This is a genomic window from Mesorhizobium sp. M0048 (assembly GCF_040323405.1).
GTDB lineage: Bacteria > Pseudomonadota > Alphaproteobacteria > Rhizobiales > Rhizobiaceae > Mesorhizobium.
This window is the reverse complement of record NZ_JAMYUV010000030.1, coordinates 1-56,685: the sequence shown is the minus strand read 5'-3', so window position 1 is coordinate 56,685 and position 56,685 is coordinate 1. Positions and strand designations below refer to the sequence as shown.

The 56,685-nt window shown below is 59.9% G+C and carries 56 protein-coding genes and 4 pseudogenes (1 of these 60 only partly in view); 23 read left to right on the top strand and 37 right to left on the bottom strand.

The window, feature by feature from the left end:
* Positions 1–112: the beginning of a site-specific integrase gene (locus NKJ84_RS22140; protein WP_352508235.1), read on the bottom strand. It extends 1,019 nt beyond the left edge of the window; 112 of the gene's 1,131 nt are visible here — the first part of the coding sequence; its start codon is at positions 110–112; its stop codon lies beyond the left edge, outside the window.
* 210 nt (positions 113–322) lie between these two features.
* Here NKJ84_RS22140 and NKJ84_RS22135 point away from each other — a divergent pair, with 210 nt between their 5' ends.
* From NKJ84_RS22135 to scpB, 4 genes are all read left to right on the top strand, one after another.
* Complete coding sequence (locus tag NKJ84_RS22135) at positions 323–619, top strand: hypothetical protein (RefSeq protein ID WP_352508233.1); 297 nt, start codon at positions 323–325, stop codon at positions 617–619.
* On the top strand, positions 609–1,199 hold the full coding sequence (locus tag NKJ84_RS22130) for a type II toxin-antitoxin system VapC family toxin (RefSeq protein WP_352508232.1): 591 nt from the start codon (positions 609–611) through the stop codon (positions 1,197–1,199). Before NKJ84_RS22135 ends, NKJ84_RS22130 begins: the two co-directional genes overlap by 11 nt.
* Before the next feature lie 242 nt (positions 1,200–1,441).
* Complete coding sequence (locus NKJ84_RS22125) at positions 1,442–2,392, top strand: DUF1403 family protein (protein ID WP_352508231.1); 951 nt, start codon at positions 1,442–1,444, stop codon at positions 2,390–2,392.
* Positions 2,393–2,448: 56 nt separating this feature from the next.
* Positions 2,449–3,114: an SMC-Scp complex subunit ScpB gene (gene scpB / locus NKJ84_RS22120; protein WP_502904036.1), complete on the top strand. Its 666-nt coding sequence runs from the start codon at positions 2,449–2,451 to the stop codon at positions 3,112–3,114.
* A 41-nt stretch (positions 3,115–3,155) separates the two neighbouring features.
* On the opposite strand, the gene NKJ84_RS22115 is transcribed toward scpB, so the two are convergent.
* The 14 genes and pseudogenes from NKJ84_RS22115 to NKJ84_RS22050 all read right to left on the bottom strand — a co-directional run bounded on the left by NKJ84_RS22115 (position 3,156) and on the right by NKJ84_RS22050 (position 18,880).
* A complete protein-coding gene (locus NKJ84_RS22115; RefSeq protein WP_352508229.1) occupies positions 3,156–3,680 on the bottom strand; it encodes an RES family NAD+ phosphorylase in 525 nt (174 codons plus the stop codon).
* Positions 3,677–4,063 carry a hypothetical protein gene (locus NKJ84_RS22110; protein ID WP_352508228.1) on the bottom strand — a complete coding sequence of 129 codons (387 nt, stop codon included), beginning with the start codon at positions 4,061–4,063 and terminating at the stop codon, positions 3,677–3,679. The genes NKJ84_RS22115 and NKJ84_RS22110 overlap by 4 nt, the downstream gene beginning before the upstream one ends.
* Positions 4,064–4,498: 435 nt before the next feature.
* On the bottom strand, positions 4,499–6,727 hold the full coding sequence (locus tag NKJ84_RS22105) for an adenylate/guanylate cyclase domain-containing protein (protein ID WP_352508227.1): 2,229 nt from the start codon (positions 6,725–6,727) through the stop codon (positions 4,499–4,501).
* A 213-nt stretch (positions 6,728–6,940) separates the two neighbouring features.
* A complete protein-coding gene (locus NKJ84_RS22100) occupies positions 6,941–7,360 on the bottom strand; it encodes a hypothetical protein (RefSeq protein WP_352508226.1) in 420 nt (139 codons plus the stop codon).
* 25 nt (positions 7,361–7,385) lie between these two features.
* Positions 7,386–8,399, bottom strand: coding sequence for an ABC transporter substrate-binding protein (locus tag NKJ84_RS22095; protein ID WP_352508225.1), 1,014 nt, complete (start codon positions 8,397–8,399; stop codon positions 7,386–7,388).
* 683 nt (positions 8,400–9,082) lie between these two features.
* Complete coding sequence (locus NKJ84_RS22090) at positions 9,083–10,210, bottom strand: adenylate/guanylate cyclase domain-containing protein (protein ID WP_352508239.1); 1,128 nt, start codon at positions 10,208–10,210, stop codon at positions 9,083–9,085.
* 14 nt (positions 10,211–10,224) lie between these two features.
* Positions 10,225–10,590, bottom strand: a complete 366-nt coding sequence (locus tag NKJ84_RS22085; RefSeq protein WP_352508224.1) for a response regulator — start codon at positions 10,588–10,590, stop codon at positions 10,225–10,227.
* Positions 10,587–13,241: a GAF domain-containing protein gene (locus NKJ84_RS22080; protein ID WP_352508223.1), complete on the bottom strand. Its 2,655-nt coding sequence runs from the start codon at positions 13,239–13,241 to the stop codon at positions 10,587–10,589. Before NKJ84_RS22080 ends, NKJ84_RS22085 begins: the two co-directional genes overlap by 4 nt.
* On the bottom strand, positions 13,207–13,764 hold the full coding sequence (locus tag NKJ84_RS22075; RefSeq protein ID WP_352508238.1) for an SCO family protein: 558 nt from the start codon (positions 13,762–13,764) through the stop codon (positions 13,207–13,209). The genes NKJ84_RS22080 and NKJ84_RS22075 overlap by 35 nt, the downstream gene beginning before the upstream one ends.
* A 23-nt stretch (positions 13,765–13,787) precedes the next feature.
* Positions 13,788–14,798 carry an ABC transporter substrate-binding protein gene (locus tag NKJ84_RS22070; protein WP_352508221.1) on the bottom strand — a complete coding sequence of 337 codons (1,011 nt, stop codon included), beginning with the start codon at positions 14,796–14,798 and terminating at the stop codon, positions 13,788–13,790.
* A 32-nt stretch (positions 14,799–14,830) separates the two neighbouring features.
* Positions 14,831–15,838, bottom strand: coding sequence for an ABC transporter substrate-binding protein (locus NKJ84_RS22065; protein ID WP_352508220.1), 1,008 nt, complete (start codon positions 15,836–15,838; stop codon positions 14,831–14,833).
* Positions 15,839–15,883: 45 nt separating this feature from the next.
* Positions 15,884–16,891, bottom strand: coding sequence for an ABC transporter substrate-binding protein (locus NKJ84_RS22060; protein ID WP_352508219.1), 1,008 nt, complete (start codon positions 16,889–16,891; stop codon positions 15,884–15,886).
* A 30-nt stretch (positions 16,892–16,921) separates the two neighbouring features.
* On the bottom strand, positions 16,922–17,935 hold the full coding sequence (locus NKJ84_RS22055) for an ABC transporter substrate-binding protein (protein ID WP_352508218.1): 1,014 nt from the start codon (positions 17,933–17,935) through the stop codon (positions 16,922–16,924).
* 506 nt (positions 17,936–18,441) lie between these two features.
* Positions 18,442–18,880 (bottom strand): annotated as a pseudogene (locus NKJ84_RS22050) (cupin domain-containing protein).
* A 125-nt stretch (positions 18,881–19,005) separates the two neighbouring features.
* Here NKJ84_RS22050 and NKJ84_RS22045 point away from each other — a divergent pair.
* From NKJ84_RS22045 to NKJ84_RS22030, 3 genes are all read left to right on the top strand, one after another.
* The gene (locus NKJ84_RS22045; RefSeq protein ID WP_352508216.1) at positions 19,006–19,965 is read left to right on the top strand and encodes a winged helix-turn-helix domain-containing protein; all 960 of its coding nucleotides are present in this window, start codon (positions 19,006–19,008) and stop codon (positions 19,963–19,965) included.
* Positions 19,966–20,697: 732 nt separating this feature from the next.
* Positions 20,698–20,898 carry a DUF2905 domain-containing protein gene (locus tag NKJ84_RS22035; protein WP_352508215.1) on the top strand — a complete coding sequence of 67 codons (201 nt, stop codon included), beginning with the start codon at positions 20,698–20,700 and terminating at the stop codon, positions 20,896–20,898.
* 405 nt (positions 20,899–21,303) lie between these two features.
* Positions 21,304–21,429 (top strand): hypothetical protein, encoded by a 126-nt coding sequence (locus NKJ84_RS22030; RefSeq protein ID WP_023722793.1) that lies wholly within the window; start codon positions 21,304–21,306, stop codon positions 21,427–21,429.
* Between the two features lie 48 nt (positions 21,430–21,477).
* Here NKJ84_RS22030 and NKJ84_RS22025 read toward each other — a convergent pair whose 3' ends face one another.
* The 5 genes and pseudogenes from NKJ84_RS22025 to NKJ84_RS22005 all read right to left on the bottom strand — a co-directional run bounded on the left by NKJ84_RS22025 (position 21,478) and on the right by NKJ84_RS22005 (position 23,876).
* Entirely contained in the window at positions 21,478–21,669 is a 192-nt protein-coding gene (locus tag NKJ84_RS22025; protein WP_352508214.1) for a hypothetical protein, read from the bottom strand.
* A 175-nt stretch (positions 21,670–21,844) separates the two neighbouring features.
* Positions 21,845–21,997, bottom strand: a pseudogene (locus NKJ84_RS22020) (NADH dehydrogenase ubiquinone Fe-S protein 4); the annotation flags it as partial.
* A gap of 232 nt (positions 21,998–22,229) precedes the next feature.
* Positions 22,230–22,706, bottom strand: a pseudogene (locus NKJ84_RS22015) (Hsp20/alpha crystallin family protein); the annotation flags it as partial.
* Between the two features lie 75 nt (positions 22,707–22,781).
* On the bottom strand, positions 22,782–23,252 hold the full coding sequence (locus NKJ84_RS22010; protein WP_352508213.1) for an Hsp20 family protein: 471 nt from the start codon (positions 23,250–23,252) through the stop codon (positions 22,782–22,784).
* A 261-nt stretch (positions 23,253–23,513) separates the two neighbouring features.
* Positions 23,514–23,876: a hypothetical protein gene (locus tag NKJ84_RS22005; protein ID WP_352508211.1), complete on the bottom strand. Its 363-nt coding sequence runs from the start codon at positions 23,874–23,876 to the stop codon at positions 23,514–23,516.
* A 277-nt stretch (positions 23,877–24,153) separates the two neighbouring features.
* On the opposite strand from NKJ84_RS22005, the gene NKJ84_RS22000 reads away from it, so the two are divergent.
* Complete coding sequence (locus NKJ84_RS22000) at positions 24,154–25,518, top strand: Do family serine endopeptidase (protein ID WP_352508210.1); 1,365 nt, start codon at positions 24,154–24,156, stop codon at positions 25,516–25,518.
* Between the two features lie 89 nt (positions 25,519–25,607).
* On the opposite strand, the gene NKJ84_RS21995 is transcribed toward NKJ84_RS22000, so the two are convergent.
* The 3 genes from NKJ84_RS21995 to NKJ84_RS21985 form a co-directional block, all read right to left on the bottom strand.
* On the bottom strand, positions 25,608–25,958 hold the full coding sequence (locus NKJ84_RS21995; RefSeq protein ID WP_352508209.1) for a hypothetical protein: 351 nt from the start codon (positions 25,956–25,958) through the stop codon (positions 25,608–25,610).
* A gap of 336 nt (positions 25,959–26,294) precedes the next feature.
* The gene (locus NKJ84_RS21990) at positions 26,295–27,029 is read right to left on the bottom strand and encodes a thermonuclease family protein (RefSeq protein WP_352508208.1); all 735 of its coding nucleotides are present in this window, start codon (positions 27,027–27,029) and stop codon (positions 26,295–26,297) included.
* Between the two features lie 1,204 nt (positions 27,030–28,233).
* Entirely contained in the window at positions 28,234–29,184 is a 951-nt protein-coding gene (locus NKJ84_RS21985; RefSeq protein ID WP_352508207.1) for a 2-hydroxyacid dehydrogenase, read from the bottom strand.
* A 401-nt stretch (positions 29,185–29,585) separates the two neighbouring features.
* On the opposite strand from NKJ84_RS21985, the gene NKJ84_RS21980 reads away from it, so the two are divergent.
* From NKJ84_RS21980 to NKJ84_RS21970, 3 genes and pseudogenes are all read left to right on the top strand, one after another.
* Positions 29,586–30,377: a DUF1194 domain-containing protein gene (locus NKJ84_RS21980; protein ID WP_352508205.1), complete on the top strand. Its 792-nt coding sequence runs from the start codon at positions 29,586–29,588 to the stop codon at positions 30,375–30,377.
* 100 nt (positions 30,378–30,477) lie between these two features.
* Positions 30,478–31,406: pseudogene (locus NKJ84_RS21975) on the top strand (tyrosine-type recombinase/integrase); the annotation flags it as partial.
* 810 nt (positions 31,407–32,216) lie between these two features.
* Entirely contained in the window at positions 32,217–33,413 is a 1,197-nt protein-coding gene (locus NKJ84_RS21970) for a hypothetical protein (protein WP_352508203.1), read from the top strand.
* A 159-nt stretch (positions 33,414–33,572) separates the two neighbouring features.
* On the opposite strand, the gene NKJ84_RS21965 is transcribed toward NKJ84_RS21970, so the two are convergent.
* Genes NKJ84_RS21965 through NKJ84_RS21955 form a run of 3 tightly spaced genes read right to left on the bottom strand, consistent with a single transcriptional unit; the run spans position 33,573 to position 36,263 of the window.
* The gene (locus NKJ84_RS21965) at positions 33,573–35,054 is read right to left on the bottom strand and encodes a GMC oxidoreductase (RefSeq protein WP_352508201.1); all 1,482 of its coding nucleotides are present in this window, start codon (positions 35,052–35,054) and stop codon (positions 33,573–33,575) included.
* On the bottom strand, positions 34,978–35,490 hold the full coding sequence (locus NKJ84_RS21960) for an NAD(P)-binding protein (protein ID WP_352508199.1): 513 nt from the start codon (positions 35,488–35,490) through the stop codon (positions 34,978–34,980). The genes NKJ84_RS21965 and NKJ84_RS21960 overlap by 77 nt, the downstream gene beginning before the upstream one ends.
* Before the next feature lie 11 nt (positions 35,491–35,501).
* The gene (locus NKJ84_RS21955; protein WP_352508197.1) at positions 35,502–36,263 is read right to left on the bottom strand and encodes a hypothetical protein; all 762 of its coding nucleotides are present in this window, start codon (positions 36,261–36,263) and stop codon (positions 35,502–35,504) included.
* A 1,122-nt stretch (positions 36,264–37,385) separates the two neighbouring features.
* Between NKJ84_RS21955 and NKJ84_RS21950 the strand changes: the two genes are divergently transcribed.
* Positions 37,386–37,730 carry a hypothetical protein gene (locus NKJ84_RS21950; protein WP_352508195.1) on the top strand — a complete coding sequence of 115 codons (345 nt, stop codon included), beginning with the start codon at positions 37,386–37,388 and terminating at the stop codon, positions 37,728–37,730.
* Positions 37,731–37,866: 136 nt separating this feature from the next.
* A complete protein-coding gene (locus tag NKJ84_RS21945; protein WP_352508194.1) occupies positions 37,867–38,130 on the top strand; it encodes a hypothetical protein in 264 nt (87 codons plus the stop codon).
* A gap of 4 nt (positions 38,131–38,134) precedes the next feature.
* Here NKJ84_RS21945 and NKJ84_RS21940 read toward each other — a convergent pair whose 3' ends face one another.
* Positions 38,135–38,410 (bottom strand): hypothetical protein, encoded by a 276-nt coding sequence (locus NKJ84_RS21940; RefSeq protein WP_352508193.1) that lies wholly within the window; start codon positions 38,408–38,410, stop codon positions 38,135–38,137.
* A gap of 342 nt (positions 38,411–38,752) precedes the next feature.
* Between NKJ84_RS21940 and NKJ84_RS21935 the strand changes: the two genes are divergently transcribed.
* Positions 38,753–39,184: a hypothetical protein gene (locus NKJ84_RS21935; RefSeq protein ID WP_352508192.1), complete on the top strand. Its 432-nt coding sequence runs from the start codon at positions 38,753–38,755 to the stop codon at positions 39,182–39,184.
* An 847-nt stretch (positions 39,185–40,031) separates the two neighbouring features.
* Here the strand turns inward: NKJ84_RS21935 and NKJ84_RS21930 are convergent.
* The 4 genes from NKJ84_RS21930 to NKJ84_RS21915 all read right to left on the bottom strand — a co-directional run bounded on the left by NKJ84_RS21930 (position 40,032) and on the right by NKJ84_RS21915 (position 41,692).
* The gene (locus tag NKJ84_RS21930) at positions 40,032–40,367 is read right to left on the bottom strand and encodes a DUF982 domain-containing protein (protein WP_352508190.1); all 336 of its coding nucleotides are present in this window, start codon (positions 40,365–40,367) and stop codon (positions 40,032–40,034) included.
* A 262-nt stretch (positions 40,368–40,629) separates the two neighbouring features.
* Positions 40,630–40,848, bottom strand: coding sequence for a hypothetical protein (locus NKJ84_RS21925; RefSeq protein WP_352508188.1), 219 nt, complete (start codon positions 40,846–40,848; stop codon positions 40,630–40,632).
* 262 nt (positions 40,849–41,110) lie between these two features.
* Positions 41,111–41,341 (bottom strand): hypothetical protein, encoded by a 231-nt coding sequence (locus NKJ84_RS21920; RefSeq protein ID WP_352508186.1) that lies wholly within the window; start codon positions 41,339–41,341, stop codon positions 41,111–41,113.
* A gap of 156 nt (positions 41,342–41,497) precedes the next feature.
* Positions 41,498–41,692 (bottom strand): hypothetical protein, encoded by a 195-nt coding sequence (locus NKJ84_RS21915; protein ID WP_352508184.1) that lies wholly within the window; start codon positions 41,690–41,692, stop codon positions 41,498–41,500.
* 122 nt (positions 41,693–41,814) lie between these two features.
* Here NKJ84_RS21915 and NKJ84_RS21910 point away from each other — a divergent pair, with 122 nt between their 5' ends.
* Together NKJ84_RS21910 and NKJ84_RS21905 are read left to right on the top strand one after the other, a co-directional pair.
* Positions 41,815–42,141 (top strand): glycogen debranching N-terminal domain-containing protein, encoded by a 327-nt coding sequence (locus tag NKJ84_RS21910; RefSeq protein ID WP_352508182.1) that lies wholly within the window; start codon positions 41,815–41,817, stop codon positions 42,139–42,141.
* On the top strand, positions 42,138–42,545 hold the full coding sequence (locus NKJ84_RS21905) for a glucosidase family protein (RefSeq protein ID WP_352508180.1): 408 nt from the start codon (positions 42,138–42,140) through the stop codon (positions 42,543–42,545). Before NKJ84_RS21910 ends, NKJ84_RS21905 begins: the two co-directional genes overlap by 4 nt.
* A 696-nt stretch (positions 42,546–43,241) precedes the next feature.
* Here the strand turns inward: NKJ84_RS21905 and NKJ84_RS21900 are convergent.
* The 5 genes from NKJ84_RS21900 to NKJ84_RS21880 all read right to left on the bottom strand — a co-directional run bounded on the left by NKJ84_RS21900 (position 43,242) and on the right by NKJ84_RS21880 (position 47,007).
* Positions 43,242–43,439: a hypothetical protein gene (locus NKJ84_RS21900; protein WP_352508178.1), complete on the bottom strand. Its 198-nt coding sequence runs from the start codon at positions 43,437–43,439 to the stop codon at positions 43,242–43,244.
* An 827-nt stretch (positions 43,440–44,266) separates the two neighbouring features.
* Positions 44,267–44,551, bottom strand: a complete 285-nt coding sequence (locus tag NKJ84_RS21895; protein ID WP_023680838.1) for a PilZ domain-containing protein — start codon at positions 44,549–44,551, stop codon at positions 44,267–44,269.
* Between the two features lie 293 nt (positions 44,552–44,844).
* Positions 44,845–45,198, bottom strand: coding sequence for a TadE/TadG family type IV pilus assembly protein (locus NKJ84_RS21890; RefSeq protein ID WP_352508176.1), 354 nt, complete (start codon positions 45,196–45,198; stop codon positions 44,845–44,847).
* A 40-nt stretch (positions 45,199–45,238) separates the two neighbouring features.
* On the bottom strand, positions 45,239–45,679 hold the full coding sequence (locus NKJ84_RS21885) for a TadE/TadG family type IV pilus assembly protein (RefSeq protein WP_352508174.1): 441 nt from the start codon (positions 45,677–45,679) through the stop codon (positions 45,239–45,241).
* 5 nt (positions 45,680–45,684) lie between these two features.
* Entirely contained in the window at positions 45,685–47,007 is a 1,323-nt protein-coding gene (locus tag NKJ84_RS21880) for a pilus assembly protein TadG-related protein (RefSeq protein WP_352508173.1), read from the bottom strand.
* Positions 47,008–47,383: 376 nt separating this feature from the next.
* Between NKJ84_RS21880 and NKJ84_RS21875 the strand changes: the two genes are divergently transcribed.
* The 7 genes from NKJ84_RS21875 to NKJ84_RS21845 are packed head-to-tail and all read left to right on the top strand — an operon-like array spanning position 47,384 to position 56,063.
* Positions 47,384–49,282, top strand: a complete 1,899-nt coding sequence (locus tag NKJ84_RS21875) for a methyl-accepting chemotaxis protein (RefSeq protein ID WP_352508172.1) — start codon at positions 47,384–47,386, stop codon at positions 49,280–49,282.
* A gap of 7 nt (positions 49,283–49,289) precedes the next feature.
* Entirely contained in the window at positions 49,290–49,754 is a 465-nt protein-coding gene (locus NKJ84_RS21870; RefSeq protein ID WP_352508170.1) for a chemotaxis protein CheW, read from the top strand.
* Positions 49,754–51,004 (top strand): CheR family methyltransferase, encoded by a 1,251-nt coding sequence (locus NKJ84_RS21865; protein WP_352508168.1) that lies wholly within the window; start codon positions 49,754–49,756, stop codon positions 51,002–51,004. The genes NKJ84_RS21870 and NKJ84_RS21865 overlap by 1 nt, the downstream gene beginning before the upstream one ends.
* A complete protein-coding gene (locus NKJ84_RS21860; RefSeq protein WP_352508166.1) occupies positions 51,001–51,720 on the top strand; it encodes a chemotaxis protein CheW in 720 nt (239 codons plus the stop codon). Before NKJ84_RS21865 ends, NKJ84_RS21860 begins: the two co-directional genes overlap by 4 nt.
* A complete protein-coding gene (locus NKJ84_RS21855; protein WP_352508164.1) occupies positions 51,717–54,011 on the top strand; it encodes a hybrid sensor histidine kinase/response regulator in 2,295 nt (764 codons plus the stop codon). The genes NKJ84_RS21860 and NKJ84_RS21855 overlap by 4 nt, the downstream gene beginning before the upstream one ends.
* A 22-nt stretch (positions 54,012–54,033) precedes the next feature.
* Positions 54,034–55,056: a chemotaxis response regulator protein-glutamate methylesterase gene (locus tag NKJ84_RS21850; RefSeq protein WP_352508162.1), complete on the top strand. Its 1,023-nt coding sequence runs from the start codon at positions 54,034–54,036 to the stop codon at positions 55,054–55,056.
* An 11-nt stretch (positions 55,057–55,067) separates the two neighbouring features.
* Positions 55,068–56,063, top strand: a complete 996-nt coding sequence (locus tag NKJ84_RS21845) for a response regulator (protein ID WP_031195385.1) — start codon at positions 55,068–55,070, stop codon at positions 56,061–56,063.
* 230 nt (positions 56,064–56,293) lie between these two features.
* Here the strand turns inward: NKJ84_RS21845 and NKJ84_RS21840 are convergent.
* Positions 56,294–56,685: transposase (locus tag NKJ84_RS21840; protein ID WP_352508160.1), on the bottom strand; the 392-nt coding region annotated here is incomplete at its 5' end.

Genomic DNA, 56,685 nt, shown 5'->3' with positions numbered 1-56,685 from the left:
GGGAGGGAGCCTCATCCGGGTGCCCCATTTTCATGACGACGTCGACAATGTCAGGCAGGTCGCTGGTGTCGACCGCGTCGATGGGCGTCATGAAATTACGGGGACTGCCCATCGAAACTCTCGATCATTTGAATGTCACAGTGGTGCGATTCTGAGAGCCCCAACGTGCGACCAAAGCGCCCAATTGTCCACCGCGAGGTGCTTGACCAATAGCTCCCGAGATTTGCGCCGGTCGCGTACCTCCTAGGGCCCTCTTTCTCAGTGCCGATCCTTGCCTTCATGTTCAACATCCCTTATGTTTCGTTCAACAGGAGAATCCAGGATGAGCGTACGTGGCGCAACGGCAGCCGAAAGCGAGGAGCGGATCGCCCACACCCGGAACCGTCTGGTGCTTGAGCAGGCGAGGGCGGTCGGCCTTCTCGGCGCGGCCAAGAACACACGTCTTTCCGGCAGGGTGCCGTCGGAATTGATCGAGGCGGCAAAGAAGCGCGCTCATGTGACCTCCGACACTGAGCTGCTGGAGCTCGCCTTGTCGCGGCTGGCCCTCGAGGACGATTTTGGCGCCCGGCTCGTCCGCCGCAAGGGCAGCATCACCGCAGACATTGATCTTGGCGTTTGATCTCGGGAGCGCACTGCGTTCCCTCAAACCACAGCGGCGTGCCGGGCTGGAACGGCGGCCGGATTCCGCTCTGTCCTGGGCAGGGGACCAGCCGCCTGTCGGCGGTGCATTGCTTCTCGACACGAGCGTCTATCTGGATGTCCTTCAGGGGCGCACGCCCAAAGTGGTCGATGACCTTCTGACCTATCGGCTCTGTCAGCACTCGGCCGTCTGCCTTGCCGAGCTCAGCCACCTGTTCGGCCGGCTCGACCCAGCGCACCCCACGACGAAGTCGGTCCTGAAAGTGGTTGCAGGCACGATTGAAGACATTCCAGTGCACCGGCTGCATGCACCCGACGCCACCGCCTGGGGACGCGCCGGCATGCTTGCCGGCCTGCTGTTCCGGCTGAGCCGTCTGCCGAAAGGGGAGGGGCATGAACGCCGCTTCCTCAACGATGCGCTGATCTTTCACCAGGCCGGTCTGCTGGGGGCGACGGTCCTGACCGGCAATGTTCGGGATTTCGATTACCTCAACCAGCTTGTTCCGTCGGTGCGTGTGATCTTCTACCGGCCGGTGACAGACTTGCGCCCGCAGGGTTGAAAGCGTCTGTGGCAGATATGCCCGTGCACCGTGTTCGTCCAACCTCCTTTAATGACCACCAGTCTTGGTCGCTGACACTCTCCTGCGACCGTTGAAACGCGGGCGACAACGGCCATTTCTAACGTAAGGACAAAAACGAACGATACTGCAACATTATCGTTCGTTATGCACGCACGACAGCCTGTGCGTTTTGGTGCAAAGTTTGTCGCAAAAAGCGCACGGCTGCTTTACCCTCCAAGACCATGATTCGCCTCGACCCCGCCGTTCCCGTTCTCGAGCCGGTCGTCCCGGCCTGGGCGCTGGCCAACGGCGCTGTCGTCACCGACGCAGACGCCGCCTTCTGTGCCGGCGCCGCCTTGAGCGCGCTCGAGACGCTCGCGCGCACGCAAGCCGGCTGGGCCGGCGCCTGGCGCCAGCGGCTGGCGCTGAAATGCGCTGCCGCCAGCATGCGGCTGGCCGGGCGCTCGGAGGACGAGGCCGCCTTGCGCGACGCATGGCATCTGCGCCAGGCCGGAGCCGATCCGGGGCCCGCCGGCGCCACCTTTGGCGCCTGGCGGCAGTTGGCCGGGCAGCCGCCCGCCGCCAGCGCCGATCAGCTCGAAAAGATCGTCGACCAGCTGGGTCTCCATTGGGACGTCGAGGCGCTGGCCGCGGTTTGCGAACACATCGACGACCTGGCGCGCTCGGGGCGGCCGGCGCCGTTCGCCGCGGCGGCAATCGCCGCTCACGTCGTCGCCATGCAGTCCGAGTCCGAGCTTTTTGCCTGGTGGCTCGCCGACCTGGTGCTAGCGCAAAACCTGCGCTGGCCGCGCCCGCTGCCGCTGCTGATGGCACACGCTTTTGGCCCGGCGTTTCGGTCCAAGCCTGGCGGCGGCAAGCGGATCCGGCCAGGCGAAAAAGGGTTTGAGCGAGCAGTGTGCCTGGCGCTGGCGCAGGCGGCGGCGGACGCCTGCCGGTTGGCCGCCGAGCTGTCGCGGCGCGCGGAGCGGCTCATCGCCGTCGCACCGAAGCTCAGGGCAAAGGGGGCGGGCGATGTGATCCAAAGACTGCTCGACGACGACGCCCTCTCCGGATCGCTGACGACCAAAAGCCTGTCGCGGTTTGCGGCGCGGCGCCTGTTCGAGCGGCTGCAAAAGCTCGAGGCGGTGCGCGAGCTTACCGGCCGCGCCTCGTTCCGGATTTTTGGGCTGTAGTGATGGCTGAGACCGCGAGAGCCGAACGCCCGCGAGACAAGAGGGATGTCCAGCGAATGCTGGTCGACACCGAGCTCGAACATCTGCCGGCGGAACTGCGCTGGCGCGAGTGGATGGGCCGCGTCGAAGCGGTTGTCTTTGCGGCCAGCGAACCGGTGCCGCGCGAGGTGCTGGCGCGCGTCGTCGGCAAGAACTGCAATCTTGAGCTGATCATCGACGACATCCGCGCCGAGCTCGCCGGCCGCCCCTATGAGCTGGTCGCGGTCGCCGGCGGCTGGCAGCACCGGACCAGAAAGGTTTTTGGCGATGCCATTCACGCAGCCTTCGGCACGGCAGCGGGCGAGGGTGCAAAAGAACTGCCGCAGGCCGAGGCGCTTGTCTTGATGTGCATTGCCTACTTCCAGCCGATCACCCGTGGCGAGCTCTCCAGCTTTTTCGGCAAGGAGGTGTCGCGCGACCTGATCGGCGTGCTGCGCGCGCAGGATCTTATCGCTTCGGGTCCGCGCTCGCCGCAACCTGGCGCGCCCTATACCTATGTGACGACGAAAACTTTTCCGTCGCAGTTCGGGCTCGACACGCTGCGCCAGCTGCCGGATTTCGAGGCGCTCGAGGACGCAGGGCTGCTGTCGAAGGAGAAGCTGCTGGCCGGCGATATTCCAGCCGGGCTGGCGCGCGGGGAGGGCGACGGCGAGGACGATGTCGTTGGGGACCAAGCGCCGTGACTGGGGGCGTCGTCGCGTTGCGATCCCAGAGACAGTCTAACTCAGGACCAGGACGACTGGTCGTGCGGCAGCCGTTGATCGGGATCGTGAACCGCGACATGGTCGCCGTCGACAAGATTGGCCGGAAAGATCACCAGATTGGTGCCGCCGGCGTGACGCAGCGACGGAAACAGGATGCCGCGAAGTCCGGCGGTGATGACCACATCCGCGAGCTTCCACGACGGCGGGATCTTCTTGTCGATGCGAGCGACCTGGCGCCAGGCACAATCCCACTCCTTCCACGCGCCATCCCAGATGTCCGGGTCGAATCCCTGCGACAGGTCGGCTACCTCGGCGAGGGTGATCTTGTAAGCGGCAAGGGTGGCGGGCGGGGTGATGCTGGCACCCTGCTTGTATTCATCAAGCGCCGTCTGGGTCGCACGCGACAGATAAAGTGCTTCGATGCCCGGCCGGTTGAAACGACCGCCGTCCATCGCCGCGCCTGCACCGCTGGTGGGCAGGAAAGCCCATTTGGGAGTCAGATAGCGATGGAAGATTTCGTCTGGACCGATGCGGGTGATCCTCACCCGCGCGCCCCATTCTCGAGATCCCGGATAAAGGCCAGAACCGCCTCGACCTGGCCGTCCGCGACGAGCTCGGCTGCGGTACGATGACCATAGTCGGCGATCGGTTCATTGCGGTACCAAAAGATCGCCTTGTTGACGTCGCCGGTGAGTTCCGTCGCCGCCGAGATCACTTTCACCATCTCGCGCATCCGGCCCTGCAGGCGCTTCGATGAGGGATTGCGGAGTGTGTTGCGGTGGACACCGGTCAACTGGGCCAGGTTGGCCACCTTCACGCCCAGCGCCTGCGACAGGCGCTTCGGCGAGATATAAGGCGTGCGCGGCTCCTGCAGGCTATCGACAAAGCCTGAAATCACCGTGGAATGTGCGAGCTGTGCATGGGCCATGACAAATCTCCGACCTCTCATATGCACAATATATGCACATTTCGATGCATAGCAAGTGGACGGAGGCCCTACTCCTTCCCAGACTCCTTCCCAGACTACTTGCCCTTCTTCATTCCGTAGCGTTTGTTCGCTAGCGGCGGCAATGCGCCGCATAGCGGCTGTAGAACCCCGTCCTGCCAACTACGAAAAGCATACGTTGCCGGCGACCACGCTTGAGGTTGCGAGCGCCTCATGTCAGCCGAACGTGACTGCACTGAAAGTCGCGGTTGCGCCCAATGTCGGCCGTAGAGATTGGCTTAGCCGCTGCCTGAAAGCAGACGTGGTCAGCGACAGGGCCGGACGTCTTGATAGCGCCAATTGTCGACGTTTGCAGTTATGCCAACAACGTCGCGTCTACTCGGCAAGCAGACTTACGGCCTTGCGGCATTTGGGAGTTCACTTGACGACCGAAAACTCGAACTGGTCCCCGCGGTAAACGGCCTTGTATTCGTCGTCGCGCCCCGGCGTCCTGAACACATTGCGAAAAATCGCCCCACAGCTTGTCAGTTCTATGGGAAAGGCGTTGCACAAGAAATCGCCTTGCACCCACGAGGTTCCTACGCGGCTCCTCTGGCCAACGGTCTCGCTGACGGCGCCGTCGACCGAGGTTGTGCGCTGCATCGGCAGGAACGTGGGCATTACCAATTTTCCGCGCGTTTCGTGCCCGAACATGAGAGACTTTATTTCCGCCCCTGTGAGCCGGTCCTTCGGATTCATGCCTGCCTTTGCCAATGCCGACAGCTCTGGCACACCTGCCTTGGTCAGCCCGGCCAAAAGGCGTTCGATATCGGCCGTATTCTTGAACACCATGTAATCCTGGGTCATCAACTGGCTCGGCCCCCTGTCCACCCGCCCAACAACCTTCCTAAGCGTTTCCAAAGCCGCCGCGGCCTGGTCTGTGCGCCCAAGATGCCCATAAGCCGAAATAAGGACCTGCAGGGCATAAAATTTCGCCCGTGGATCGGCCGATATAAGGTCCATCTTCTCGATAGAGCGAACCGCGTCCTCAAACTTCTCCTGGCCGAACTCGGCCAGTCCGGCTTGGTAGCGCCTGTAGTCCATCCACGAGTTTGGGTCGACGCGCGCAGCCGCATCGAGATAGCTAAGCACTTCCTTCGGCCTGCCGTTGAAATTCAGAGCATTGGCCAGCGAGAGATAATTCCAAGTATCGCTGGGATCGAGCGCCACCGACTTCAGAAGAACGGTAACTGCGTCGTCCGAGTCGTGCTCGCGGACCATCAACTCGGCGACGAGCTGATAGTAGCCCGGCGAAGGATCCCTGGCCGCCGCTTCCAGGGTTTCATAGATCTTGCCCTGGGCCACGTCCGTCGTAAGTCCCATTACTACGACCCGACCGACATCCGCGTCCCAGTAGGCCCAGGCGAGCTGGGCGTACGCCGCGCCGAAATCGGGGTCGAGTTGCACGGCTTGCTGGAAATACTTCACAGCCTGCGCAAACTCCTCGGGCGTGTTGATACGGTTGTAGATGTCCATCCCCTTGAGATAGGCCTCATAGGCCTCGGGATTACTGGTGCCTCCGGCCCGGGTAGCCGGCGCGCCGCTCACCAGGCGGAGCTGGAGCGCACCCGCGATGCTGCTGACAACGCTGTCCTGCAGCGCGAATACGTCTGCCCACCGGCCGTCGAAACGCTCCGCCCAGAGATGTCTGGAAGTCGAGCCATCGATCAGCTGCGCATTGATGCGCATGTCGTCGCCGACGCGGCGAATCGAGCCTTTCAGCAGGTACCGGACGCCCAATGCCGCCGCAATCTCCTTCGGGTCCTTGTCCTTGTAAGCGGAGGCCGCGTTGGGGGAGAAGACGAAAAGACCCGGCACACGCGCCAGTGCGGTCGTCAGATCCTCGGTGAAGCCGTTGGCGAGATATTCTTGTTCCTTGTCGTCGCTGAGATTGTCGAAGGGCAGGACGACTAGCGAGGGCCGGGTGTCGGCTGCCTCGCTGACGGTCGGAACGGCAAGCGGTGCAGGCCTCTCCCACGGCTGCCACCATGCTACTGCAAGGCCGAGAGCCAGGACGAGAATTCCCGCCGCGGCCGGAAAACGCCAGGCGCGCGGCTGGCGGCGAGCATGGAGGGTCTTGCCCGCTGCCGCGGAATCAAGCAACACGCGATACGCCTGAACGGGTTCGGCTATGTTTTTGACCCTCTGTTCGCCCATTGGCTCAAAGGCGAACGCCAGCTTCCTATCAACCTCCTTGGCCACTTTTCCCGAGATGCAGATGCCGCCCGATTCCGCCAACTGCTGAAGTCTGGCCGCGATGTTGACCCCATCGCCATACCGGTCGTCGCCGTCGACGATCACCTCGCCGAGGTTGATGCCGATCCGCACCACGATCTGTTCCACTGCGGGAAGCGAGGCGTTGCGCTCGGACAGTCCCCGCTGCAACGACACTGCACATTCGACGGCATCGACGACACTACCGAATTCGGCCAGCATCCCATCGCCCATCAGCTTGAAGATATGGCCGTGGTGGCGGGCAATTTCGGGCTCGAACAGTTCCTTGCGTCCGGCACGTAGTCGCTCAAATGTACCGGCCTCGTCGCGCTCCATCAGAGTCGAATAGCCTACTACATCTGCGGCTAGAATCGCGGCAAGCTTGCGGTCCATCGGTGGCCTGGCCCCAGCGGATCATAGTATTGGTTGTTCTGAAAGGAAACCGACCTCACCAGCAAATCCCTTCTCCCGCACGTTTGATGGACCGCTGATACGGCGAGGTGTAACCAATGTCGTAGTCACCACATTCGAGACATTAGCGCTTGCCTGCCGGAATGGCTCGTTTGGGTCAGGGCTTGCCGTTGAGCCGGCCGCCGGAACGGGCAACTAGCGCCAGAAGCGACCGTCTATGGGTTCGCCGCCAAATGGGGGCTTTGGGGTCAAAAGTTCGCGTTCGCGACAGGCCGGATCGCGCCCAATGTCGGCCGTTGAGCAGCCCAAAGCCGTAACCCAAAAGCGGACATTCGAGCGAACAGACGACATAACACGTTTGCGACATTTGTTGCCGTGTGGTTGCTGTTGATGGAAACGGCTGCTCCCACGAAACAGCAGTCCTCCAGAGACAACGAATATCTGGAGGCTGGTTGCTGCCACCATCCGGCGGCGTTGGTCGCCGCGAAAATCGCGCAGCGACACGCGCGCCCCGTCCTGCGATGTCAACGTGATGTCCTGAGCCAGTCCGATTGTCGGCAGGCGCTCGTCGTTCGGCGCGTCGTGCTCACTCGTCCGCGCTATGTTCAGCGCCAAGGCGAGAACTGCGTCTGCTAGGGTCTCAGGCCTTCAACTCGCGTTTGAGCTCGTTGAGGAAACGCCAGTCCGTTCCGTTGGCCAGGACTTGTTGCGGACTCGACTTGATCATGCCGGTCTCCTGCATGCGCAGTGCATAGAACCGCACGCTGTCCTCGGCGTCGAACACGCGCCACTTGTCATGCTGAGCACCGTTCAGCGTCCCAAGCGCTTCGTCATAGTTGGGCAGAAAGCCTCGATCGACGAGCTGCTGTGCCGCCAACGACGGATCAGAAGCGCACAGGTCGGCGGATTTGAGAATGGCGCGCAACACTCGCTTCGTCGCGACCGGGTATCTGCTCACATAGTCCGCATTACCGGCCACCATACAGCAAAAATATTGCGACCACGGGCGGTCGGTCCCGTTGTTGACGATCGTATGGCCGATCTTCCGGGCGTGCAGGATCTGCGGTTCGGGCGGACCAGCCATGTAGGCATCGACCTTGCCGTCGATGAACATTTGCATCGGGGCCTGTTCTCCCTCCACCCACTCGATATCGTGCACCGGATCAAGCCCGACATAGTTGGCCATGAGGGCCGTCAGGATGTGAGGATGCGACTCCACCGACCCTCCCCCGACGCGCTTGCCCCGCAGATCCCTGATGCTGCGGACGCTGTCGTTGCCGATCAGTTCGAAGCAGCCGGAATGCACGCCGATCAGCACTTTGACCGGCACGCCGGCGTCGATGGACCTAATGTGCATCGACGGCATGTTCATGTCGAAATCGATCAGGCCGGCGGAGAGCCACTTGGAATTGTCGACGTGGGTGTCGCCTTCGACATATTGGATATCGGTGAAACCGTCGGCGCGCAGAAGTTCTCCGGCGAGGTAGATGGACGCCCAACAGTAAGCGCCTCCGACCCACTGCCCCAAGCGGACGGTTGTCGTTTCCAAAGCAGGCTCCCCGGCCGCACTGGATGGGCGAACATTGAGGAGCCCGGCACCGCCGATCGCCGACAGGCCGGCCAGGAATGCGCGACGATTCTGAATTAGCTTCATCGGGACGCTCCTTTGGCAAACTGATCGCCCCTAGGAATCAAGCAAATGACCCCAGTAGAGGACGGACAATGCGTGAGCGCGCCGAGTAATCGCGAGTTGGAGCACGCCCTGTAAAGGCGGGAGTCTTGTCGTTCTTCAGTCGCTGGCCAAGAACGCTTTCAGCCAACGATTAACGACCATACGCCTTGTCAACGTTCGTGGCGAGGGCAATGCTCTCAGCCAGGGCCAAGCCCTTTACGGAACCCTCGTACCTTCCAGGGCGCTGACAAAACGGATCGTCGGGTAGTTGCCAAAAGGCGCCTTCTCGAACCAATTCGAGACGTTCGAGTTCATCCCACGTGACGACTGGATCGGGTCCAAAGTTCGCGTTCACAGAAGTCTAGCTTGCGCCATGAACGGACGCTGCACATCCGCTACGGCCATCTTGTCCAGGCGCTGTTCACAGGTTGGGCTGGACTTCCGGAAACTCCTGTCGCGCCTTGTGGCGACCGGGCTTGAAAGAAGCCAACCAGGTATCTGTAACGTGCCTTGCGAGCTGACGGAAGTTTCCCCGAGCGAGGCGAATAGGGAGCAACGGCCATGGAGCTCAAAGGCCGTCCGATCGCTGATCGGTCTAGCTGCCCGCATCATTGTATGGCCCATTCAGCGCAGGAGGCGATCTATCTCATTAGGCACAGTGATCCCTAGCTTGGCCGACCGATCCACCGCACAATTTCATAGGCAGGCATCGGTCGGCGAAAGCCCTTCAGCGTCAGTTCGCCAACGGCGACGGACTCAACCAGGGATTCGACGGCACCAACGACCCGCTGGCTGACGAGAATCTGGCGTGGCCTGGCTTCCTCGCATAATCGGGCGGCGTGGTTCGACACTGTGCCTATCACTGCATAATCGGCGCGCTGATCGAAACCGATCCGCCCGATGGTTGCATGGCCTCGGGCGATGCCGATTCCGAAGCCGAGCAAGTGATCGCGCTTGCGCCATTGCTCTGAATGCTCGTCAATCGCATCACGCATCGCCGCAGCCATGCGGACGGCTCTCTCCGTATGGTCGGCGCAGGGCAGTGGATCGTTGAAAACGACGACGATGCCGTCGCCCACGAATCGCTCAAGAGTTCCCTCGTAGCGGACGATTTGTTCACCAAGACAGGCGTGGTATTCGCCAAGAACCGCCATCACCTCCTCAGGTTCGGCAGTCTCGGCGAAGGCTGTAAAGCCGCGTAGATCGCAGAAAACGACGGTCACCTCGCGACGGTGACTTTGCAGAAGCGTGTCGCCATTTCCCGCCGCAAGGATGAGGTCGGCGACCTGCGCGGGCAGGAAACGCCGGAGCCGGCCCATTCGCTCGATCTCGATCACCTGCTCCGCCAGGGTCTGCTCGAGCGAGCGGTTCCAATCGGAAAGCTGCACGGCTTGGCTTGCGACGGTATCGTGAAGCGCCTTCTGGCGCAGCATCGAGCGCACCCGCGCCAACAGCGCCTGGTGCTCGAAGGGCTTTGTCAAATAGTCATCGCCCCCGGCGTCCAGCCCCTCGACCACATCGCGCGTGTCGGCTTTTGCGGTGACAAGAATGACCGGGATCGATCGCAGCGAGAGATCCTGCTTGAGCAGGCGAACCACGCTGATACCGTCCAGCTTCGGCATCATGATGTCGAGCAGGATCAGATCCGGCGTGAGTTCGCGAGCTTTTGCCAACCCCTCTTCACCATCGGCGGCGGTCGCCACTTCGTAGCCATTCGCCTCGAGCCGCATACGCAGAATCTCAAGGTTCTCCGGGGTATCGTCGACCGCGAGAATGCGAGGCGGATCGTGCAAGGCACTGTCTCCCCTCAGGAAAAGAACTGACGAATCTCGGCGAGCAGCTGGCGCGGACTGAATGGCTTGGCAATGTAGCCATCGCACCCAGCAGCAAGGGCTTTCGCCTCGTCGCCCGACAGCGCGTAGGAGGTGACCGCGATAATCGGAATGTGCCGCAGCGCCGGGTCGGCCTTGATGCGGCGGGTCGCTTCATACCCGTCGATCACCGGCAGCTGAATGTCCATAAGGATCAGGTCTGGCCTGTGCGCTCCCGCTGCAGCGATGCCGGCGGCGCCGTCCGCCGCCTCGATCAGTTCGTATTCGGTGGTGGCAATGAGATCGCGGATGATCTGGCGGTTGTCCTCGGTGTCTTCCACCATAAGGATTCGTTTGCTCATGCCGCCCTCACGTCCTCATTCACCCAGATTGGTACCTTGAGACGGAATGTCGACCCTGACCCGATCACGGACTCGACGTCTATGGTTCCGCCATGCATTTCGACGATGCGCTTCGAGATCGCCAGGCCAAGACCTGTGCCACCCTTCTGCCTGGTGCTGCTGTTGTCGACCTGCTGGAATTCTTCGAAGATGAGAGCCTGGTCCTTGGACGCGATGCCGGGACCGGTGTCTCGGACGGTGATCTCGAAGTGCCCGTCGACCGCATCGGCAAGAATGTCGACCGCACCCGTTTCGGTGAACTTGACGGCATTGCCTGCAAGATTGAGCAGGACCTGCATCAAACGGCGTTCGTCCCCGCGGCCGATTGGAAGGTTCTCGGCAACAGTCGTTGAAAGCTCAAGACCCTTCGCTCGTGCCAGCGGCTCGACAGCCGTAACGGTCGATCGAACAATCTGCGCGACGGAGTAGTCCTCGATCGCCAGCGTGAGCTGGCCGGCTTCGATCTTGGAAAGGTCGAGTACGTCGTTGATGAGCTCAAGGAGGTGACGGCCGTTTGCCTGCACGCGCGCGACGGTCGTCTTCGCCTTGTCCGGGAGTTCGCCGTAGATGCCATCGACCAGCAGTTCTGTGAAGCCCAAGACTGAATTGAGCGGTGTCCTGAGCTCGTGGCTCATATTCGCGAGGAACTGGGACTTGTGGCGGCTAGCTGCCTCCAGCTCCCGGCCTTTCTCCTCGATCTCGCGGAACAGCTTGGCATTCTGGATCGCGAGCACCGATTGGGCTGCGAAGGTCTCCAGCAGATGGACAACTTGCTCATGGAAGACCCCTGGCTTGTGGCGCCTGACGACCAGTGCACCGACGATCTTGTTGGGCCTCAGCAGCGGAACGATCAGGATACCGCGATATCCGGCTTCGACGATCGTCTTTCTTACAAGGAAGGATGAGGTCTCCTCGCTAAGGTCGGGAAACTGCACCGGCATGCAGCGCTCGGGTGCGTCGCCGATCCCCATGTCGGCCAGCCCGATCGTCTGGTGTGAGACTGCAGCGATAAGCTCATCACTCATACCGAAGTTCGCGCGCGGACGGAATTGCTGCCGCGTGCTGCTGAACACGTAGATGGTGCCAGCATCCGTCTCCGACAACTGGACCGCCTTGGCGACGATCGTTTTCAGCACGGTGTCGAGATCCAGCGTCGAATTGACCGCCTTGCTCACCTCACCAAGCGCCTCGAGCTCACCAACAGACGCGGCAAGCTCGCGCGTCCGTGACTGCACCGCCTCGAAGAGCCGCGCATTCTCGATGGCGATCACGGCTTGGTCGGCGAATGTCTCGACGAGCGCGATCTCCTTGGGATTGAAAGGTTGCGGCTCAACCCTCGTCATGACGAATACGCCAACGAGATCACCTTCCCGCAACAGCGGGGCAGCGAGGACGGTGCGGAATCCGCCTGCCTCAGCGATCAAGACAACGCGGTAGTCCGGATCAGCGGTCACGTCTTCGATTTGCACGATCCGCCGTTCTTCGATTACGCGCCCTACGGCGGAGCCTCGGCCTGCGGCAAGCTCTGGAAGTGGATTGGCGTCGACATAAGCACGGAAGCTGGGCGGGTAGCCATGCGTCGACACATAGCGGAATACGCCATCAAGCAACTGCACGATACCACCCTTGTCGGCACGGCAGAGCCTGACAGCCGATTCCACCAACGTATCGAGCACGACCTGCAGATCGAAGGTAGAGCGGCTGATGACCTTCAGAACGTCTGCAGTGGCTGTCTGCTGCTGAAGGGCCTCGTCGAGCTGCTGGGTGCGCGTCTCAATCTCCTGATACAGGCGCCCCAGCTGGTCGGAGGTCTGGTTGACGTTAGTGGCGAGCACTCCAAGTTCGTCGCGATTGGCGACGGCAACCTGTTGGGCGAAGTCGCCGGCCGCTATCTGACTGAGACGCGTCTCGATCTTCTTGACCGGTTCGATCAACGACCAGGAGATGATGTAGCCAAGCGCAAGCGCGAGCAGGATGCTGCCCACAGCAAAAGCGACCACGATCAGTCGAGAGGTGCCGTACGCCCCCTCGCTCGCTTCGATGGCCGCCACCATGTCGGCTTCGGCCATGTTGACCAGCTGGTTCGTCAGTCGCTCGAGGCGGTCGGCCGACGGCATGATCTCATCCAGCTGAACCTTGCGCGCCTCCGCCGTGCGACCGGCGCGGAAGAGCTCCGCGACATGCGTCACGCCGGCCGCAAGCCGTTCGTACTCCTGTCGGACCTGGCCCAGCACCTCCGCCTCAGTTTCAGCGACGAACTCCATGCGGTCGAGGTCATAGCCAAACTGGTTGAGCTGGCGCAGCGCCCCATCCAGCATCCGGTTGTCCTGAAGCAACAGGGCGGTGGAGATGCCGTAGAGCTGGGTGGTCGTATCGTGCTGCACCTGGCGATAGGCCGCGATCCTGCGCTGCAGCTTGATCAGCTCGTTTGTTTGATCATTGACCCCACTCAGCACCTGCAACCCGACGGCCCCGAGCACGATCAACAGGCCGACGATCGACAGGAACGCGATCAAGAGCTTGGTCTGGACGCGCGCCGGCAGCCGGGCAACCCAGCCGACGAGCCAGTTCGTTATGTTACTTGGATTCGTCCAAGAGGCTGACAAGGTCATCCCGGAACTCCTCTAGGTCGAACCGGACGCCGAGATACTGTACGCGCAAGATGCCGTCCGGGTCCACGAGCGACGTCAGCAAGGTATGGTCGACATCTCCGTTCGCCGCCTTCTTCGCGATGACCCCGTATTTCCGTCCAACCTCATGGACAACCGCCGGATCACCGGTAAGAAACGACCAGCCTCTCAGATCGGCGCCAAAATTCTGCGCATATGCCTTCAAAACATCGGGCGTATCGCGCTCCGGGTCGACGGTGATCGAAACGAAGACAATCTTCGATCCGAACGTCGAGCCCAGCTTCTCCTGCACGCTGGCCATATGAGCGGTCAGCATCGGGCAGACGTCGGTACAGTACGTATAGATGAATGCAACGGCGACCACCTTGCCACGAAAGTCGTGCAGCGACACAGGTTCGCCATCCTGCGATACCAGGCTGAAGTCGGGCGCCGGTCCAATCGTCGGCAGGCGCTCGTCGTGCGGCGCGTCGTGCGCGTGTGCCGGCCCGGCCATCAGCGCCAGCACCAAGATGCGCGCCGGCCACTCGCTCACGTTTTCATCTCGCGCTTGATCTCGTTGAAGAGACGCCAATCCGTGCCGTTGGCGATAATCTTGTTAGGGCCGGCCTCGATGAAGCCGACTTCGTTCATCCGCAGCGCGTAGAAGCGCATTGTGTCTTCGGGATCGAACTCCCGCCACACGTCGTAGCGCGCTTCGCGCAAGCCCTCCAATGCATAGTCGTATTGATCGGTGAACTTGCCCTCGACCGATAGTTGCGCAGCCAGTTGCGGATCCGACACGCAGATGTCGGCGCCCTTGAGGATCGCTCGCAGCACGCGTTTGGTCGCCACGGGGTGTCTGTCGACATAGTCCGCGCGGCCGGCAAGCATGCAGCAGTAGTGTTGCGACCATGGCCGGTCGACGGTCGTATTAAGGATTGTGTGGCCGACGTTCCGGGCGCGCTGCTCCTGCGGCTCGGGTGGCACCGCCAGAAAGGCATCGACCTTTCCTTCGTTAAATAGTTGCATCGAGCTGACGTCCGGGTTCGCGACCCACTTGAGATCGGTGGCGGGATCGAGACCGACATAGGCGGCCATGAGGGTTACGAGCATGTGCGGAGCTGAGGTCAGCGCGAACACGCCCACCCTCTTGCCCTTGAGGTCGGAGATGCTGTTAATGCTTTCGTTGACGATCAGTTCGAGGCAGCCGGAGTGCAGGCCGGTGACCACCTTTATCGGCATGCCGGCCTCGATCGCCATGATGTGCGGTGGCGGAAAGTCGGTGGCGAAATCCAGTTCGCCGTTTGCGAGCATCGCGAACGGATCGGAGTCGGCGGCCAAGTCTATGTAGCGTACATCGGTGAACCCTTCGGCCCGCAATAACTCCCCGGCGATATTCTTGGGTGCTTCGCAAAGGGCGCGGAACGTCCTTGGCAAACGCACTGTCGTGGTCTCTGGCGCCGGCTCGGCATGAGCCGATGTCGGCACTTTGACGAGACCCGCGGCGCCGACCGCCGACAGGCCCATCATGAAGTGGCGGCGGCTCTGGACAATCTCCATGTCACGTCTCCTCTCCCTCGGCACGAGCAGACTCAGCCTTTCATCTCGCGCTTGACCTCGTTGAAAAAGCGCCAATCCGTGCCGTTCGCGATGATCTCGTTTGGGCTCGACTTGACAATCCCGGCTTCATGCAGCCGCAGCGAGAAGAACCTCATCGTGTCCTCGGGATCGAAGTCGCGCCAGTTAGAGTATGGGAGCTCGCGGAGCGACTGCAAAGCGTAGTCGTATTGTTCGGTGTGTCCGCGATCCACCAGAAGGCGTGCCACCCGTTCCGGTTCAGCCGCGCAGATGTCGGCCGATTTGATGATCGCCCGGATGACCCGCTTGGTGGCGGCTGGATTTTTCTCGGCATACGCGGCGTTGACCGCTAGCATGCAGCAGTAATATTGCGACCACGGCCGGTCCTTGGAACTGTCGAGGATGACGTGGCCGACTTTGCGGGCGCGGAGGTCTTGAGCCTCAGGCGGAAAGGCCAGGAAGGCGTCGACCTTGCCATCGGCGAAGAGCTCCGCCGGCTTTGCCTCGCCGACGATCCATTCGATGTCGCGTTGCGGATCGAGGCCGACATAGGTCGCCATGGCGCTGACGAAGATATGTGGATCCGACGATAGATTGCCGCCGACGCCGACCTTGCGGCCCTTGAGATCCGCGATGCTCTTGATGTCCTCGCGTCCGAACAACTCGTAGCAGCCGACATGCACTCCGGAGATCACCTTGATCGGGGCGCCAGTGTCGACCGGAATGATTAGGGCCGTGGCAAAGTCAATGCCGAAGTCGATGTCGCCGCGCGCCAGCATCTCGGTCTGGGCGATACCGGCCTCGGCGGCCACGAAGCCGAAATCTGAGAACCCCTCTGCGCGGATCAGATCCTCGGCGACGTACTGCGGAGCGATGCAGATACCAGGCGCCGCCGCAAAGCGGGCGGTCGTGGTTTCAGGTGCCGCTTCGGCGGCGGCCGCGTTGCGGCCGTTGGCAAGGCCTGCTGCAGCGAGCGCAGACAAGCCTGTGAGGAAACGGCGACGGTTCTGGACAATCTGCACGAGTCTCTCCTTCCCTTGAAAAGGCAACGCGTATCGGCGATAGGTCTACGTCTTCAGCTCTCGCTTTAGCTCGTTGAGGAAGCGCCAGTCTGTTCCGTTGGCGATGATCCTGTCGGGTGTGGACCCGATCAAACCGATTTCCTTCAGCCGCAGCGCATAGAAGCGGACGGTGTCAGTTGAATCGTAGTCCCGCCATTTCCGGTAGGGCAACTCGCTGATCGCTGCGAACGCGTCATCGTAGCGGCTGGCGAATCCGCCCGCGACCAAGCGCTCGGCAACCAAGGCCGGCGCGGCGGTGCATAGATCCGCGGCCTTGAGGATGGCGCGCAGCACCCGCTTGGTAGCAACCGGATGCGCGGCCACAAAATCGCTGTTGCCGGACAGCATGCAGCAAAAATATTGCGACCAAGGTCGGTCCACTGTGCTGTTGACGATCACGTGCCCGACCTTGCTGCGCCGCAATTCCTGCGGGTCCGGCGGAAAGCCCAGGAATGCATCGATTTCGCCCCGCGCGAACAGCTCCTTGGGCTTGACCGCCGGGTCCACCACCCAGTTGATGTCGCGCGCCGGATCGAGCCCGACATAGGCGGCGATGCTGGCGAGGAACAGATGCGGCCCCGAACCGAGCCCCTGGACGCCGACGTTCCGGCCTTTCAGATCGACGACGCTGTCGATCCCGTGCTTGGCAAACAGCTCGAAGCAACCGGGATGGACGCCGCCGAGCAGAGTGAGCCGCGCACCGGAGTCCAAGGCGACGATCGAATTTGTCACGAAGTTGAGGCTAAAGTCGATCTCGCCATTCGCCACCGCGGAGGCCGTGGCCGCACCGGGGCCTGCCGCGACATAGGCAACCTCGGTGAAGCCCTCAGCGCGCAGCAGGTCCTCTACAACATACTGTGGCGCCACGCAGATGCTAGGGATCTTGGCCAAGCGAATGCGTGTGGTCTCCGGCCCTGGCTCGGCAAGAACTCGAGTTGGAGTGCCGACGAGGCTTGCGGTGCCGGCAGCCGTCAGGCCGGCCAGGAAGCGCCTGCGGCTCTGAATGATTTGCATGTCTACGTCTCCCCTCGAGACCAGATGGGATCAGGTTTTCAGCTCACGCTTCAACTCGTCGAGGAAGCGCCAGTCCGTTCCGTTGGCGATAATTTGTTGCGGGCTCGACTTGATCATGCCCGTCTCCTGCATGCGCAGTGTGTAGAACCGCAGGGAGTCTTCGGGATCGAATTCCCGCCAGCGGTCGTACCGAATGTCCTTCAGAGTTTGGAGCGCGTAGTCATAGCTGGTCTCGAAATCGCGATCGACCATCTGCTGGGCCACACTTTCGGGATCCGACACGCAGAGGTCGGCGGCCTTGAGGATGGATCGCAAGACCCGCTTGGTCGCCACCGGGTATCTTGTCACATAGTCCGTCGTGGCCGAAATCATGCAGCAGAAATACTGTGACCACGGGCGGTCGACGGCATTGTTGAGGATCGTGTGGCCGATCTTCTTGGCGCGCAGCTCCTGCGGCTGGGGCGGCGTCCCCAGGAATGCGTCGATCTTCCCTTCGACGAAGAGTTCCGTCGGCTTGACGTCGTTAGTCAAGACCCATTGGATATCGTTCACTGGATCGAGTCCGACATAGGCGGACATGAGGGACAGCCACACGTGCCGCGAGTTGTTGAAACCGTTCACGCCCACTCTCTTGCCCCGCAGATCCGTGACGCTGCGAATGCTCTCCTTGGCGATCAGTTCGAGGCATCCCGAGTGCAACCCGGTCAGCACCTTGATCGGCACGCCGGCGGCGATCGACGCGACCTGGTTCGGCGCAAAGTTCACGGAGAAATCGGTCTCACCGCGTGCGATCCATACCGATTGGTTGACGCTTCTGTCGCCTTCTATGTAGCGGACATCGGTAAGACCCTCGGCGCGCATCAGTTCTCCGGCGATGTACGCACCTGCCCAACAGTAGGAACTACCGACCCACAGCGGCAGACGAACCGTGGTCGTTTCCAACGGCGGTTCCGCGTGGAGTGACCCTGGAACACCGACGATACCGGCAGCGCCTGCCATTGCAGCGCCGGCTAGGAACCGGCGGCGGGTTTGGATGATCTGCATCAGAACGCTCCTCTTCCGATTGGCAAAAGCAATACTGGCCGGAACCGAGGAAAAGAGGTTTCAGCAGAGGCAGATGGTCTGGTGAGCGCGACGAGTAGTTGTGGAACCTAGCGCGCCTAGTCCGATGCGAGAGTCTTGCGCTCTCAGTCGCCGGCTCATTTATTAGCAACAGACGATATGCCACGATACGCCCAATTTGCGTAGGTAGCGAGCGCAAAACTTGCTACGCCGAACGTCCCGCCAGCGCCTCGCTGTCATGGAGACTGTTTACGGGGTTGCGAATGGCCAGTTCAAGTTTGCTGCGGCCGGACCCACCCGCTGAACGTCCGCTATCGTTCTTCGGACGCCAAAAGCCGCCATTCCGCTGTTCGGCCCAAAATCTGCCTAACCGCAAAGCGCCCAACCTCGGTCGTTTGTTGCGGCCCTGCACGCCCCCTGAAAGCGGACATCGCTGGTGCCGACGCCATGAGCGGTGCTGCGCCATGACCCGATATTGCAAATCGAGCTTAGGCTCTTGTCGTCAGGGTAGAAAGCTGGTCAGTGTCGTAACGGTTCCGCAAGTCTGCAAGCGCTTTCGGATCCGGAGAGCCGTGCGCAGCGAGCCTGGCAAGCTCTTCAAAATAGTGCTCGTGTCCGGGCGGCCGGCTCTTCGCCGACATTGGTGATGTTGTGCGGAACGCCCGGTGGAATGAACAGGCAGGTGCCCGGGGTCGCGCGGATCGTCTTGTCCCCAACATGCCAGACGCATTCGCCCTCAAGCACGTAGAAGGTTTCCTCCTGTACGCGATGAACATGGAACCCGGTTGCGAAGCCAGCAGGGATCGTCCAGTCGAACATGCTCGTGTGTTTCGTATCGTTGCCGGTGACAAGGAACGCCATCGGAGAGCCACGCAACCTGACTCCATTGTTCTCGCCGGGCATGCGAATGACGGGAGCGACGCTCATCTGATCCTCCATTGGCTGGGTGCTACTCCGCTAGCACGTGGACAAGATGCGCTCCCCGTTTCCGCGAGTCGTGAAGCCGTTCCGAAATCGTTGCGAAAAATTCACAGACGATATCTTCTTTGGGAATGGCGACAATCCTCGCGTTTGGTCCATTTCGCCTCGACACCGATGCTGGAATTCTATTCCACGGCGTAGAGCCGACGTCGCTCGGACAGCGGGCGCTCGCGCTGCTTGCGCTGCTTGTGGAACGGGCGGGCGCACCGGTTCCGAAGGCAGTTCTGATCGAGGCGGCGTGGCCCGGACATGCCATTGAGGACAGCAACCTGACGGTCCAGATCGCGGCAGTTCGGCGGCTCTTTGAGGAACTGGCGGCTGGCGCATGCTGGATCGAAACGCTGCCGCGACGCGGCTATCGCTATGTGGGGCCGGCGGTCACAGCCGGTAACCGTGATCCGACACCCGGGGGCGCAGCAACGGCAACGCTGACATTGCCGGACAAACCGTCTGTCGCGGTTTTGCCATTTTCGAACCTAAGCGGCGATCCGGAGCAGGACTATTTCGCCGACGGGATGGTTGACGATATCATCACCGGCCTGGCGCGCATCAAGTGGCTGCTCGTCATCGCGCGAAATTCGACGTTTACCTACAAGGGTCGTGCCGTGGACGTGAAGCAGATCGGCCGCGAGCTTGGCGTACGATATGTGCTCGAAGGCAGCGTGCGGAGAGCCTGCGGCCACGTGCGCATGTCCGGCCAGATGATCGATGCATCGACCGGCGCTCATGTGTGGGCCGAGCGGTATGACCGCAGCTCTGACGATATCTTCGGGCTTCAGGATGCGATCGCCATGTCGGCTATCGGCGCAATCGCACCGAGTCTGCGGCGTGCAGAAATCGAGAGGGTCAAGCGCAGGCGCTCCGACAATCTCGATGCTTACGACCTTGTGCTGCGGGCCCAACTCGACGTTGATTCCGGCATGCCTGAGCGAGTGAGGCGAGCGCTCGTGCTGCTCGAACGTGCCATCGAACTCGATCCGGCTTACGCGCAAGGCATGCCGTCCCTTGCTGTCATCATGTGCTACTCGTAGATCCGCCTCTTGCGCCTGCCAGCGCTGGATGCGCCGCGCGGCAGTCTTTCCCGGCATGAACCAGCTTTTGCGCTCGTAACTCCACCTGGCGCGCGGAAATGCCTGTCGAAACCGCTCAACCGCCGCGCGATCGTACGGAAAGCGCGCTTCGGCTCAAGGAGCTGGCTGCGGTGCAGCAGGGGCGTCGGATTTTTCCATCAGATTGCGAAGCACAGCACTGCTCGCAAACAACGCGGTGCAGCTCATTCGGGTCCAAGAACACCAGAACGTATGGTCAGAGCCGCAAGGGGCAGCCAAGGAGGCGATCGGTGAAACTGCTCAACGAGCTAGCGTGGCGAAACCTTCGCCGCGCCAGACCGTTTATTCTGCTCCAGGAGAGGTCCATTCATGCCCAGACGAGATGCAAAAAACCCAGCGGCCAGACGGCCAACGAGCCCTCGTTCGCGTCCCCTGAAAGGCGAGGAGACGGAAGTGAACCACATCGTCGAAACGCAAAGTGTATCGCCAGCCCAGGCGCGAGAGCTTGTGCGGCGCCACGGAAACGATTGGCGTAAGATCGATGAAGCCGCCAAGTCTTATAAGGACGACAGCTAAGCACTTCCAAGCCGGGGGAAAGGGAGCTTTGTCACGGCAATCCGCGGAGTTGCAAATTGAGCGGATCGGCTTGAGGCGACGAATGACCACTATCGCAACGTTCATGGTCAGCCACTATATTCCCGGCCGGATGCCGCCATGTCCAGAACTCTGATTGTCAATGGTCTGATTATAGTTGCCATAGGCCTATTGTGGTCCTGGTTGTCGCGGGTCGGTCCGGGCAGATTGCCCGGTGACATCGTGATCCAACGTGAGAACTTCACGTTTTACGCTCCGATCGGCACTGGGATTCTGATCAGCATCGTGCTTTCGTTTGTTCTATGGCTACTCAACCGATAGCGAGGACGGCGAGCCCACGTCGCCGGAGGAAAGAACGACGTGGGCCGATCGGAGCTATCCGATCTGGCAGCAAAAATATGAGGGAAAGAGTTTGCTGCGTGGCAGAACTTTCCCTACGCGCCGGTGTTCCATCGCGTGAGTGAAAAAGCCCGCCGCACAGTTTGATGCGGCGGGCCGATCAAGCGCTGTTGCACCCGGCGGGGGCTCGGGTCGGGCATGCCCGGTGCGCGCGGATCACAGGGATTTAGATGCATCAGCTGCAATACGTCCACCAACCGACGGTTGGACAACACGAGGCTTGATTCCGAGCTCTTTCTCTCAGTGCCGAAGGGACAAGATAGTTGCAGGAACTCAGCCTTGGCGCGGCACGTTGCAAGTCGTTGATCATCGCAAAGGATGTATCCAATGGCGAAAGACATATCTCGCGAGGAAGAGCAACGCGGCACCGAAAAAGTTCTCTTCTGGGGCGCTGCGATCGCTCTTGTCCTTTTTGTGTCTCTGCTGACCATCGCCCTCGTCGGGACGTCCTGATCTTTTTAGACAGCAGGATTGGACCGGCGGGCGCGAGGTCTTGTGAGCTTAGGGGCGGATGCCGCGCTGCTGCACCAGCGCGAGCAGGGCCAATTCCACTTCGTCGAGCCGCGTCGGACGCGCGTTTTCCGGCATCCCCTCGGCCGTCGCGAGATCGACCAGATACTCGTTCCACGCCCAGTTTCGCACGATGGCGCGTTTCTCGTCGGCTGCCAGACGAGGATCGACGACCACGTCCATCGGCGATGCATAAAACGCCTCCTCGTCCGTCAGCGCCGGTCCATAATGTGGCGCCTGCGAAACCCCGCCGTACGCCGGCCTGCAGCCGCTTGTCCGCATCGGAAGATTCGACACTGAACTTTTTGGCCGCCGGGCTTCCTTGAACCGCGTAGGCAAGCCCCTGCCGTTCGGCATAGTCGATGGCCGCCTGAGCCGTCGGAAAATCGAGCTCCACCTGGGTCAGCGTGTCACCACTTCCGGTGTAGCCCATCAGCGGTTCAATGACCGGCGCAGTACGCCGCTCGAGCACCAGCCGCCAGACCTTCGGCCGCGCACGGCCGGAGGTCATGACTGAGCGGCAAGGCTTGTAGATCCGTGCGACCGCATCACTCGGGAACTCGGATCTGCCGAACAGCGGCGCTCGCCCGCGGTTGTCGTTTGCCAGTTCGAGATTTTCTACGACTGGTGTGACTTCTCTTTCTTGCTTCTGCATCACTCATCCCTCCCATTTTGGCGAAGGATGCGCCGGAGGCAGCGGCCTGCCGCCTCCGACTTGCTCCATGCGTCAGTGGGTGATCGGCGCGCTTCACCTTCGACTGCGCGTTCGGGTTCTTCGGCAGCGTCAGGGTCAGGACGCCATTGGCAAAGGACGCCTTGACCTTGTCGTCCTCGACCTCGTAGCCAAGGGGTATGCGCCGCTCGAAGCGACCATAGAAGCGCTCGGAGTAGTCCTTCTCGTCGGTCTCCGACTGCTTTTCGCCACGCAGGGTCAGCACGTCTTCGTCGAGCAGAACTTCGATGTCCTTCTCTTCCATGCCGGGGACCTCGGCGGTGACGCGAAGCTCATTATCCGACTCCGAGATCTCCACCTTCGGCCAGCCGCTATCGAAAGGCGAAAGCTGCCCCGCAGCAGGCAAGCGCGTCTCGAAGCTCCTCAACATATCGTCAAAGAGCCGGTTTACCTCGCGGTGAAGCGAAAGGAACGGGTCGCCACCGCTATAGATGCTCGGGGCCTGGTTGTTGTTGCGGCCCCACGGGATAAGGTCACGCATGTTCATTGTCATTCACCTCCACGTTCAACCGCGCGGCACCGGACGATTGCCGGTGCCTGTCGCTTCTGGTTCACGCTGACTTCAGGCTGCGTTCTTTTCGGCCTCGATCTGCCGCGGTGCTGCCTTTGCCGTGCTGCCGGCGATGGCGATCCGGCGCGGCTTCATCTCTTCGGGAAGCTCGCGCTTGAGATCGATGTTCAGCAGCCCATTGTCCAGGCTGGCGCCAACGACCTTCACATGGTCGGCCAGTTCGAACCGACGCTCGAAGCCGAGCCCGGCTATGCCGCGATAGAGATACTGGCCGTCATCGTCGCCAGATTGCGACCCGCTCACAACCAGCAGGTTAGGTTGATGAGTGATGGTTAGCTGATCCTGCGAGAAGCCGGCGACCGCCATGGTGATGCGATAGGCGTCCTCACCAGCCTTGGCGATGTCATAGGGCGGCCAATTGTCTATCGCAGTGACACGGCTCGCATTTTCCAGCATGTTGAAAATGCGGTCGAAGCCGATGCTGGACCGGAACAGAGGGGTAAAATCGAGGTTTGTCCTCATAGCCACATCCTCCTTTGAGCAACATGGATACAAGGAGACGCCAAGAGAGCCTTGACGCCTCCTGGACCTGCGCCGGCCCCATCTGGCGACCGGCGATTAGTTATTTAGAACAGTGCCTTACGCGTTCAAGGGGCTATAGGAAAATTTTCAGCCAGACGAATGGTCGCGACGAATGGTCGCTAAGAACACGTCTATCCCGCCCGCCGGCCAATCCTCGCCGGCGGGCGGATGCCTCGGATGCAGAGAGTGGCCGCGTTCAACTCAAAGTCGATCGACGGATGCTGTAAAACCGGTGACCGCGATACTTTCGATTTCACGACCGCGACCGGCGCCGGGAAGCTTCTCCAATTGATCCAATTGGCGCAACGCGTCCATGATGGCATCGAAGCTGACCGGTTCGGTTGCGCCCGGCGGCATGCGCAGCGCCGGCACCGATTCCACTGCACAGGCATCCGATGCCCAGGACGAAAGGATTGCACGCTTCTCCTGGAAGTCCAGCATCACGTCGGTCAGCACGTTCTCAGGTCGCTCGAAATGCCGTGCCGGATGGAGCAACCGGTCAAGGAAAACATCAGGGCCCTCGGGCCCGATTGGGGGAAAACTCGTCGAAATGGCTCCTTCCATCGATGGTCCTCCGCTTTGAATAGTCTCCTTTGTTGATGTCATCTTTGGTGGCTCTCGCGATTTCCACCAGCTGAAAATTTTGGAGAGTTTCGACCAAATTTCAATGGCCCGACAAGGCCAAATCCTCGCAGTTCAGCCCACCATCAACATTTTTTCGAACCGGTGAAACAATCGGCGTGAATGTCAGTTCTTGCGTCTGGGAAAAGTCGCGCGGCAGCGCCAGGGCGGTCGGGCAGGAGAATCAGTCATGTCTTACATTTCCAGGAAGCGACTGAGCATGGGCCTCGTCGCAGGAATCTTGATGCTCTCGGCTGGCGGCTTTGCTCCGGTTTCAGCACAGGAAATCCCGAACGACTTCAGCGCAATCGTGCGTCAGAAGCTGCCGGCCGTGGTCGCGATCACGACGAGGCAGATCATCCAGGACCAAACGATGCTCGACGATTTTCTCAACCCCTTCGACAGCCGCGGGCCTGCCCAGCCGCAGGTGCGAGAAGCTCTTGGCTCCGGCTTCGTGGTCAGTCCGGAGGGCTACATCGTCACCAACAATCATGTCGTGGCCGACTCCACCGAAATCCACGTCGTATTCTCCGATAAGGAGACTTCGCCCGCGCGACTTGTGGGCCGCGATCCAGCAACCGACATCGCGGTGCTGAAGGTCGATCCACGCCCCAACATGACGACCACCGCCTGGGGTGACTCTGACGCAATGCAGCCGGGTGCCTGGACGATCGCGATTGGCAGTCCCTTCGGGCTCGGGGGAACCGTGACCGTCGGCGTTCTTTCCGCCCGCTCGCGCGACATCCAAGCCGGCCCTTACGACGATTTCCTCCAGACAGACGCCTCGATCAATAGAGGCAATTCGGGCGGCCCCCTGTTTAACGCGCGCGGCGAAGTGATCGGGGTCAATACGGCCATCGTCTCTCCGTTTGGCGGCAGCATAGGCATCGGTTTCGCCGTGCCGTCCCGAACCGCACGGAGCGTCGCCGATCAGCTGATCCGCACCGGCCGGATCGAGCGCGGGTTCATCGGAGTGCGTCTCCAGGAGGTGACGCCGTCGCTTGCCCAGGCGCTTGGCATATCGAGCACCAAGGGAGCGCTGGTCGCCTCGGTCGAGCCCGGCAGTCCGGCAGACAAGGCCGGCTTGCAATCGGGGGATGTGATCACCCGGTTCAACGGCAAGGAGGTTCAGGGCGTCCATGACTTGACGCTGGCGGCAGCTAACGAAAAGCCGGGGTCGAAAGCCACGCTGACAAGGAACCGCGGCGGCTCCCAGCAGGAGGTGGAACTGACCCTCGGTCAACGCAAGGACGAGGAGGTACAGACCGGTGCCGTTCCGAGTCCGGAAGCGGCGGACCAACGCCTCGGGCTGTCGCTCAGCCCCATTCCGGACGAAGCGCGCCAGCAACTGGGTCTGCAGCCGGGTACCACCGGCGTGTTTATCCAGGAAGTGGCGCCGAATAGCCCCGCCGCCGAGAACGGCCTTCGACCTGGCGACGTGATTGTCTCGGCCAACAACCGGGATGTGGCACAGCCGTCAGATATCCAGGAGGAGTGGGCAAGATCCCGGCAGCAGCACAAGCCCATTCTGTTGCGCATAAACAGGCAAGGACAATCGCTCTTCATTGCCCTAGCTGCTTCCTGACGTAGCGTGCGTCGAAACCAAAAATGTGACAAAGTTTCCGTTCCGTATCCGAAAGAACGGAATCAGGTCGCCGGGGCCCAAACATCACTTCAGCCGCCTCCTCCCATCTCGCGCGCGGCAAAAAGCAGCCAGCCGGCCGTGGCTCCCATCACCGTCCGCACTTGAGCAGCTCGTGCCGAGCCCGTGTCAATTTTGACGCACTCCGTTCCTGCATAGCGTGACAGAAGACCTTCGCCGCGTTGGCGATGATGAAGACCGGCCTTGCCGGAACCGCGCAGCGAGCGCCCTTCCCGAAGACGCCATATGACCACATCTCGCACGGTCATTGTTGAGACGGCAGCGTCAAAGTTCGCCGCATCAGTTGCAACGAGTTCTGGAAAATCAGGCCGGACTTGAGGCCAGCGAATGATAACGTCAGGTCGGCTCGCCGTGTTCTGCATCGCTCGTTGTCGATGGGTGGCGATCATAATCGACGGGCGGTGACAACATAACTTCGGCCTCGGCTCTGCCGAATTCCCTGCCGATTTGGAATGCCGCTGAAAGCTGTCTCATGAACCGGAGGGCGGCACGTATTTTGGAGGCATCGTTGGATCTTCCCGCTTTCATTTAGTCGACAATAGCTGGTCCGCTTGGAACGGCAGTCCGTCACCGTTCAAAAGCCACCCGTCGAGGCGGCCTTTTCATTAGGAGCCCCTCCACATGACCAAACCCACCCCAACGCGCCGCGGCGCCAACACCGACGTGCGTGCGACCGTGAAGCGGCAGCACCTGCAGGTTCAACACTGGCTTTCGCAGGCGATGCCGTCTTTGTCGCGGTCTAGCTTGCGGCCCCAAGAGCAGTTGGCTAGGTACCAACTTGCTTCATCGCACGAGCTGATTTGGGAACAGGTGCGCCGCGGCTCGCATGAATAGCCGCTTTGTGCGACCTGATGGCGGTTGATTAAGCCAAGCGGCTGGTTAGAAAGCGGCCGGTTGTCGGCATGCGCTAGACGCCACACCCAAGGCGCCTGAAAAGTTCCGGCCCACAGACCGAGCTTTGCCGCCTCTGCCTTCGCCTGCTGCCCCGCATAGGCGCCGTGGCTGTAGAGGGGCCAGTCCAGTGCCAAGCCCTGCTCGACAAGCCAGCGCTGAACGCTACGACCGTCCGCCCGATCGCAGTTCCCGACAAGACGCCCGTACCGATCACGATCGACAAAACTGCAATGCAGCGGTCGCGAAGCTGCCAGGAACTTGTCCAAGGCTTGGGCAGTGCGGCGCCCGCATGGGTAGTCAAAGCCCTTGGCGTCGTCGCAGTGCTGACGGCTCTCGGGCGCGTCGATGCCATTGAAACGAATCCTTTGGCCTGCAATCTCTACTGTGTCGCCATCGATCACCGAGGCGCGGCCTTCCATGTGGCCAGGCAATGGTTCTGTCCAGTTTGTTATCGTGCTCTGTTGGCCGGCGGTGCTCTGGATCGCGAATTGGGTGACTGCGGCGGCAAGCGTGCCGGCGCCGAGGAAGATCAGTCCCAAGAGGGGTCGCGGCAGCCGCCGTGACGGCATTCTTCTGCCGGCGCGCCTTCGCCAGCGGTCAGCCTGATTGGCGCCTTGATAACGGTGGCCTTTGCCCACGCCCGCTCTCCCGGAAGAGGAATGCCGCCATTCCGGGCAAGAGTCGAGAAGCTGCACTAGCCGGTCGGCAACTGGTCAACGCGGGGGCACCGGCTCAGCCTTTCAACCGTCTCAACTATGGCCTTCGCAAGCGGGCATCAAGGTCCGCGTGAAGCACCTCCGGGGCGAGGAAGACCATCGGCACGCCTCGCTGCAGGATTTTTGGGATGAAGACTAGAACGCCGTTTGTGTCTCCAAGACGCGACAACGCAAAGTTCACCGGCCCGGCCAAGCGCCGACTATTTGACAAGCGCGCAAATGGCATATGCTGTCAGCGTCCAAGCCGTTGGGAGCGTAGTGGCTACATGCGCTTGTGCTACCCACCCCGGAGCTGGGGAAGTAACCGGCAAGCTCCTAGAAATTAGAGCATTTGAATTTGACGCGCTGGCACCGCCACCTATCACGACTTTTGGCTTGGGACACCAAGCCTGTGCGGATTTGTCTGGGCTTGTATCACTCGCGCTTGCATACTGGGTGATTTCCCAACCGCCGACGCCGTCCTTCCCCGCCGGACCCTCAGCCCCCATTGCACCTCTAGGTCCCTGCTTGCCGGGAAGACCTTGTGGACCGACAGGCCCTTGGGGCCCTGGGGGGCCTGCCGTTGTGCAACCTGCAAGGAGGGCGACGCATGCTAGAGCAGTAATTCTCATGACCACCTCCCCGGTTTCCCGGTGAGTTGACGACAAAAAACATTCGCCAAATCAACCGAATGTACCACCACGCGATTGTCGTGGATAGGAACGCGATCGGCGGCTAACGGAACGTCGCATATGCGCCGTGACGACGGGAGGCCAGCAATCGTAGCGTAGAGTGTTGACGCGCCTTCCTTGCCGTTGAAGCTCTCGATGAAGCCGTATCCGGCATGATGTTCTTGGTGCCATCGTTTGTTCGGTCGTCAGTTCGTTAAGCTTGGCGCATCCGGGCATCCGGGCCACGGGGCACCGGGAGCACGCAAGTGCGGGAGCGCGGAACAGCCGCTCTGCGCCCCGAAGCTCGCCGCCGGAACCGGCATCTGCCACACCGACGAGTTCACGCTGTCGGGAAGTGGTAAAGACGCTACTTCGATTCAATAACCCCGTTCGAGGTCGATCTTGTTGGACAGCGGCTCTCCTCTTGCAACTTGACCGCAGAGATCGGCGACCTGGTCGATTCCAGAATCCACCCAGAAGCTCGCGACATGAGGTGTGATGGTCACCCTGGGATGAGTCCACAACGGCGATGAAGTCTCCAGTGGTTCACGCTCAAACACGTCAAGACAAGCACCAGAAAGCTGACCTTCGTCGAGCGCGCGGATCAGGTCGGCTTCGTTGACATGCGCACCCCTGCCGACATTCACAAGGTAGGCACCTGACTTCATTTGTCCAAAGGTAGAGGAATTCAGTATCCCACGAGTGTCACCAGTCAGGGGAAGTGAACAGATAACGTAGTCCCGATTTGTGAGTGCGTCCGCAAGCTGGGCACGGCCAAAGTAACTATGTATACCAGGAAGGGCCTTTTGATGACGAGACCAGACTGCCGTGTCGTAGCCCAAGTCCGCAAACAGCTTTGCGGCCCAGCCACCGATCCGGCCCGCACCCAGCACAACAATTCTTGTCTCGGAGATCTTCCGCGGCGCGATCGGATTCCAAAACTTGCGGGCTTGGAGACCCATGTAATCCGCAACATGCCGTTGCTGGCAGAGAACGCGAAGGACGATGTATTGCACCACTTCCGAAGCCTGCTCACGCGTTGCGAGCCTGATGAGCGGAACACTCTTGGGAAAGCTCTGAAGATCAATACCCTCGACACCGGCCCCCAAATAGACGACGGCGCTTAGCCCCGTCATGGCGTCAAAAAAACCAGGACTGGCGCCCTTGTCGATCAGCACAATATCTATGTCACTTTTGTTCCCGGCGTCTGGCCAAAGCCTGAACTCCAGCTGCGGCACACGGGTTTTCAGCTCAGCAGCCCATACTTGTGGATCAATGTAGTCAGGATACTCATTGACCATCAGAACGGTAATGGGCTCGCCGAACACTTCGCCCCTCCCAGATTCAGGTAATCAGGCATCCACCGGATGACCGGTCTGTGGAGACTGATTTTTGCGCAAGCTGGCACCAGTTGCAAGACGACCGGCAAAATGGCGTTGGTGATCCGCCAAAGCGTGATGTCTGCCCGTTGCTGGCCGAGAAGACGTCCGACCTGACGGGTCAGCAGATGGCCGATCCAACCCTGCGGGATGCGCGGCAGCGGATACCCGCTCCGGTTGCCCCCTCCTGTATTTGTTGACTCTTAAAATTATGTAGAGCTAATATGAGTGTGCTACTGTCTAGGGCAAGTCCCCCTAGCTTCATCTGCTAGACTTGCTCGCTTCAGATTTAGTTGAAATTCTGCAACTAGCAGAACCAAACCCCATAAGCTCATGAGGATAGATGGGAGATGCAAGTCCTCTCCTTTACTGTGTTGAGCGCAGGATTGTTAAGAGTGCTGCTGATCCCTGACCAGCCTGTTCACGGCAGTTCTTATACGAACGATCTTTGCCCTTGTGAAATTCGTGAAAAGCTTCCTCTCGAGGACCCAACCGCCGAAGTCGATGTCGCGATCGTCCTTGCGGTCGATATGTCGGGCTCCATCAACCAGATAGAGGCCACGCTACAACGCGAGAGCTATGCGGCTGCTTTGGAGTCACCGACCGTGTTGAAGGTGATCAAAGAGGGTATGCACGGCAAGATCGCTGTCACTTTTGTCGAATGGTCGAGCCGCGGCTCCTTAAAAACGCGGGTGGATTGGACCGTTCTTTCTGAGGCGAATGATGCGTCGGTTGTCGCGGAAGCAATTCGGAAAAGGTCGGAAGGCCTACACCGAGATCCGCACGGTGCAAAAACATCGATCTCATACGCCATTGATGTGTCTGTTGATGCCTTTGACAAACTTCCTGTCCCGACGTTGCGCAGGGTCATCGATATCTCAGGCGACGGAACAAACAATGACGGATCTTCACTTGAAGAAAGCCGCCTGAGAGCGCTTCAGAAGGCCATCGTCATCAACGGTCTCCCGATAGGCGCGGAAATGGAAAATGGCGAGACCACCGCGGAATATTACGAGCGGCACGTTATCGGGGGGCCCGGCTCGTTTATCATTCCAGCCGACAGCTCGGCTGAATTTCAATGGGCCATAATCAACAAGCTAATTCGAGAAGTAAGTTCCATCTCCGGAGAGAAACGCTCTTAGAACGATCGCACCGATACGCGCGGGAAGGCTCCCTATAAATCTGTCGAAGAAATCTTCGGTGACGAGGCCGGAGTTGGAATGATGGACAGAGTGTTAGAAGGACCTAGGCGGCACGTATAGGCAGATCATGGCGGGCAAGACACGTGCGAACGTCAAGACCGACAAACTGCGTGGGCGCGCTATCGTCCGCGGTGGTGCCGGCACAGCTGCCCTGACGATAGGTCTCTTCGGTGGCATTCTCACCTATGCGGTCGAACTCGGTATCATCGAGCAGAACCCGGTGCATGGCGTTCGCAAGCCGACGGACCAGGTCAACGCCCGCCGTCTCAGCGAACAGGAGTATCGCATACTCGGCGATATTCTGCGGAAGGCGGTCGAGGACCGGCAATACGAGACCACTGCAGAAATCATCCGGGTGATCGCGCTGACTGGGTGCCGGCGCAGCGAGATCATTGGTTTGCAGTGTGCGAAGTCGATCCTGAAGGAAGTTGCCTGCGTCTGACCGACAGCAAGGAGGGCGCGTCGGTGCGTCCAATCGGTCTGCCTGTGCTGGAGTATCTCGAGAGCCGCCGCAACGAGGAACAAGATGCCGAGGACTATGTCTTTCCCGGCTGGGAGGATGACACGCCATTCGGAGCCTTCCCCAGACAGTGGACGAAGCTGTTCAAAGCTACCGATCTAGCCGGCATTACGCCGCATGTCCTGCGGCACAGCTTCGCCAGCATCGGCAACGACCTTGGGTTCACCGAAGCAACCATTGCAGCCTTGGTTGGGCATTCACGCGGGACGATAACGAGCCGCTACATCCATACCGTGGACACCGCGCTCATCATGGCGGCCGACAGCATCGCTGGCTACATTCAGGGCCTGCTGGACGGCGTCGCATTCACCCACACCGTCTATGCGCTCGATCGGGACTCGAGGAAATCGGCCCTTGCTCACTTCCTGGGACAGAGCAACCCCGCGATGTCCAATGTGACGCCACTTTCAACTGCCGTGACCGACGGCAGCAGCGCGCTGCAAGGTTGACCAGCGTTAACCCAACCAACGCCACAGCGGCAGATCAGCTTGACGGGGGCCCTCACAAGTCGATGTCCCCTTCTGGCGCCAGCTTTGTCGCCTAGCTGGAGGGCCAACTAGGGAATGAGAGGCTGTTGATCCGAGGCGTTCCACGACTAGATCGATCCTCTCTGATGTCCTCGTATTCTCGACTTACTATCAGGTTCATTCGCGGCATGATCGATGACGCCATTGCGGGCGCTGATCATCCCTCCCACTTGCACCTTTTCCGCCGTAGGTGAGCAACGGCGATCCCCGCCTCGGCGTTGGGTCAGGCGCGGTTCTTAACACGCGCCGTACCGCTCTTGCGGTTCTTGGTGTCGGATGAGCGTCGCTAGGTTCACGCCACGACGACTTCCCCTTCGAGGGAAGTTCCGCGGCGGCACACCTTTCGGGCTCGGAATACCGGACAGTCGCAGGACAAGGCCTTCCTCGTCGACGTGTCGTCGACCGAGGAGCCAAAGCTATTGTCGAGGCTATGGAAGATCAAGGCCAATGCCGAGCGACGTCAAATGGAGTCGAGTAGCCTGGTACGCGACCGTCATTGCCAACTGGACGAAGCTCCGGGAAGGCGCAGTTCGCTCATTTCCGAGTTGCAGCCGGAACGGCTCTCTCGTCCGTCTAGCAAGCTGACGAACTGAACTGCGCGTTGTCGCCAACGAACGCACTTCGCTGCCTTCTGGACGGGTAAGTCAGTGCGATCTCGTCAACATGCCAGGACCCGCTCCCCGACCGCTCCGACCAGGCCTCAAGACCGTCTTTGGCAACAGTTGGGCGACATTGGATCCGCGCCGCAATAATAATCGGACACATACTTGCGCACTGTTGTACAACGGTGCTGTAGCAATCGTATTGCTGTCATCGACGGAGGGGTGCTGGAAGATGGTGGTGAAAGTTCTTGCCCTTGTGGCGGCGTCGTTATTTTCGACGGCAGTTGAGGCTGGCGAGCACCGGCTTGGCAACTGGAATGTGCAGACACTGGTGCATTCGGCCGATACGGCGACGGTGTTTCCAGATGATCACCACCGGACGGCCGCCGACTTCGCGGACCTGCGCAAATGGCGTGATCTCATTGCGGCGGATGTGATGTTCCTGCAGGAGGTGACCAGCCCCGCCGCCATCAATGAAGTCTTCCCGGTAGCCAATGGATGGACGCATTGTATCAGCGGGCAATACGCCGTGCTCGAGCACATGAACCAGTCGGGGCCGGTCTGTACGCGAGTGGGCGAAACGCCGCACATGCCGGTCGCCGCCGAACGGCAGCAGTTCACGGCGATTGCGCTGAAGGAGAGTGCGGGTCTAGTCCTCGACATGGTCGCCGATTTGCCAGAATTGAATGTCAAATCCGACGACAACGGAACTATCCGTGACGTGCGGTGGGGCCTCGATGTCATCCTGCGGGACGGTGCCAGCCGCTTGCGCGTGCTGGTCGTGCATTTGAAGTCGGGCTGTTTCGATGACCGGGTCGACCGGAAATTCTTCACCAGGGATCCTGCGCTGGACCCGCCCGCCAAGTTCGCCTGTGACACGCTAGGGCGGCAGATGTTTCCCCTGCACAAGTGGATCAGGGCGCGCGAGGATGCCGGCGAGGCTTGGATGATTGTCGGCGACTTCAACCGTCGCCTTGATTTAGGTGGAGGCAGGACGCAGGACGAAGTGTGGACCGCTCTGACGGCATTCGCGCCGAATAGAGACGGTCTCGATCAGGACAATCGGCCCGATACGTTGATGATGCGTCAGCCGTACAAGGAAGCATCGCTGTGCTGGCTGGAGAAGCGCAACGCCATGCCGGCCAGCCTGGCCGAGCAGGACGAGTACTTCTTCGCGCCGATCGAGTTTTTCCTATATGGGGCAAAGGTCGGCGCCTTGGTGACGCCGGCAAGCGGCGGACAAGTGCCGTGGCCGAATGCGCAGCCGAAAGATAACGTCCGGCTGTCCGATCATTGCCCAGACGTGTTGAATCTCAAGCTGGAATAACAGGATCCACATGCAGATTCTGTCGTGCCAGAGCCCACTTGTGATGTCGCGACGCCAGCCAAGCGGCGCGTCCAGCTTGCGACGTCGCGTCCCCTCGGGCTTGACTAGATAGATGAATGCGTACCGAGGGGATGGATACGCTGGCGCCGGTCAGACATTCTAACTCAGGAGACCGCGCTTCTCCTGCTGCACGATCCACGAACCGACCCGGAGCGCATTGGCTACCACTGTCAACATCGGATTCAATCCAAAGCCTGTGGGCATGAAGCTAGAGTCCACGACGAAAACGTTGCGCGCCTCATGCAGGCGACAATGCGAGTCGAGGACGGACCGCTCGGATTTCACGTCGTCGTCAGGCCCCATTCGGCAGGTCCCCATCTGGTGGTCACCGATGAGATCGACGATCGCGGGCGAGGCCCCGAACGTCTCAATGATCTTCTTGTTGCCGTTGCTCCTGAACTTCGCGACGGATTTCTCGAACATCGGGAGGGCCAATTCGTACATCCTCCACTCATTGGGGCCAAGATCCCGCGTGACTCGGGCGGTGGGGATGCCGTACTCGTCGACGTGCTTGGGATCGAGGTCAACGCGGTTGCGAGGCATGGGTAAATCGTCGGCCGTTAGCCTCAGCTCCATGGACCGCGCGTATGTCTCGATTTCCTTGAGCGGCTGGAGCGCCGCGCCTCGTTGCGAGTCGAAGTAGGCGGCGGCGTTTTCGAGCGGGTTCTTCTTGGCCGTGCTCGTTAGAGTCCCGGCCTTGATCCAGTTCTTGGTAACGGGCTCTTGGAGGAAATAGGGCTCATAGCTGGTCACGTTGCCGGTTGCTCCGAATTCACCGTGGACCATGCCCTGAAACGCTTTGTCGAGGGTGATCTTTACGCCAAGCCCGAAGAGGTGGAAGGTGGCGTTCCTCCCCAGTTGATCGCCCCGGTTGCCCAACCCTTCGGGTGGACCCGACAAGCGCAGCAGGCGCGCGGTCTGGATCGCCCCGCACGACACGATCACGTTGTCAGCCAACTGCTCTTTGAGCACTGGGTTGTCGGGGTCGCTGATGTCGAGATAGCGCACTCCCGTTCCCCGGCCAGCCGCCTTGTCGAACATGACCTCAATGGCCTTGGCGTTGCAGTGAATCTGCACCTTGCCCTCAGACCGAAGCGCGTCCAGTTCCCTGAGCGTTGTGACGCGGGTGCCGAACTTCGGCGCCTCCTCCTTGCCCCAGCAGATGTACTCGCCACAGAAGCCGCACATGTTGCATGCGTTTCGCTTGGCTTCGCTCCAGATCTGGTCCGCCTTCTGCTGCCAGAATTCAGGCCGGTCGTTGGAGGTCCATGTCGCCAGTGCCGCGGCAATCTTCTCGCGGGTCTGGTAGGGGGCGCTGCCGGGTTGAACGATGGCGCAGGGCAGGGGCACAGGCCACATGCCAGCGTGATGCATGCCCAGCTTGGCGAAGTGTCCGACCGGCGTGATCGGGTAGGCTCCGCAGGGCAGTGGCGTCGTGTCGAACCAATGTTGCTTGTCGCCGAAATATGCCGGGTGATTAAAACCCTTGTACCAAGCGCTCTGCTCAACCGCGTTGTTCATCTCGCCCCGGTCGCCGCTGACGCCCATCAGCGCCTCTGCGACCCTGTAATACGGCAGCATGTCGCCGTACCCGATGGGCCAGTCCGGCACCGCGTAGCTTCGTTTCCGAGAAGTGCGTGTTCAGCAGGAAGTCCAGGGGCATTGGGCGGTAGGACCAAGTGCCCCAGATCGTGGACCCTCCACCAAGAACCGAGCCCGTCCAGCCGTTGACGAACGGCTTGGCAGTATCCTTCTCGAAACGGCGAAAGGTTGTGTAGTCGCCGCGCAACCTTCGCTTCGGGTCGGGCTTGCGAAGGCGAAAGTACTCCTCTCTATGGGCCGACGAGTTGAACCCAGGCTCATCCTGCGGATGACCTGGCATAGCCTCAAACTCCTTCGTGATGTCACGTCCCTGTTCTAGCAGTGTGACACTGTAGCCCGCCTTGGCGAGGAGCCACGCGATGGTTCCGCCGCCGCCGCCGGACCCCACCACCACGAAGTTCGGTTTCTCGGTCATTGCTGTCTCCGTTAGAGCAGAGCGGTTACCTTGGCGTCGAACTGAGCGACAGCTTCCTGAACCTGTTCGGGATTGTAGACGTTGTGCCGATGACGGTGCTCTCCTGCCTCGATCAGCACCGCGCGCTGCCACAATTCTCCTTGCTCATCGACAGGCAAGAACGGACTTTCCAAGTCGAGCAGACAGATCGCAACGTCCTTGGCGAAGCGCTTGATGAAGTCAGACGATTTAACAACTTCCGTGGGTGGCCAGGCCGCTAGTTCATCGGCGAGCAGATTCTTCGCGAACTGGAGCCAGCTCGCGTCGTCGGGAAACACGCGCTGGGTCTGCGCCTTCATTAGCAGTGGCCAGCACGCCGCGTAGAATTCCGATCTCGCGCGCGGCAGCTTGAGCTTAGTCTTCGGATCTACCGTCGCGATCACGAAGTTCTCGGAATCGACAGGCGCGAAGGCAGCCGCTTCATCGAGCTTGTGCTGCGCCCGCCAGTCTGCAGGATGGTGGAGGCTCGGTTCAAACCAGAGGGGAGCAGTCGCGATCTTGTTCCATCGGACACGCAGGGCCTCGTTTGAATCAGACTCTATAAGGAGATCGAGGCGCTCAACAGCGCGAAGCGACTCGATCGACAGCGTCGGCCCGGACCCGCGCCAAGGAAGATCCGGCGCATTGGGCGGAACGTATTTCTGACCATCTTTGACCCAGCTTTCCAGCGGGAACAGCTGCCGCGCGAGTTTGGTAAGAGTGTCACGAACTTCTGCGTCGGAAATCATTCCCATAGAATGTTCACCTTGGCACGATATGCCTATCCGAGGTTGATTGGAATATATGCTCTTGCAAACTCGGGATATCGATGGGGTCATCCCCGGCGCGAATATTGACCATACTAATGCAAGATTGTGGTCAACAAATCAATGCGTTACCCTCTACTCGTGCGGGGTCAGGCTTCGGTGCTGACTCACAGTCATACGATGCACGATCCCGCTCCTTCGATCTGATTGCGACCCCAGAGAACCGGAAAGTATATTAGCTGTCTACCCGAAAAATTTGTCATCCACAGTGCAATCAACGCTCTGGGGCTGTTGACTGGATAAGACTGACGCGTTTAATCGCATTCGCGGCGCCTTTTCGCACCGCACGTTGCGTGCTCGGATCTAACGAAGTGGCCGCCTCCCTCAAACGATGCGCCTGAATTCTCGCGCGGGAATCCGTCCCACCTGATCCTCGAACTCCACAGGCGCTGTCTTTTGACGCTCTGTTCTCGCGCTCAGTATGTCAGAGAAAAGCGTGCAAAACGTCAGAGTGCCGATAGTCTCGCCCCATTACGTTAGTGCGGGCCGGCATGTCTAGCGATAGTCTTCCCTCAAGTTACTATGGAAGGCATAGCTCATGAGTTCAATGATTTAAGATGTCAGGATAGCTGGCGTTTCATCAGTTCCAGGCTAACATAGAGGAAGTTTCCGGTTCCACGGGCCAGGTCGAGGACGCGCGTCGTGCAGAGCTTATGGTGATAAGTCTTCACTGCAGCCAACGCTGCCGGATGATTTCCGGCATCCCGCAGTTCCTTCACCTGTCCTTGCACAGCCTCCCAATCGGCACGTAGGGGCTCAATCAATTCACTTACCGCGCGCTTTTGCCTTGGGTTCTGGCGAGCTTTCGGACGGGTTTGCAGCCAATTTTGCAGATCGCCGATCTGTTACCCACAGGGACTTTTTCCTCGCCACCAAATCGTCACGATCGCCCTCAGCGGTCGCTCGGCTATGCATGGCAGCTATGGCGTAGTCGGCTCTGTTGGTTCGATAGTCTTCTTTTTGGACAGTCATTGTTTGCTCCCAGTTTCATAGCCCCTCTTTTTGCCCTGGCGGGGAGATTAACTGCCGGTGCATTACGCGAGTCAATCGATGAACGACCACTCCGCAGTGGCCAAGGCGGGAAGCAAGCCGACAATTTTAACGTTGGAGCGGCTTACAGAGTGCAACACAGCCGCCCTTTCGTCGGGCTGCGTTGATCGCGTCCATGTTGCCCTTCAGCTCGCCGATCTTGGCTTCACCTGCCTTGATGTCTGTGTCGTCCATCATGCTGCCAACCGGCAAGCCAAGCCAAAACACGCCATCCACGTCATGGCGGGCCGTCCTGTGTTGTACGGCCATTATCGGGCCAGGTCGGAACTCGTTCGGAAAAGTTCGGCTTCCAAATGGCTGCAGGACGTGCCCGCGTATACGCTGGACGAAACCAGCATGGCTTGATGTCGGCTGGGCGAGTAGCGCAGCCCGACAAAACGCTGATGGCTACAAACGCACATAACTTGATTTTCATGCTTCCCCAAAATGCCCGCGGCGAGCATGCGTTGAGGGCGGGACGAAGTCTATGTGCCTTGACGGGATGCCGAATATATTCCTATTTTGCGGGATGCCGCACCGTCGCCGCCATGAACAGATTTCCGAGTATCATCTTGCCAAGATCGAACGGCAGGCTTGGCTACTGACGAAGGAACTGCGGGTCGCGCAGTTGTCCCTAAGGCCGTTCTGTCCGCACTACGACGCCATCGACAATTTGCATCGGGCCCTAAAGCGGGCGCTCAACTTGCTGCATGACCGCCCGGCGGATTACGAAGAACCGCATTTCGCGCCCATGTCGCGAGGGTGAAGAACTAGCCTGTCAGTTTAGTGAAGTCGTGGCGCCGCGCGCGAACATGTGCCAGCAAATTCGTTTCGTTTACGACCCCTGATTGAAACAGATTCAGCGTGGTCGAGGCCAGAATCTGACCGTCTATCGGGGTGCTGTACCATTTGGCGTCGGCAGTTACCTGGTCGACAACTCGCTGGCAGATCGCCCGATCTTTAGGTCTAAGAAACTGACTGTTCAGTGCTCGTAGCATCTCGAAGCCTTGAAACGGGGAGTCACCTGTCTCCCGCGCGATACCCATGCGTGGTCTCCGAGCATGGACCCTAAACGCATTCAGACAGAAAATTGCCATTCGTTTGAGTGGTACCGATGTCGCGTGGATAAGCGGCGGTCCGCGAGCTAATCCACCATGTCGCGCAGCGGCTTCTTGCGCTTTGGCGTCCTGTACTTCTCGACCAGCCTGACCTTGTCGATCTCGATCGTCACCAGCGGTCCCAGATCGACGGTCACCCTGCCGCCTTCCTCGTCTATGCGCGTGATCTGTCCGGTAAGCTCGATCTGCTGCCCCTTCTTCGCCTTGGTATGATCGATGATCGAATGCGGAAAGCTATAGCTCGGAATCGAGACGTTTACGCAGCGCTGAGTGACCCGTTTGCGAAGGCGGCCGGGATCGGCACCTCGTCACGAATGGAAATTCCGCGCGCCGTTCCATGAGTCTGGTGCGCTCGGCGCCTTACTCAAGATATTGCTAATTATGAATGAGCCCGCTTCCTCCAATCGATGGATGAAGCCGTTCGTGGGCCGGTGCTACTTTGATGCATCGCGCGACTTACCCGACAAGAGCTGGCTCCAGAGGCAAAATATGAGCAAGACGACTCTCATTGCTATCGCAATCCTCGCGATCAGTGTCGGCTGTGCCGAAGCCAAGGACCGTAAGGTCGAAACCGCGCCCCTCGGCACGTACGCCAATTCGAAGAACCTGCCGGTTTGTACCGCGGCAAGCTCACTCTTCGAAGTCCTCGGTGATAAATGTTTTCTCGTCAGAGGTTCTGATGATCTATGGCGACATCGCTGAACTCTCCCGGACAATTACTTTGAGTTGGTAGCCTAAGCAACAACCTCCCAGCGCGGCCTCCAGTCTCCGGTATGAAGTTGCGTCGCAGGGGCTGCCTTCGCCCGGATATCGACCCGGTCTTCGCGCGTCGCCAATACCGGCGCAATCCCCAGTCACCACGGGCCTCTCCAAAATTCTTATGCCGTCCGCACCTGCGGTCGAGCGTGTCGCGCCAACACAGCAGCGCCTCTGCATCGTTTGGGCAACCCAACGCATAGCTTCCGGTCCGGAAACTCGCTTACGCGTCTCATCGTCCATTCGGCAGTGGAAAATTAGGCCGATTTGGCAGTGCTCAGAATCGCGTAGCTGTCCTGCGATCCGCTCGGAGAAGATGGCGAGTGGTTGCGGGCAACTGCGCCTCAAGCTGGCTGGCGACCGCCGTCTGCAGCCCGCTGCTGCGGAGCAGCGCTGACGCTGCGTTCGTCCGGACCCGTCGCAAGACCGCTTGATTGTATCCGGCCTGGAGACAGACAAACGCCGGCGCAACCTCACCCTGAAACCAAAAGACAATATCGATGACCTCCAACAGCTATGCTCCCAAGGGTTCAAGCGCCTGCAAACATTCACCATGCCAATTTCGCCATCGCCGCTAGAACTTAGAGCGCCAAGAGCCCGCCGACCAACCCCGCTTTAGCCGCAGCTAAGGGAACGATGTAGGCCCTCGCGGGTTTAGAGGTGGCAGCGGGATTCTTCGTGGATGTGCAGCCGCTGTGGGGGGTCCGTCGCCTCTCCCTCACCGGCGGCGGGCTCCTTTCGCGAAGGCGGTGTTGGTCAGAGAACCTTTACCGCAGTTCAAGTTAGCTACTTGTCATTGGGGGAGTAATGTCCCCTCCTCTTTTGCAGCAGCCAGGAATGCCTTGCGGGCCTCCTCGGGTTCCATCTCATCGAAAATCACGGCCATGCAAACGCGCACCGCGAGATCCCAGCAAGGGCCACGCTTGGTCCACTTCATCAGCTCCTCGCCGGCTGTCTCGGCGTTGTTGACATTGTGGATGATCCCGGGACGCTCGGTCTTGACGGGGACCGGAGGGTTGAACCAGTGGCGAGCCAGGGTTTCCTCTCTATAAACCGGCTCAGCGATTAGGACGGCTAACCATTTGTTAGGGATGGTCTGAGTCCGTGACGGGTGTTTCCAAACGTTCATCGACGTTTATCCGAGCGGTCGGTACGAAGCCGGTATGCATCATCTTCCGGTGGGTGTCGCCCTAGTCATTTCGCTTGTTGTCGGTCTAGCCATTGCGGCGATCGCCTCAAAGGACCATTCGGAAATCTGCGGCATCCGATGCTTATTCGTCCTCGGCGAGAGCGTTAATGTGAGGGCTGTCACGCCAAGGCGGGAATATCGAGAATGAATGGCAGCACACGGTCGCCATTGCCAGGTCACGACAAGCGAAGTTGGCTGACAGCTATTCGCGACCGTCGAAAGGCACGTAGAGGCCCATGGCAGTTGCTGCCTCGAGGATCGCCTTGGTTAGTTCTTCGTCGGAGGCCACCAAACAAGGCGCAGCCTCCCGAGCTTCGCGTAGTGCCGCTTTGATCGAGACCGTGTCGCGACGGTCCGCCCTGTTGAGGAGTACAGTGATTGCTTGCTCTAGAAGCGGACCGACCCTTTGCGCGACGCTCATCCGGCCCTCCCCAGGGACACGCCGAAGGGGAATCTACTCACTTCCTGACCGACATCAACGCCATGTACGAATCGTACGAATTGGCACGGTGCTAGGCCGCAACAGTCAGCAATTTTTAGCTCGAGTTTCTGATCGGTGATCGGATAATTGGCTCGCGCGCAGACCCCCTCCGACCATAGAGCGCGCTTCGATCCGCCTTTCGTCCACAACCTTGGGTCGAATCGTCCCCGACGTATACCGGAGGGAAGAACCTGCCATCAGGCTATTCGCGAAGGTCGAACGCGACGAACATGCCAAAGGTTGGGGCAAGATCGACAATAAGCTCCACCAGCTCGCAGTCACTTTCCGCCAGATGTAGCCCGTCTCGGCGCACCGCTGCGATAGTCTCTTTGACGGAGATGATGATTTGGCCGCGCCGGGCTCGTAAAATCAGCTCTTCAACAAGCTCATTGGCAGTCACTTTGATAGGTCGGCAGTTCGTCCAAACGTTCATACCAGGCCTCCCACCTCAGCGAGAACCCACGCGGAACATTCATGACCCTCTGTCGAGAAAAATCAAGAAGAATGTTTGATAAGTTCTGAGTGAGAATCAGGGGAGAAGCCACGAAGCGAGCCTCTGTACTCTTTGACCTGACGCTCAGCCAGCCGGCTAGGGACCTTCTTCCGTCGGGCCCTGTTTGGCCCGATCAATAGCCGCAAGTAATGACTGCAGGGTTGGCGGCAGTTCTGGTTCGACCTCCAGATTTAAGAATGTTTGTACGTGATGACGATAGCCTTCGGAACGGATCAGTTTCCGAAACGCTTCGGAGACAGACTGATGGTCTGCTTTGTTGCTCGTTGTCATGTTCGGGAAGTCCGTCCCAATGAGCCGCAACTCGCCCGCAACGAATGGGTTCCATCAGGAGGTCGGAATATTTGGTAGAAATTTCTGAGCGGGAGATCGGATAACTGGCTCGCGCGACCCCGTTGCTCGAGCGCATTACCTTCACCAACTACTTCGCGCGCGAGATTGCGTTGCCGGTCCGTGTCGACTTCGATGCCGATTTCCGAGACATGTTCGCGGTGCGCGGCACCACGCGTAGCCATCACGGTCGTGCCCATGACGCGCTGATTGGTGAGGCAAGCGTCACATTTCGGTACGAAGGGCTTGATAATGTGGCGCGCCAGTCGGTCATTGCGGAGCCGGATCAGGTGCATTCCAGTTACGCCGAGTTCCGCATTGTCGTGCCGAGCCGTGACCGCAGGATCCTCCATCTGGATGGTCGGTCACGGCGAAGAGATTCCGTCCAGTGACCGGTTTCGCGCCGCCGCTGGGCGAGCGCGATGTGCGATTTCGCTCAAAGCGCCGGCAAGGCGCCACCGTTTTCAGTTCCGGACGCGTGTTCAATGACTGGCTGGCCCGCACACGTGCCGACATCGCGCTCCTGACAACCGACCTCGCGACGGGACCATACCCGTATGCCGGCATTCCATGGTTCTCAACCGCCTTTGGTCGCGACGGAGTCATTTCCGCCTTGCAGATGCTCTGGCTCAATCCCGAGCTTGCCCGTGGCGTGCTGGCGTTTCTCGCCCGCTACCAATCGACCGAGACGTCCGTCTTCGGAGACGCGGACCCAGGCAAGATCATGCACAAAACGCGCAAGGGCGAGATGGCCGTGCTTCGCGAGTTGCCGTTCGGCCGACAGGACCGGAGATGAGGACTTTGTCGATCGCATTTGGGAATCACTGGGTGCTGCCACGGCTTGGATGGAAGAAGTCGGAGCCCGCAACGGGGAGGGGTTCGTTACCTACAGCAGGGCAGCGGATACGGGCCTCTTCAATCAGGGCTGGAAGGACAGTGCCGATGCGATCTTTCCATACCGACGGCACTGTTCCCAAGGGACCGATCGCCTTAGTCGAGGTGCAAGGTTACGTCTTCGCAGCATACCAACCGCGCTGAACGCTCGCACCTACCAAGCCGGACAGCGCTACTGGTCGCTGCATGTTGCACAGGAGCGGAAGAAGCTCGAACGCCGAGGCTTTACCCCACCAGATCGACGCCGAGATCAGCCGCTATGCGACGGCGATCAGCCGCATCCTTCGCTCTCAAAAGCAATATGGCTCAACACCGGATAGTGCCACATGAGCAAGGGAGCGAGCATATCCGTCCGCGAAGCGGAACGGAGTGGGGGTGTGGGGCCTCAGGCCCCGCGTTTTCCTTCTGTTGGCGGTAACGCCGCGCGCGCGATGGCATTTCGAGGCAGTGGAGCGCATGCCGGATGACGGGTTCCTCGCGAGCACCAGGCCGCGCACCATGAGCCGCGCTCGCCGTCTGTCGACCTGGTTGCCGCCGTGCTTGAGCGCGAGTGGTGGCGGTGGCCTGAAGGTCGCGACGAATGAACCGCCGGCCCAGTTCAATCCGCGCGACGTCCTTCAAAGCTGGGGGGATCGATCTTCACCAAGCGGTCTGCGGCCTCGACCGCAGTTCGTATCCTGCTGCACAGCGCGAGATTTTCGGCCAGCATTTCTTCAGTGCGTTGAAGCGCGAGCTCGGTCCGGTGGATGCGCTGCCTGGCATTGGCAACTTCCGATGTCAAAAGATCGGCCGCCATCCCGTGGCCGTGGGGTTCCATAGTGTCCATGGGTTTCTAATACATGGGGGGCGATATCGTTCCATGATGTCGGGCGAAACGGCGGGCCGCAGAAAAGCGCGATGGGCCGAATGACCAATGCGCTCCCTGTCAAAACAGCGGACGCTGAGGAAGATCACAAGGGAAGCACTAAGGCGCAACTCAACCTCAAAGCGAACGGTCCGTTTTTTTTGGAACTTTGTGGGCTGGTCGACAAATTGCACGAGGTTCCCTGATATGACAGGCACTCTGACCCCGTCGTTCCCAGTCAGGCGAATGTCGCTGTCGTCTCGAGGGACCAAAACCATCACCTTTCGGACCGATCACGTGACGATTCGCGACGGCATGAAAAAGATGACGGCGGCACCCGCTACCGAGTGCCGTGTCGGTGCTGCAGGCCCCAGGCCGAAGCAAGGGGAAGGCCGGTTTTCTGCTTGTGGGGGAACAGCGCCCTTTATTCCCCTGCCCAATACCGAGCAGGTGCGCGACAAACGCAGGCGTAATGAATGCGAGCAGTTCCACACGAGCAGACCGACCCCACCAGCGCCGCATACTCGCGACGACTCGGACCGTCTCGAAATGCACGAGCACTGTTTAAACCATCAGGACGGTGGAGAGGGCGAGAGCAGTAGCTATTCTGAAATCTCCAACGATGGTCGGCAAACCGATAATGGAAGCGAGCAGTCAGTCGGCGCCAGAATGGTTGTCGGCCACCTAAGTCGAAGAAATTCTGGAGGAGGAACAAGGCGTCCAAAGGACGGGGGTCAATCACCGCCCAGCATACGGCTACGAGGTGTGGTTCAGGGGATTTAGCCGTAGTGCCAGTGCGGCTTTGGCTCGGTGCCGGTGAACATGACGCCGATGCGGTCTTCGCGACGCCAACGAACCACCGCCTTGTAGGCGATGCCGTCGGTCGGCACATAGAGCAGGAATTCGTCGGGGACGCGAGCGTCGATCGAGGCCTTCAGTTCGGCGCCGCCGGCATGCATGTTGCGCACCGTGCACGTGACCTCGGAATGGGTCATGCCGGTCAGGATTGTTGCGCCCTTGAAGACGCGCTGCCTGCGTTGGCGCCTCTGTTCGTCTTCAGCCATTTCGCCTAATTCCCGGCGTCTGTCGCTTCGTGTAGCTTTTGGTCTGCCAGATAATTGAGCGTGGCTGATGAACATAGCGTTATCGTCAGAGGCGGCGTGACATGCGGGATCGGTCGTGGAAGTACGTTTCAGGAGCATGCCGGCCTCCTACCAAAGGGCTTGCCAAAGCGGCCGGCGACCCCAATGGGTCAAGCCGGGGATCAAAGCCCGCGTGAAGCACCTTGCGGCAAGGAAGGGCTTCGCTGCAGGTTTTTTGATGGAGAACTAGCTGCGGCGTCCGACTAGAATGAGCCTTATGTTCCAATCAACGGAACCGTGACGGTTGTCGCATAATTAATCGGATACCGGTCGAAATACGGGAACTCGATCACGAACGCATATTTGGCGGTCAGATGTGCCATTCGAAAGCCGCCGCTGGGGGCGTCGATTGCTATTGTTACGTCGACGTCGCTCAATCCCAAACTCAGCAATTTTGCCGTGGCTATCGCTTCTATCTCTGCTTCGGTTAGCGAGTTCTTCATTTGCAGCGCACGTGAGGACGTTTCCAGCGTGTACCGAACACTCGACATGGCATTCAGAGCCCAGCCGAATGCGAAGATGCCGATCAAAAGCGTTATCAGAATAGGCGCGATCAGCGCGAACTCCAATGCAGCTCCGCCTGATGCCCCACGTATGAAGGCTCTCCCTTTAGCGAACACGAATCACCTGTTGCTGGCTGAGCTCGCGCGAGAGGGAAAACTCGCCAAAACTGAAGGGCGGGAACCAGGTGGTTGTCGCCTGTATTACAACGAAAACCGCGGGAGCTTTCAAACTGTCGCACAGGACAGATAGATCGACCACGGTGATCCCGCACATATATTTCCGGCTCAGCGTCACCTGCGCGTCATCGGGATGATTTTCCCAGCTCGAAAGGGCGACGGCTTGGGTAGCCGCGTCGTCGGCTGCGCCTTGCATCACGAGGTTCGCCGCCGTTTTGACGCCTGCACGCATCGACAGCGCGCTTGATACGAAAGACCAACCGTTAATGACGCCAAGAAGTACCAGGCAAAGGATCGGCACAATCAGCGCAAACTCTACCGCAGCAACACCCGAATCGCTCCGGAAGATCCGGGCTGATAATCGTTCCACGAAGATTACTCCACAAGCCGAACGGATTGCGTCGCCGGAATATTACGCATTCCGAGGCTCGTGCAATCCTGGCTGATGCTCGTGTTGCCGGACCACTGCAAGGTACCGGCGACGACCTGCGTGCAACCACCCTTGCCAGAAAAATTGCCGAGATAATTGACGTCCTGGGTTGGAAAATACAGAGCGCCGGTCAAAAGCGAATCCGCCGTGCCGTTTAACGTGTTCGATCCCGTCAGGTTACCTCTGTCGCCGTAAAACAGGACACCGGAATACGTGCCCGACGTGGGTGCACTAAGTTTGACGGTGGCGTTGCCGTTCATGGTGACGCCGGAGCTGCCGGCCAGATAGATGATGACTCCGGTGCCGGAAACATTGGCGTTCGCGTTCGCCTTGAAATCACCGCCTTGAATGACGTACACGCCGGGCGCGAGCGCAACATTGCCGCTCAAGCTCAGCCCGCTGCAGTATGTCCCGGGGTTCAGGGTCGACAATTTCGAGTTTTGACAGGGGGTTGTGGCTGGTGGCGCCGGCAGGTCGGCAAAGGGATCACCAGCGGGTAAGGCCTGGGTTATCGGGCTGGCGCAAACAGTCGTCACAGGGTTGTTCAACGAAACACCGCCGGCCGATATCAGGCAGTCGGCCTGAAGGTTTGCCGATCCCTGAAGCTTGATCGCATCGGCGGCAATGGAATTGGACATCACGGAGCAGCCCGTCATTTTTATGGTCGAACTGCCGGAAAACAGCGCCGCTCTCGGGGCGGAACGATTGAGCGACAAAGCGCAGGCCTTTGAGGCGTCAGTGATGAAAGCCACCGCTCTTGCCCGTGCGCCGATCGCGTTTTGCGTGAATATCGATGTGAAAAACCGATCGAGGGTCTGATGAACGATGACCTCGACGGCCTTTTGGGCGACATTCGGGCCAGAGGACGGGGGAGTGAAGATTTCGATTGTGCCTGTTGACGGGTCCCAGCCGTTCGTCGTCGCTGACAGTGTCGCGGCGGCGACTATCGTTGGCTTGTCAGATCCCGAAACCTTTTCCAAAGCGCCAGCATAGGCTGCCGCATCCGCCACCGCCTGTAATTTCAGGCTGCTAAAATACCAGTAGGAGGTCTCGATACCGAGACCCGCTGCGCCGACGACAATCGGCAACGATAGGGCAAAAATAGTAGCAACGTTGCCGCTCGTCCCGACGCCTCGTCGCAAACACCGAACCAACCGCCTCGATATAATGCGCCCCATTTCCATGGGGTATTTAACGAAAAGATGGATGAAGGAATGGCTAAGAATTTCGCTCCATTTGATATATCCGCTCCTTGGCGCGGCCGGCACAAGCTCCCGCGGCCGCACTCGGCGAGCACGCTGCTGGTCGCTGGCCCTATCTTCAACCGGCGGCGCCAGTCGCGTATCGGGTTAGCGTTTCCAGTCTCAATGATTGACTTTGCGAGTGTTTCGCCCTCGTGGGTAGGCTAACGGCCATAGCCGCGACAAATGAAATCAGATTTGCGCCAAAGCGTGCACGGCAAGCAGGCCTCACCTGCACGCGCTCCACTTTGACAAGCCTAGGCGCCAATTGCACGGCGCTTCCAGGAGTTCCACCTGGAGCTATGTGCGCTCTCGCGCGAAACAGCGCGCCCCCTTTGCCAGGCCTTCGAAGCAATCCGTCGCTGAGAACACGCGCGACTCACGAGCGTTTCAATGGAGGGAGTTGCTTGCCACGCTCGATGTTGGAGATACTTTCCAGTTGCGGCCGATGCGATCGGCCATTGGTTTGGACGCGTACATGCCGTTCGCAGGCGGCTTGTGGGCGCGACGTGAACGGAAAAGAAACGTTTCCAACATTAGATTCCGCGATTCGAATGAATCTCGCCTGTTCGGCATAGTCGCAACGCGGTGCTGGGCTAGTCGTGCCAACAAATCAATTAGCGCCCTGGCGGAACTGAGCCCGATGAACAGCTTGACGATACGCCGCCGCATACTCGCCAGTTTCGCGGCCGTTCTGGTTGTCATGTCGGTTATGGCCAGCATTACATACGTTTGGTTTCTCCAGACGGAGCAAGAAGCGACCAGCGTGGAAAAGGAAACTCTTCCGGACCTCTATCACAGCACCCAGATCATGATGGGACAGATGGATGCCCATAGTCTTCTCCAGGAATATGCTCTTCAGGACAATCCTGCCGACAAGCGGGCTTTCGAGGCTACCATCAAGGCGAACCGCGACGCCCTGCAAGGGTCGATGGACGAGTATGAAGAGACCATTGAGTCCGATTTGGACAAGCAGAACTACGCTGTCGTCAAGGACCTCGCCGATCAATTCCGCCAAGCCGAAGCCGCCGTACTGGATGCCAGTCGTGCCGCGTTGGCGAAGGGAGAGATCTCCAACGAGCGCCCGGCCATCAAGAACAACGTGGAGCCGATCTTTCGGAAATTGCAATCGGCTCTGCAAGCCATGGTCGAGGACCATAGAGGAGAGGCAAACAGCTCGACCCAAAAGATAGGTTCGATCGTCCGCACAGCGAAGTTGGGCCTGATTGCCGGGTTCCTCGTAGCACTCGGTTTGGCCCTTTTGTGCGGCTATCTTCTATTCCGTGCCGTTAGTGTTCCGCTTGGCCGATTGGTCGATCTCGTCCGTGTAATGCGCCTGGGCGACTTCAGCGGGCGCCTCGATTTGAAGCGCAAGGACGAGTTTGACACGCTGGCTGAGGGCTTCAACACCATGGCCGATGATCTCACCACGCTGATAGGCCAGGTTCAGAAATCCAGCATTCAAGTCAACACATCGATAACCGAGGTGGCCGCCACCTCAAAGGAACAGCAGGCAACCGCAAATGAGATCGCGGCCACTACGACCGAAATCCGAGCGACCGCGAAGGAAATCTCGGCAACCTCCAATGAGCTCGTACGAACGATGAGCGAAGTTTCTGCGGTCGCCGAGCAAACCGCCACGCTGGCCACCGGCGGACAAGCAGGGCTGGCACGCATGGAGGCAACCATGCAGCACGTCATGGAAGCCGCCACCGCGATTAATTCCAAACTTGCGATCCTGAGCGAGAAGGCCGGCAATATCAATCAGGTGGTGACCACGATCACCAAGGTTGCCGACCAGACCAACCTTCTTTCGCTAAACGCCGCAATCGAGGCTGAAAAGGCGGGCCAATATGGGCGAGGCTTTGCGGTCGTGGCAACGGAGATCCGGCGGCTTGCCGACCAAACCGCCGTCTCGACATACGACATCGAGCAGATGGTCAAGGAAATTCAATCCGCCGTCGCAGCCGGCGTCATGGGCATGGACAAATTCTCCGAGGAGGTCCGACGTGGCATGCAAGATGTGCAGCAGGTCGGCGGCCAACTCTACGAGATTATTCAGCAGGTCCAGGGCTTGGTGCCACGGTTCGAAGTGGCCAATGAGGGAATGCAGGCCCAGGCAACGGGCGCAGGGCAGATCAGTGAGACGCTGATACAATTGAGCGAAGCTGCCCAACAGACGGTTGAATCCCTCCAGCAATCCACGCTCGCGATCGACGAACTCAATCAGGTTTCGGGCGGGTTACGCAGCAGCATTTCCCGTTTCAAACTGCGGGCGCTGCGAGAGGTGCCTGCGAGCTAGGACGACAATGTTATTCCTCGGGTTCTGTATAGGTAGCGACCGGTATGTGCTGGACATGGAGCAGGTTGAAGAGGTCCTGCCTTACATCGGCGTGAGAAGGCTGCCGGGCGCGCCGAACGGCGTAGTAGGCCTAATCAACTGCCGGGGCTTACCCGTTCCCATGATCGATCTCAGCCTGCTTGCGCTTGGCCGCCCTTCGGCGCTGGTGCTGAGCACACGAATCGTTCTGATACGCTATCCAACCAAGGATGGTGAGAACCACCTGCTTGCGCTTGTTGCTGAACGAGCGACCGATATGCTCAAGCGGGATCCTTCTGACTTCGCGCCGTCCGGGATGGAGGCGGGAACTCCGCCCTACTTGGGCCCCGTGGCGTCCGACGATAGAGGACTTGTCCAGTGGGTCAGGGCCGAAGCGCTGCTATCTGACGACATTCGCGAAACGCTGTTCCGTCAGGTCGCGATGAGTTCATGATGTTTGGTGCGGTCGAACAGCTACTGAGGGAAAAGATTGGACTGGACAGCGGCACTGTCGGTCTGTCGGTGATCCGTCACGCGCTCCGGGAGCGGATGTCAGCCTGCCAGATCAGTGAGCTTCAAGATTATTGGCAATTGCTGGCTGGCTCCCCATCCGAGCTCCAGGAACTGATCAACGCGGTTGTCGTACCGGAGACATGGTTCTTCCGAGATCGTGAAGCTTTCACTGCAATGACGCGTCATGCACGGGCGCGCATGCGGCCGGGTCAACCCGTAATGCTCTTGAGCCTACCATGTTCGACAGGCGAAGAGCCCTATTCGATGGCGATGGCCATGTTCGATGCTGGTTTCGGAGCACAGGATTTCAAGATTGACGCAGTCGACGTGAGCACGGGCAACCTCGCGGCCGCGGAGCGCGCGGTCTACGGGCGTAACTCATTTCGCGGCGATTTTCTCGAATTCAGAGGGCGCTATCTCGAAGCGGCCGAAGGCGGACTACGGCCTGAGGTGCGGGTCCTGAAGCAAGTCCGGTTCAGGCTTGGCAACCTGTTTGATCCTGCGGCCTCGTATGGGCTGGCACCGTACGACATTATTTTTTCCCGCAACCTGCTGATCTATTTCAACCGAAACCTGCAAGACCGCGCGCTGGTTTGTCTGAAGACCCTCCTCGCGCCAGATGGCCTGCTGCTCGTCGGTCCAGCGGAATCAGGCCTTCCGATTCTGCACGGCTTTGCTTCAGCGCGATTACCCATGGCATTTGCGTTCACGAACGTGGAGCCGGCTAAGGCGCCCCGGACGGTTGCACCCTCCAAGTCGCGCTTCGGTCCGGCCACCCCTGCTCCTATCTCTGACGTCAGCAAAGTGCTGAGCCCGATCCGGCCGGCCTCCAGTAATGCAGCGACAGTGGAGCGCTCCGTCCACCCGTCCGAGCGGGCGGCCCAAAGCCTCGCTTCTATAGAACGCACCGCCAATGCCGGACGAGTTGCGGAAGCAAAGGAACTCGCGCTGACGCATCTCGGGGAATACGGTCCCTCCCCGGAAATCTTCTATCTGCTCGGGCTAGCTCAGGATGCAGAAGATGCGCGTTCCGAGGCGATCCAGAACTATCGCAAGGCCCTCTATCTCGAACCCCGCCATCAAGAAGCCCTCGCGCATCTTGCGCTGCTGCTTCGCAAGCAGGGTGACATCGCCGGTGCCGAGGCACTCACCGGGCGGCTCGGTCGGATTGGGAAAAGGAGCGGCACTTGACGTCAGCTGAGCCCGGTAGCGCATCATCGGTGCCGGACATCGCCATCGGCGACTGCTGGCGGCAAATAGGCGTTCGTGGTGACAGATCGTGCCCTGAACTGGAGCAGCATCTCCACTGCCGGAACTGCCCGACCTATAAGGAAATCGCACGGAACCTCCTGAACCGTCCGCTGCCGCCCGGCTATCGGGACGAGTGGGCCCGACATTTTGCCCAGGCAAGGACCGATGAACCAGTCGGGAATGCCGAGGGCAGTGCATTTCAGACGGTCGTTGTCTTTCGTCTCGGCGAGGAATGGCTGGCGCTTCCGGTTGGCTGCTTCCAAGAAGTGGCCGAACCTCGTAGTATCCATTCGCTGCCACACCGCAGGAACAGTGCGGTCCTCGGCATCGTCAATGTTCGAGGCGAATTGCTGGTTTGCGTTTCGTTGGCCAAACTGCTCGGAGTAGACGATCGCAAAACGCGGGTACAGGACACGCGGACCAAGGCATTTCCGCGTCTTATCGTCGTCGGCAACAGCGACAAGCGCGTCGCTTTTGCTGTGGACGAAATGCACGGCATTTATCGATTCAAACAGAGCGACCAGCTTGCCGTGCCTGCTACCGTTGGCAAGGCGTCCTCGACCATGACGGCAGCCATGGTCTCGTGGCGAGGGGGCGCGGTCGGTTGTCTGGACGAGGCGCTGCTGCTGGCCATGCTCGATCGAGCTATCGCATGAGCGGCGCGGACTACAGCCAATTTTCGATGCTCGACCTCTTTCGGGCCGAACTGGAGACGCAGTCGCAGGCCCTGACGTCCGGTCTGCTAGCGCTCGAACGCGATCCCGTGTCCGCCCAGAGTCTCGACGCTTGCATGCGGGCTGCCCATTCGCTGAAGGGGGCGGCCCGGATTGTCGATCTGACGCCAGCGGTGGAAGTTGCGCACGCGATGGAAGAATGCCTGGTCGCCGCACAGCGGGGGCGTCTCAGCCTGAGTCGCGAGCACATCGATACACTTTTGAAAGGCGTCGATCTCCTCGGATCCATAGCGAGTGAGCCTGCCTCGGCCGATGAGAGCGCCAAACCGGAAATAGCCGGTTTTCTGCTGGCGCTTGAGCAGGCATCCTCCCCATCGACAGCCAAGGTGCTTACAGCATCAGAGACGGAGCTCGCCGGCTCAAATGCTGCCCCGCAGGAGGCGCCGTGGGCCTCTTCGGCAAAGGAAACGGGCGTCCTCGCTCGATCGGAACCACTTCTTCAACCTTATGGCGGCGTCGGTTCCGACCGTATGGTGCGGGTAACGGCCGATAGTCTAAACCGCTTACTAGGGCTTGCCGGTGAGTCCCTGATGGAGGCTCGTCGCCTCAGGCCGTTTACGGGCGGCCTACTTCGACTGAAACGGATTCAGTCGGATCTCGCCATTGCCTTCGACGTTCTAGGCGACGCACTGGCCGAGATTCCTAAGGACGACGGGGCGGTGCAAGCATTGGCAGAGGCGCTGCAAAAACTTCGGCTGAGCCAGACGTTCCTCGCAGAGCGCCTTGACGAATTGGACTCGATTGACCGCAGAGCCACTGACCTTGCGAATCGACTCTATGACGAAACGCTGGCGAGTCGCATGCGCCCCTTCGAGGATGGCGTCCGGCACTACTCAAGGACGGTGCGCGACCTTGGCCGAACCTTGGGGAAGAACGTGCGGTTAGACATCGTCGGGGGCTCAACTGGCATCGATCGCGACATCCTAGACCAACTCGAGGCACCACTCGGCCATCTCCTCCGCAATGCTGTCGACCATGGGCTCGAAACGACCGACGAACGTATAGCAGCCGGCAAATCGGAAGAAGGTGTCATCAGGCTCGAAGCACGGCACAATGCGGGCCTGCTGCAGATAATCGTCGCGGACGACGGAAGGGGAATCGATCTGAACAAGCTGCGCGAGACGGTCGTGGCGCACGGCCTGACGACAGAGGAGACCGTCGGCAGACTTGCCGAAGCGGAACTGCTCGAATTTCTGTTTCTGCCAGGCTTTTCGATGAAAGCGACGGTTAGCAACATCTCCGGACGCGGCGTGGGGCTCGATGCCGTACAGGCGATGGCCAAGCAGGTCCGAGGCCTCGCAACCGTCTCCTCAGAGTTCGGCTTCGGAACCCGATTTCAACTACAGCTGCCGTTGACCTTGTCGGTGCTCCGCACGCTGCTCGTCGACATTGACGGAGAGCCATACGCCTTCCCGCTCGCAGGCATCGCCAGCACGATAAAGTTGCCGCGCACGCGCATCGAACTGCTCGAAGGCCGGCCGCATTTCCGCTTCGAGGATCGACAGATCGGACTAGTCACCGCGCACCAGGTTCTTGACCGCGCTGAGCCGCAAGCAGACGCCGATGAACTTTCAGTCGTTCTGATTAATGGTGATCACGGTGAAACCCACGGGTTGATTGTCGACCGCTTCCTGGGCGAGCGCGAGTTGGTGGTCCGGCCGCTAGATCCTCGCTTTGCCAAGGTCAAGGACATCAGCGCGGCGGCGTTGATGGAAGATGGTTCGCCCGTGCTTATCGTTGATGTCGACGATCTGATCCGATCAGTAGACAAGCTCGCGTCATCCGGCGGCCTACGCACCTTGCGGCGGGGTACTACCAGCCCCGATCTTAGGAGGCGCAAGCGCGTTCTGGTGGTCGACGATTCTTTGACGGTACGTGAGCTCGAACGCAAGCTGCTGGACAATAACGGCTATGAGGTCGAGGTGGCGATTGATGGTATGGATGGATGGAACGCCATACGGTCTGAACCATTCGATCTTGTTATCACCGATGTTGATATGCCGCGCATGGACGGCATCGAACTGGTGACCTTGATGAAGAAGGACAGCCGGCTCGGGAACACCCCGATCATGATCGTGTCGTACAAAGATCGCGAAGACGATCGCAGGCGAGGTCTGGACGCCGGCGCGGACTACTACCTGACTAAAGGGATTTTCCACGACGAGACACTGCTCCATGCAGTCGTCGACCTGATCGGCCAGGCGACAGAATGAGGCGCAGCGTGTGTATCCATCAATGAGGATCGCTATCGTCAACGATATGCCTCTTGCGGTCGAGCTTCTGCGGCGATTGGTTGTATCAACCCCGGAACATCAGGTGGCCTGGATCGCCGTTAACGGGCGTGAGGCAGTAGAGGCCTGCCAACGAGACCTCCCGGACCTGATCCTCATGGACCTGGTGATGCCGGAAATGGATGGCGTCGAGGCTACGCGCAGGATCATGGCGAAGACGCCATGCCTGATTCTGCTGGTCACGGCGAGCATTGAGGCCAACATTCCTGGTGTCTATGAAGCAATGGGGTATGGTGCGCTTGACGCGGTCGACATCCCCTCGATCGGCTCTGACGGCCCGGGGTCCGGACGGTCCGCACAGCTTATTATCAAGAAGATAACGACGATCAGCAAACTCGTACGTGACGCGCCGTCTTCAAATTGGGGCACACGGACATTGCCCCCGTCTGTGTCATCGGCACAGCACCTTATTGCCATCGGCGCGTCTGCGGGCGGGCCGGCAGCTGTTGCCGCGATCCTCGGCGCTTTTCCGAGCAATTTCACGGCCGCAATAGTTCTCGTACAGCATCTCGATGCGCAGTTCGTACCCGGTCTTGCAAACTGGCTCGGCCAGCATGCGGCACTTCCAATCCGTCCTGCACGCGAAGGAGATGAGCCCGAGGCCGGCACCGTTCTAATTGCGGCCACGGCTGATCATCTCGTCTTCAAGTCAGCCCACAAGCTCGGCTATACCCCGAAGCCGCACGACAACGTCTACCGTCCCTCCGTAGATGTATTCCTTGAGAGCGCCGCGCAGTGGTGGTCGGGTGTCGTGATCGGTGTCTTGCTCACGGGCATGGGTAGAGATGGTGCCCAAGGGCTCAAGCTGCTACGCGACAAAGGGCATTTGACAATCGCTCAAGACAGCGCGTCGAGTGCGGTCTATGGGATGCCCAAAGCCGCCGCTGCCATCGGTGCCGCTGTCGAGATCCTACCACTTGACTCAATCGCCCCGCGCCTAATCGAGGCGTGCGGCCGATCTTGCTGAAAGGTTATTCTATGACGGGCAAATCCAATCTCGTCTCACCCCTGGCAGACAATTACTCGTCAATGGTTCTGCTGGTGGATGACCAGATAATGATCTGTGAAGCGGTCCGGCGCGCGCTGGCAAACCAGCCGGACATAGATTTCCACTTCTGCACCGATCCGCTCAAAGCGACTACAGTTGCCGACGAAGTGAAGCCAACGGTCATCCTGCAGGATCTTGTCATGCCGGGCGTTGATGGGCTGGACTTGGTACGGCAATACCGAAAGAATTCCTCGACGCATTCTGTCCCCGTTATCGTGCTGTCAAGTAAAGAAGATCCGGCCATCAAGGGCGAGGCATTCGAGGCCGGAGCCAACGACTATTTGGTCAAACTGCCGGACCGTATCGAGTTGGTCGCTCGTGTCCGTTATCACTCCCGGGCCTATCTTGACCACGTTCAGCGAGAGGAGGCATACAGGGCCCTGCGAGAAAGCCAGCGGCAATTAATGCGTGCGAATCTCGAGCTGGAACGTCTCACACGGATTGACGGTCTCACAGGTCTGGGAAACCGGCGCTACTTCGATGAATATCTCGCGGCGGAATGGAAGCGCGCGGTCCGCACGAAGAGCCCGCTGTCGTTGTTTATGATCGATGCCGATCACTTCAAGCGCTACAACGACACCTATGGCCACATGGCAGGCGACGAGGTGCTGAAGCAGGTCGCCAGTGTAATCCAAAGCAGTTGCAACCGCTCGACCGATCTCGCGGCGCGCTACGGCGGCGAAGAGTTCGTCGTGGTGGTGGTCGATATTTTGCAGGCGCAGTCGGGCGCTATGGCCGAGCGGCTCGTGCAGAGCGTGCGAGCCTTGAGCATTCCACACGGTTCTGAGCGGGTGACAATCAGCGTCGGTGTTGCAACCATGGTGCCTGATGAGAACCACACGCCAAATGACCTCATCAAGGCGGCCGATCTGGCGCTCTTCCGCGCCAAGTCGGAAGGACGGGACCGTGTCGTGTATTACGACTAAAGGTAAGGGTGCTTTACGGACGGGCTTACAGCTCGTGCAGTTTAAAGGCTTGGTGATCGCCGAACGGGACCCCTCGATTGTCAACCGGGCAAGCGAAACAGTTCAAAGTCAGTTCCATTTCTGGATAACTGCTGTTCCGCGGACCGGAACCTCAAACACGAATTCGTTTTCGACGGCTACGCCTCCGACGCTTATGCGCCTGGTCCAGTCTAATCTAGAGCACGTCCTGTTTAATCCGGTTCATATCCTGCGGCTTTGAAGTAGTTGGCACATTCGGCTGGGGTGAAGAGGTCGACGACCGCGCCGACCGCGTCCCACAGAGCCGTGATGGTTCTCTCGGCCTTTGCTCGCAGCAGCGCCTTGAGTTTGGCGAAGGCGTTCTCAATCGGATTGAAGTCGGGACTGTAGGGCGGCAGGTAGAGCAGGCTCGCGCCTGCGGCCTCAATCGCGTCGCGCACGCCGGCGGCCTTGTGGGCGGGAAGGTTGTCCATGACGACTACGTCGCCCTCCGACAATGTCGGGACCAGCACCTGCTCGACATAGGCCAGGAACACGTTGCCGTTCATGGCGCCGTCGTAGACGAAGGGCGCAGTCATGCCCGTCAGCCGCAGCGCTCCGGTGA

Bases quoted from the DNA above. Each gene is read 5' to 3' on its own strand.
- NKJ84_RS21995 (WP_352508209.1), bottom strand. From the start codon at position 25,958: ATGCAGAACACGGCGAGCCGACCTGACGTTATCATTCGCTGGCCTCAA.
- NKJ84_RS22055 (WP_352508218.1), bottom strand. From the start codon at position 17,935: ATGCAGATCATCCAAACCCGCCGCCGGTTCCTAGCCGGCGCTGCAATG.
- NKJ84_RS21850 (WP_352508162.1), top strand. From the start codon at position 54,034: ATGAGGATCGCTATCGTCAACGATATGCCTCTTGCGGTCGAGCTTCTG.
- NKJ84_RS22045 (WP_352508216.1), top strand. From the start codon at position 19,006: ATGGCGACAATCCTCGCGTTTGGTCCATTTCGCCTCGACACCGATGCT.
- NKJ84_RS21955 (WP_352508197.1), bottom strand. From the start codon at position 36,263: ATGGGAATGATTTCCGACGCAGAAGTTCGTGACACTCTTACCAAACTC.
- NKJ84_RS21925 (WP_352508188.1), bottom strand. From the start codon at position 40,848: ATGAGCGTCGCGCAAAGGGTCGGTCCGCTTCTAGAGCAAGCAATCACT.
- NKJ84_RS22000 (WP_352508210.1), top strand. From the start codon at position 24,154: ATGGGCCTCGTCGCAGGAATCTTGATGCTCTCGGCTGGCGGCTTTGCT.
- NKJ84_RS21855 (WP_352508164.1), top strand. From the start codon at position 51,717: ATGAGCGGCGCGGACTACAGCCAATTTTCGATGCTCGACCTCTTTCGG.
- NKJ84_RS22135 (WP_352508233.1), top strand. From the start codon at position 323: ATGAGCGTACGTGGCGCAACGGCAGCCGAAAGCGAGGAGCGGATCGCC.
- NKJ84_RS22030 (WP_023722793.1), top strand. From the start codon at position 21,304: ATGGCGAAAGACATATCTCGCGAGGAAGAGCAACGCGGCACCGAAAAA.
- NKJ84_RS22005 (WP_352508211.1), bottom strand. From the start codon at position 23,876: ATGGAAGGAGCCATTTCGACGAGTTTTCCCCCAATCGGGCCCGAGGGC.
- NKJ84_RS22095 (WP_352508225.1), bottom strand. From the start codon at position 8,399: ATGAAGCTAATTCAGAATCGTCGCGCATTCCTGGCCGGCCTGTCGGCG.
- NKJ84_RS21945 (WP_352508194.1), top strand. From the start codon at position 37,867: ATGCCGAATATATTCCTATTTTGCGGGATGCCGCACCGTCGCCGCCAT.
- NKJ84_RS22070 (WP_352508221.1), bottom strand. From the start codon at position 14,798: ATGGAGATTGTCCAGAGCCGCCGCCACTTCATGATGGGCCTGTCGGCG.
- NKJ84_RS22125 (WP_352508231.1), top strand. From the start codon at position 1,442: ATGATTCGCCTCGACCCCGCCGTTCCCGTTCTCGAGCCGGTCGTCCCG.
- NKJ84_RS21980 (WP_352508205.1), top strand. From the start codon at position 29,586: ATGCAAGTCCTCTCCTTTACTGTGTTGAGCGCAGGATTGTTAAGAGTG.
- NKJ84_RS21845 (WP_031195385.1), top strand. From the start codon at position 55,068: ATGACGGGCAAATCCAATCTCGTCTCACCCCTGGCAGACAATTACTCG.
- NKJ84_RS22085 (WP_352508224.1), bottom strand. From the start codon at position 10,590: ATGAGCAAACGAATCCTTATGGTGGAAGACACCGAGGACAACCGCCAG.
- NKJ84_RS21940 (WP_352508193.1), bottom strand. From the start codon at position 38,410: ATGGGTATCGCGCGGGAGACAGGTGACTCCCCGTTTCAAGGCTTCGAG.
- NKJ84_RS21895 (WP_023680838.1), bottom strand. From the start codon at position 44,551: ATGGCTGAAGACGAACAGAGGCGCCAACGCAGGCAGCGCGTCTTCAAG.
- NKJ84_RS21930 (WP_352508190.1), bottom strand. From the start codon at position 40,367: ATGAACGTTTGGAAACACCCGTCACGGACTCAGACCATCCCTAACAAA.
- NKJ84_RS22010 (WP_352508213.1), bottom strand. From the start codon at position 23,252: ATGAGGACAAACCTCGATTTTACCCCTCTGTTCCGGTCCAGCATCGGC.
- NKJ84_RS21870 (WP_352508170.1), top strand. From the start codon at position 49,290: ATGTTATTCCTCGGGTTCTGTATAGGTAGCGACCGGTATGTGCTGGAC.
- NKJ84_RS21965 (WP_352508201.1), bottom strand. From the start codon at position 35,054: ATGCTGCCGTATTACAGGGTCGCAGAGGCGCTGATGGGCGTCAGCGGC.
- NKJ84_RS22025 (WP_352508214.1), bottom strand. From the start codon at position 21,669: ATGGACGTGGTCGTCGATCCTCGTCTGGCAGCCGACGAGAAACGCGCC.
- NKJ84_RS22035 (WP_352508215.1), top strand. From the start codon at position 20,698: ATGTCCAGAACTCTGATTGTCAATGGTCTGATTATAGTTGCCATAGGC.
- NKJ84_RS21950 (WP_352508195.1), top strand. From the start codon at position 37,386: ATGAACGACCACTCCGCAGTGGCCAAGGCGGGAAGCAAGCCGACAATT.
- NKJ84_RS22060 (WP_352508219.1), bottom strand. From the start codon at position 16,891: ATGCAAATCATTCAGAGCCGCAGGCGCTTCCTGGCCGGCCTGACGGCT.
- NKJ84_RS21915 (WP_352508184.1), bottom strand. From the start codon at position 41,692: ATGACAACGAGCAACAAAGCAGACCATCAGTCTGTCTCCGAAGCGTTT.
- NKJ84_RS21920 (WP_352508186.1), bottom strand. From the start codon at position 41,341: ATGAACGTTTGGACGAACTGCCGACCTATCAAAGTGACTGCCAATGAG.
- NKJ84_RS22110 (WP_352508228.1), bottom strand. From the start codon at position 4,063: ATGGCCCATGCACAGCTCGCACATTCCACGGTGATTTCAGGCTTTGTC.
- scpB (WP_502904036.1), top strand. From the start codon at position 2,449: ATGCTGGTCGACACCGAGCTCGAACATCTGCCGGCGGAACTGCGCTGG.
- NKJ84_RS21900 (WP_352508178.1), bottom strand. From the start codon at position 43,439: ATGGCGGCCGATCTTTTGACATCGGAAGTTGCCAATGCCAGGCAGCGC.
- NKJ84_RS22105 (WP_352508227.1), bottom strand. From the start codon at position 6,727: ATGGACCGCAAGCTTGCCGCGATTCTAGCCGCAGATGTAGTAGGCTAT.
- NKJ84_RS21960 (WP_352508199.1), bottom strand. From the start codon at position 35,490: ATGACCGAGAAACCGAACTTCGTGGTGGTGGGGTCCGGCGGCGGCGGC.
- NKJ84_RS22080 (WP_352508223.1), bottom strand. From the start codon at position 13,241: ATGACCTTGTCAGCCTCTTGGACGAATCCAAGTAACATAACGAACTGG.
- NKJ84_RS21865 (WP_352508168.1), top strand. From the start codon at position 49,754: ATGTTTGGTGCGGTCGAACAGCTACTGAGGGAAAAGATTGGACTGGAC.